The sequence below is a fragment of the Herbaspirillum sp. BH-1 genome (assembly GCF_002870055.1).
GTDB lineage: Bacteria > Pseudomonadota > Gammaproteobacteria > Burkholderiales > Burkholderiaceae_D > Herbaspirillum > Herbaspirillum frisingense.
This window is the reverse complement of the sequence record NZ_PKOI01000002.1, coordinates 171,354-228,129: the sequence shown is the minus strand read 5'-3', so window position 1 is coordinate 228,129 and position 56,776 is coordinate 171,354. Positions and strand designations below refer to the sequence as shown.

Annotated in this window: 52 protein-coding genes (1 of these 52 running past the window's edge); 28 read left to right on the top strand and 24 right to left on the bottom strand. The window is 63.6% G+C overall.

Annotated elements, in window-relative coordinates; translation table 11 throughout:
- From HBH1_RS04225 to HBH1_RS04205, 5 genes are all read left to right on the top strand, one after another.
- On the top strand, positions 1–347 hold the final stretch of the coding sequence (locus HBH1_RS04225) for a branched-chain amino acid transaminase (RefSeq protein WP_102661816.1). Its footprint begins 574 nt before the window's first position; 347 of the gene's 921 nt are visible here — the last part of the coding sequence; its start codon lies off the left edge, out of view; it ends in the stop codon at positions 345–347.
- Positions 348–431: 84 nt separating this feature from the next.
- Positions 432–632, top strand: coding sequence for a zinc-finger domain-containing protein (locus tag HBH1_RS04220; protein WP_006461741.1), 201 nt, complete (start codon positions 432–434; stop codon positions 630–632).
- A 68-nt stretch (positions 633–700) separates the two neighbouring features.
- Positions 701–1,135, top strand: coding sequence for a YybH family protein (locus tag HBH1_RS04215; protein WP_102661704.1), 435 nt, complete (start codon positions 701–703; stop codon positions 1,133–1,135).
- Positions 1,136–1,197: 62 nt separating this feature from the next.
- On the top strand, positions 1,198–2,190 hold the full coding sequence (locus HBH1_RS04210) for a YheT family hydrolase (protein WP_102661703.1): 993 nt from the start codon (positions 1,198–1,200) through the stop codon (positions 2,188–2,190).
- Positions 2,183–2,782 carry a DUF2946 family protein gene (locus HBH1_RS04205; protein WP_102661702.1) on the top strand — a complete coding sequence of 200 codons (600 nt, stop codon included), beginning with the start codon at positions 2,183–2,185 and terminating at the stop codon, positions 2,780–2,782. Before HBH1_RS04210 ends, HBH1_RS04205 begins: the two co-directional genes overlap by 8 nt.
- A gap of 15 nt (positions 2,783–2,797) precedes the next feature.
- Here HBH1_RS04205 and HBH1_RS04200 read toward each other — a convergent pair whose 3' ends face one another.
- Entirely contained in the window at positions 2,798–4,354 is a 1,557-nt protein-coding gene (locus tag HBH1_RS04200; protein ID WP_102661815.1) for a M48 family metalloprotease, read from the bottom strand.
- A gap of 112 nt (positions 4,355–4,466) precedes the next feature.
- Between HBH1_RS04200 and moaC the strand changes: the two genes are divergently transcribed.
- Positions 4,467–4,973, top strand: coding sequence for a cyclic pyranopterin monophosphate synthase MoaC (gene moaC / locus HBH1_RS04195; protein ID WP_102661701.1), 507 nt, complete (start codon positions 4,467–4,469; stop codon positions 4,971–4,973).
- A gap of 75 nt (positions 4,974–5,048) precedes the next feature.
- On the opposite strand, the gene HBH1_RS04190 is transcribed toward moaC, so the two are convergent.
- The 6 genes from HBH1_RS04190 to recA all read right to left on the bottom strand — a co-directional run bounded on the left by HBH1_RS04190 (position 5,049) and on the right by recA (position 11,145).
- Positions 5,049–5,555: a pilin gene (locus HBH1_RS04190; protein ID WP_102661700.1), complete on the bottom strand. Its 507-nt coding sequence runs from the start codon at positions 5,553–5,555 to the stop codon at positions 5,049–5,051.
- A 150-nt stretch (positions 5,556–5,705) separates the two neighbouring features.
- A complete protein-coding gene (locus tag HBH1_RS04185; RefSeq protein ID WP_006461748.1) occupies positions 5,706–6,422 on the bottom strand; it encodes a TerC family protein in 717 nt (238 codons plus the stop codon).
- 258 nt (positions 6,423–6,680) lie between these two features.
- Positions 6,681–7,562 (bottom strand): succinate--CoA ligase subunit alpha, encoded by an 882-nt coding sequence (gene sucD / locus HBH1_RS04180; protein ID WP_006461749.1) that lies wholly within the window; start codon positions 7,560–7,562, stop codon positions 6,681–6,683.
- Positions 7,563–7,663: 101 nt separating this feature from the next.
- On the bottom strand, positions 7,664–8,824 hold the full coding sequence (gene sucC / locus HBH1_RS04175) for an ADP-forming succinate--CoA ligase subunit beta (RefSeq protein ID WP_102661699.1): 1,161 nt from the start codon (positions 8,822–8,824) through the stop codon (positions 7,664–7,666).
- A gap of 589 nt (positions 8,825–9,413) precedes the next feature.
- Positions 9,414–9,878 (bottom strand): recombination regulator RecX, encoded by a 465-nt coding sequence (gene recX, locus HBH1_RS04170; protein ID WP_102661698.1) that lies wholly within the window; start codon positions 9,876–9,878, stop codon positions 9,414–9,416.
- 217 nt (positions 9,879–10,095) lie between these two features.
- Positions 10,096–11,145, bottom strand: coding sequence for a recombinase RecA (gene recA / locus HBH1_RS04165; RefSeq protein ID WP_102661697.1), 1,050 nt, complete (start codon positions 11,143–11,145; stop codon positions 10,096–10,098).
- 424 nt (positions 11,146–11,569) lie between these two features.
- On the opposite strand from recA, the gene HBH1_RS04160 reads away from it, so the two are divergent.
- From HBH1_RS04160 to HBH1_RS25550, 6 genes are all read left to right on the top strand, one after another.
- Entirely contained in the window at positions 11,570–13,198 is a 1,629-nt protein-coding gene (locus tag HBH1_RS04160) for a tetratricopeptide repeat-containing response regulator (protein ID WP_102661696.1), read from the top strand.
- A gap of 2 nt (positions 13,199–13,200) precedes the next feature.
- A complete protein-coding gene (locus tag HBH1_RS04155) occupies positions 13,201–13,806 on the top strand; it encodes a sensor histidine kinase (protein ID WP_102661695.1) in 606 nt (201 codons plus the stop codon).
- A gap of 200 nt (positions 13,807–14,006) precedes the next feature.
- On the top strand, positions 14,007–14,993 hold the full coding sequence (locus tag HBH1_RS04150; RefSeq protein ID WP_102661694.1) for an aliphatic sulfonate ABC transporter substrate-binding protein: 987 nt from the start codon (positions 14,007–14,009) through the stop codon (positions 14,991–14,993).
- 85 nt (positions 14,994–15,078) lie between these two features.
- Positions 15,079–15,894, top strand: coding sequence for an ABC transporter permease (locus HBH1_RS04145; protein ID WP_102661693.1), 816 nt, complete (start codon positions 15,079–15,081; stop codon positions 15,892–15,894).
- A gap of 23 nt (positions 15,895–15,917) precedes the next feature.
- The gene (locus HBH1_RS04140; RefSeq protein ID WP_102661692.1) at positions 15,918–16,901 is read left to right on the top strand and encodes an aliphatic sulfonate ABC transporter substrate-binding protein; all 984 of its coding nucleotides are present in this window, start codon (positions 15,918–15,920) and stop codon (positions 16,899–16,901) included.
- Between the two features lie 2 nt (positions 16,902–16,903).
- A complete protein-coding gene (locus HBH1_RS25550) occupies positions 16,904–17,032 on the top strand; it encodes a hypothetical protein (protein WP_255411868.1) in 129 nt (42 codons plus the stop codon).
- A 217-nt stretch (positions 17,033–17,249) separates the two neighbouring features.
- Here the strand turns inward: HBH1_RS25550 and HBH1_RS04135 are convergent, their stop codons facing one another.
- Both HBH1_RS04135 and HBH1_RS04130 read right to left on the bottom strand, forming a co-directional pair.
- Complete coding sequence (locus tag HBH1_RS04135; RefSeq protein WP_102661691.1) at positions 17,250–18,203, bottom strand: Tim44 domain-containing protein; 954 nt, start codon at positions 18,201–18,203, stop codon at positions 17,250–17,252.
- Between the two features lie 210 nt (positions 18,204–18,413).
- Positions 18,414–18,830, bottom strand: coding sequence for a hypothetical protein (locus HBH1_RS04130; RefSeq protein WP_102661690.1), 417 nt, complete (start codon positions 18,828–18,830; stop codon positions 18,414–18,416).
- A 281-nt stretch (positions 18,831–19,111) separates the two neighbouring features.
- On the opposite strand from HBH1_RS04130, the gene HBH1_RS04125 reads away from it, so the two are divergent.
- The 4 genes from HBH1_RS04125 to HBH1_RS04110 are packed head-to-tail and all read left to right on the top strand — an operon-like array spanning position 19,112 to position 23,798.
- Positions 19,112–19,822, top strand: a complete 711-nt coding sequence (locus tag HBH1_RS04125) for a response regulator (RefSeq protein ID WP_006461758.1) — start codon at positions 19,112–19,114, stop codon at positions 19,820–19,822.
- Between the two features lie 50 nt (positions 19,823–19,872).
- Positions 19,873–21,471, top strand: a complete 1,599-nt coding sequence (locus HBH1_RS04120) for a sensor histidine kinase (protein ID WP_102661689.1) — start codon at positions 19,873–19,875, stop codon at positions 21,469–21,471.
- A 1-nt stretch (position 21,472) separates the two neighbouring features.
- Positions 21,473–21,757 carry a DUF4212 domain-containing protein gene (locus HBH1_RS04115; protein ID WP_039874156.1) on the top strand — a complete coding sequence of 95 codons (285 nt, stop codon included), beginning with the start codon at positions 21,473–21,475 and terminating at the stop codon, positions 21,755–21,757.
- A complete protein-coding gene (locus tag HBH1_RS04110; protein WP_102661688.1) occupies positions 21,747–23,798 on the top strand; it encodes a sodium:solute symporter family protein in 2,052 nt (683 codons plus the stop codon). The genes HBH1_RS04115 and HBH1_RS04110 overlap by 11 nt, the downstream gene beginning before the upstream one ends.
- A gap of 15 nt (positions 23,799–23,813) precedes the next feature.
- Here the strand turns inward: HBH1_RS04110 and HBH1_RS04105 are convergent, their stop codons facing one another.
- The 4 genes from HBH1_RS04105 to HBH1_RS04090 form a co-directional block, all read right to left on the bottom strand.
- Positions 23,814–24,758 (bottom strand): transglutaminase family protein, encoded by a 945-nt coding sequence (locus HBH1_RS04105; protein WP_102661687.1) that lies wholly within the window; start codon positions 24,756–24,758, stop codon positions 23,814–23,816.
- A gap of 1 nt (position 24,759) precedes the next feature.
- Positions 24,760–27,261, bottom strand: coding sequence for a circularly permuted type 2 ATP-grasp protein (locus tag HBH1_RS04100; RefSeq protein ID WP_102661686.1), 2,502 nt, complete (start codon positions 27,259–27,261; stop codon positions 24,760–24,762).
- 84 nt (positions 27,262–27,345) lie between these two features.
- Positions 27,346–30,741 carry a transglutaminase family protein gene (locus HBH1_RS04095; RefSeq protein ID WP_102661685.1) on the bottom strand — a complete coding sequence of 1,132 codons (3,396 nt, stop codon included), beginning with the start codon at positions 30,739–30,741 and terminating at the stop codon, positions 27,346–27,348.
- A 245-nt stretch (positions 30,742–30,986) separates the two neighbouring features.
- A complete protein-coding gene (locus tag HBH1_RS04090) occupies positions 30,987–32,213 on the bottom strand; it encodes a polyhydroxyalkanoate depolymerase (RefSeq protein WP_102661684.1) in 1,227 nt (408 codons plus the stop codon).
- A 358-nt stretch (positions 32,214–32,571) separates the two neighbouring features.
- Here HBH1_RS04090 and HBH1_RS04085 point away from each other — a divergent pair, with 358 nt between their 5' ends.
- The 5 genes from HBH1_RS04085 (at position 32,572) to HBH1_RS04065 (ending at position 37,492) form a co-directional block, all read left to right on the top strand.
- On the top strand, positions 32,572–33,228 hold the full coding sequence (locus HBH1_RS04085) for a glutathione S-transferase family protein (RefSeq protein ID WP_006461769.1): 657 nt from the start codon (positions 32,572–32,574) through the stop codon (positions 33,226–33,228).
- Between the two features lie 76 nt (positions 33,229–33,304).
- Complete coding sequence (locus tag HBH1_RS04080) at positions 33,305–33,748, top strand: cupin domain-containing protein (RefSeq protein ID WP_006461770.1); 444 nt, start codon at positions 33,305–33,307, stop codon at positions 33,746–33,748.
- Positions 33,749–34,006: 258 nt separating this feature from the next.
- Positions 34,007–35,434, top strand: a complete 1,428-nt coding sequence (locus HBH1_RS04075) for a circularly permuted type 2 ATP-grasp protein (RefSeq protein WP_006461771.1) — start codon at positions 34,007–34,009, stop codon at positions 35,432–35,434.
- 2 nt (positions 35,435–35,436) lie between these two features.
- Positions 35,437–36,441, top strand: coding sequence for an alpha-E domain-containing protein (locus HBH1_RS04070; protein WP_102661683.1), 1,005 nt, complete (start codon positions 35,437–35,439; stop codon positions 36,439–36,441).
- Positions 36,442–36,613: 172 nt separating this feature from the next.
- Positions 36,614–37,492, top strand: coding sequence for a proteasome-type protease (locus HBH1_RS04065; RefSeq protein WP_006461773.1), 879 nt, complete (start codon positions 36,614–36,616; stop codon positions 37,490–37,492).
- 130 nt (positions 37,493–37,622) lie between these two features.
- On the opposite strand, the gene purM is transcribed toward HBH1_RS04065, so the two are convergent.
- Positions 37,623–38,666: a phosphoribosylformylglycinamidine cyclo-ligase gene (gene purM / locus HBH1_RS04060; protein WP_102661682.1), complete on the bottom strand. Its 1,044-nt coding sequence runs from the start codon at positions 38,664–38,666 to the stop codon at positions 37,623–37,625.
- Positions 38,667–38,770: 104 nt separating this feature from the next.
- Between purM and HBH1_RS04055 the strand changes: the two genes are divergently transcribed.
- The 5 genes from HBH1_RS04055 (at position 38,771) to folK (ending at position 43,494) form a co-directional block, all read left to right on the top strand.
- The gene (locus tag HBH1_RS04055) at positions 38,771–39,853 is read left to right on the top strand and encodes an AI-2E family transporter (protein WP_077237421.1); all 1,083 of its coding nucleotides are present in this window, start codon (positions 38,771–38,773) and stop codon (positions 39,851–39,853) included.
- A gap of 127 nt (positions 39,854–39,980) precedes the next feature.
- Complete coding sequence (hda, locus tag HBH1_RS04050) at positions 39,981–40,697, top strand: DnaA regulatory inactivator Hda (RefSeq protein ID WP_006461776.1); 717 nt, start codon at positions 39,981–39,983, stop codon at positions 40,695–40,697.
- Entirely contained in the window at positions 40,694–41,377 is a 684-nt protein-coding gene (locus HBH1_RS04045; RefSeq protein ID WP_006461777.1) for a histidinol-phosphatase, read from the top strand. The genes hda and HBH1_RS04045 overlap by 4 nt, the downstream gene beginning before the upstream one ends.
- Complete coding sequence (pcnB, locus tag HBH1_RS04040) at positions 41,374–43,002, top strand: polynucleotide adenylyltransferase PcnB (protein WP_102661681.1); 1,629 nt, start codon at positions 41,374–41,376, stop codon at positions 43,000–43,002. The genes HBH1_RS04045 and pcnB overlap by 4 nt, the downstream gene beginning before the upstream one ends.
- A gap of 6 nt (positions 43,003–43,008) precedes the next feature.
- Positions 43,009–43,494: a 2-amino-4-hydroxy-6-hydroxymethyldihydropteridine diphosphokinase gene (gene folK, locus HBH1_RS04035; RefSeq protein ID WP_102661680.1), complete on the top strand. Its 486-nt coding sequence runs from the start codon at positions 43,009–43,011 to the stop codon at positions 43,492–43,494.
- Between the two features lie 27 nt (positions 43,495–43,521).
- Here folK and HBH1_RS04030 read toward each other — a convergent pair whose 3' ends face one another.
- From HBH1_RS04030 to HBH1_RS03990, 9 genes are all read right to left on the bottom strand, one after another.
- On the bottom strand, positions 43,522–44,784 hold the full coding sequence (locus HBH1_RS04030; RefSeq protein ID WP_102661679.1) for an EAL domain-containing response regulator: 1,263 nt from the start codon (positions 44,782–44,784) through the stop codon (positions 43,522–43,524).
- Positions 44,762–45,946 (bottom strand): protein-glutamate methylesterase/protein-glutamine glutaminase, encoded by a 1,185-nt coding sequence (locus tag HBH1_RS04025; protein ID WP_102661678.1) that lies wholly within the window; start codon positions 45,944–45,946, stop codon positions 44,762–44,764. The genes HBH1_RS04030 and HBH1_RS04025 overlap by 23 nt, the downstream gene beginning before the upstream one ends.
- Complete coding sequence (locus HBH1_RS04020) at positions 45,943–46,818, bottom strand: CheR family methyltransferase (protein WP_102661677.1); 876 nt, start codon at positions 46,816–46,818, stop codon at positions 45,943–45,945. The genes HBH1_RS04025 and HBH1_RS04020 overlap by 4 nt, the downstream gene beginning before the upstream one ends.
- A gap of 5 nt (positions 46,819–46,823) precedes the next feature.
- On the bottom strand, positions 46,824–47,399 hold the full coding sequence (locus HBH1_RS04015) for a chemotaxis protein CheW (RefSeq protein ID WP_077237428.1): 576 nt from the start codon (positions 47,397–47,399) through the stop codon (positions 46,824–46,826).
- Positions 47,400–47,502: 103 nt separating this feature from the next.
- Positions 47,503–49,290 (bottom strand): methyl-accepting chemotaxis protein, encoded by a 1,788-nt coding sequence (locus tag HBH1_RS04010; protein ID WP_102661676.1) that lies wholly within the window; start codon positions 49,288–49,290, stop codon positions 47,503–47,505.
- 26 nt (positions 49,291–49,316) lie between these two features.
- Positions 49,317–51,518, bottom strand: a complete 2,202-nt coding sequence (locus HBH1_RS04005; RefSeq protein WP_102661675.1) for a chemotaxis protein CheA — start codon at positions 51,516–51,518, stop codon at positions 49,317–49,319.
- A complete protein-coding gene (locus tag HBH1_RS04000; protein ID WP_102661674.1) occupies positions 51,515–51,850 on the bottom strand; it encodes an STAS domain-containing protein in 336 nt (111 codons plus the stop codon). The genes HBH1_RS04005 and HBH1_RS04000 overlap by 4 nt, the downstream gene beginning before the upstream one ends.
- A gap of 103 nt (positions 51,851–51,953) precedes the next feature.
- Entirely contained in the window at positions 51,954–52,322 is a 369-nt protein-coding gene (locus HBH1_RS03995) for a response regulator (protein ID WP_006461787.1), read from the bottom strand.
- Positions 52,323–52,331: 9 nt separating this feature from the next.
- Positions 52,332–53,522, bottom strand: a complete 1,191-nt coding sequence (locus HBH1_RS03990; protein ID WP_233207507.1) for a chemotaxis protein — start codon at positions 53,520–53,522, stop codon at positions 52,332–52,334.
- A 416-nt stretch (positions 53,523–53,938) separates the two neighbouring features.
- On the opposite strand from HBH1_RS03990, the gene HBH1_RS03985 reads away from it, so the two are divergent.
- Both HBH1_RS03985 and panB read left to right on the top strand, forming a co-directional pair.
- Complete coding sequence (locus HBH1_RS03985; protein ID WP_102661673.1) at positions 53,939–54,580, top strand: deoxynucleoside kinase; 642 nt, start codon at positions 53,939–53,941, stop codon at positions 54,578–54,580.
- Between the two features lie 7 nt (positions 54,581–54,587).
- On the top strand, positions 54,588–55,415 hold the full coding sequence (gene panB / locus HBH1_RS03980; RefSeq protein WP_102661672.1) for a 3-methyl-2-oxobutanoate hydroxymethyltransferase: 828 nt from the start codon (positions 54,588–54,590) through the stop codon (positions 55,413–55,415).
- A gap of 109 nt (positions 55,416–55,524) precedes the next feature.
- Here the strand turns inward: panB and dnaJ are convergent, their stop codons facing one another.
- A complete protein-coding gene (dnaJ, locus tag HBH1_RS03975) occupies positions 55,525–56,655 on the bottom strand; it encodes a molecular chaperone DnaJ (RefSeq protein ID WP_006461791.1) in 1,131 nt (376 codons plus the stop codon).
- Between the last annotated feature and the right edge of the window lie 121 nt (positions 56,656–56,776).

The following is a 56,776-nucleotide window of genomic DNA, read 5'->3' as shown; positions in this document are numbered from 1 at the left end:
TCTCGGAAGGTTCCGGCGAAAATGTCTTCATCGTCAAGAACGGCAAGCTCTATACTCCCGACCTGGCCTCCTGCCTGGATGGCATCACCCGCGACGCCGTGCTGACCATGGCGCGCGACCTGGGCATCGAGGTCATCGAGAAGCGCATCACCCGCGACGAGATGTATTGCGCCGATGAAGCCTTCTTCACCGGCACCGCCGCCGAAGTCACGCCGATCCGCGAACTGGATCGCCGCGTCATCGGCAATGGCGGCCGTGGCCCCATCACCGAGAAGCTGCAGACCCTGTTCTTCGACGTGGTGGCCGGCCGGGCGCCGCAGTACAAGCACTGGCTCACGCTGGTGTAAATGGCAGCGGCGACCGCCAGGATATCGATTCGCAACACCCGACCTTAACGTTTCAACAGTCAATCGCAAGCAACGGAGAACAAGATGAGCCAAGCTCAAGCATCGCAGGGCGTGGTCCTGCTCGAAGGCAAGGACCTGCCAGCCCACTGCCCCAGCCCGGGCATGACCGCCTGGAATTCGCACCCGCGCGTGTTCCTGGAACTGGACGCGCACGGCGCGGCCAAATGCCCATACTGCGGTACCCAGTACCAGTTGAAACCGGGCACCGTGGTCAAGGGCCACTGAGCAGAAGTTTCAAGCCAGACACGAGAGGGCCCACAAGGCCCTCTTTTCATCTGATCCGGAGATTTGTCATGCCGCGCACCAAACTGATCCATGGCTCGCCCGATGAAATCGAGGCCGCCTACTACGACGCCCTCGCCCGCGCCGACCTGGAGGCGCTGATGGAGCTGTGGGCCGATGACGAGGAAATCGTCTGCATCCACCCCGGCGCACTACGCCTGGTGGGCCACGCGGATATCCGCGCCGTGTGGGAAGACATCCTCTCCAACGGTGGCCTGCATATCCGGCCGCGCCAGCTGCACGTGTCGCAGAACATGATGACCTCGGTGCACAGCGTGGTGGAAGAAATCGACCACGGCGGCGAAGGCCCGCCCGATGTGCACGTCATCGCCACCAATGTCTACCTCAAGACCGCGCTGGGCTGGCGCATGGTGATGCACCACGCCTCGGTCGCCCCGGGGGCAGCGCCGGCCGAAGCCGTGGTCAGCACAGCCATGCTGCACTGAGTGCGGCCGTTTTCCGTTTTCTATCCTCCACAGGCAGCATCGAACACGAGCAAGGCCGCATCATGCTTTACATCCCGCCCCGCTGGCTTCCCGGCGGTCATCTGCAGACCATCTATCCCTCGGCCTTCCTGCCCAAGCCGGCCGTGCGCTACCGGCGTGAGCGCTGGGAAGCGCCGGATGGCGACTTCATCGATATCGATTTCGTCGACGGCCAGCCGGGACGTCCGCTGCTGGTGCTGTTCCACGGGCTGGAAGGCTCCTCCGACAGCCACTACAGCCTTGCCCTGATGGCCGAGGTGCAACGGCGCGGCTGGCATGGGGCGATTCCGCATTTTCGCGGGTGTTCCGGCGAGATCAACCTGGCGCCGCGTTTCTATCATTCCGGCGACACGGCGGAACTGGACTGGATCATCCGCCGTATGAAACTGCGCCAGCAGAACCTGGCCGCGACCCACCTGTACGTCTGCGGCGTCTCGCTGGGCGCCAATGCGCTGCTGCGCTGGCTGGGGGAATCACAGCACCAGGCCGAGATCGTCGATGCTGCCTGCGCGGTGTCGGCGCCGCTGGACCTGGCGGGTGGCGGCGCGGCACTGGCGTCGGGTTTCAACCGGCTCTATACCTGGGTCTTCCTGCGCACCATGCGGCCCAAGTGCCTGGCCAAGCTGGACCAGTTCCCGGGCCTGTTTGATCGCGACGCGCTGCTGTCGGCCCGCGACCTGTACGCCTTCGACAACATCGTCACCGCCCCCCTGCACGGCTACCGCAACACCGAGGATTACTGGGACCGCGCCAGCGCCAAGCACATCCTCAACGACATCAGCGTGCCCACGCTGGTCCTGAATGCGCAGAATGATCCCTTCCTGCCGGCGCGCCACCTGCCCCGCTCGGCGGCGCCGGAAGTGGTGCTGGAATACCCGGAGCAAGGCGGCCATGTCGGCTTTGCCGCCGGCGGCCCGCCCGGCAACCTGGCGTGGCTGCCGCGCCGCTTGCTGCATTTCCTGGAGGGCAAGTCGGAGAGCGCCTTCCCGGCCCCTACGGAGCTGGCCCATGGATGAGATCGTGCAGCAGGCCATGGCCCGCTGGCCCAACGTGCCTCATTGCTTCGGCTGGCTGCGGCTGGATGCACGAGGCGGCTGGCGCATGCGCGACGAGCGCGCGCAACAACTGGACTTGCCGGGCGACCTGATCCGCCACCCTGCCCTGCTGGCCTTCATCGACCGCAATTACGCCAGCGATGCGGCCGGCCGCTGGTATTTCCAGAACGGGCCGCAGCGGGTGTATGTGGACCTGGAATGGATGCCGCACATCCTGCGTACCCAGCCGGATGCCCAGGGCAATCTGTCTCTGGTGCTGCATACGGGAATCGCAGTCGATGCGGCGACAGCCGCCTGGATGGATGAAGCCGGACGGCTCTATCTGCGTGCCGGTGAGCTGATTGCCGGCGTCGATGATCGCGATCTGGCGCATCTGCTGCCTTGCCTGCAGGCGGATAACGCGGATGAGGACGCCCTCATGCGCTGGCTGGACGGCGCCGATGAGGTCGCCCCCCGTTTCAAGCACGGTGCTCAATCCCTTCCGCTGCAGCGCGTCGCTACCAGCCAACTGGAACAGATCTTCAGTTTCGTCAGCCGCCCGCACCAGGATTGACGCCGCGTGGCGCGCCTAGCCGCGATCCTTCATGTCTTTCTGTTCATCTTTCCAGCGCGCCTTCCATTCACGCTCGCGCGCGTCGATCTGCGACTGGTCGTAGAAGGTCGCATCGGGCGCCTTGCGCGCAATGCCCAACTGGTCGATGGCCGCCAGCAGGCTGCCATTGAGCGCATACGACTCGGCCAGCGCCATGTGCTGCAAGGCCTGCTTGCCCTGGGCCGCGTAGACCTTGGCCAGCAACTGCTGGACCTGGGCGTCGGCACGGTAGAGCTGGGCCTGGTCGCGCAGGTAGGCCACGGCCTCGTCGTAGCGCCGGGCGGCGATCAGGGCATCGGCATACTGGCGCGCGATGGTGCGTGAAATCGGGAACTGCTGGCGCAGGCTGTCGGCCAGTTGCAGCGCCTGCGGGGCCTGCTTGCGGGCGATCTTGATATCGATGTCGAGGCTGCCGAACATGATGCCGGTCTTCATCGGGATGGCAGCTTCCTGGGCTTCCTTCAAGGCGGTCTCGGCCTGGTCGAAGCGGTTCTGGCGGTAGTAGGTGTAGGCCAGCCCGTACTTGGCGGCGGCGGTCTGCAACTTGGTGTTCTGCTTGGCCTGGTCGGTGAATTTCTGCACATTGTCGCGCAGGCCCTGCACGCTGTCGTTCTGCAGCACCTGGGTGCGCGCCCGCACCAGCTGGAATTCGGGATTGTCCACACGCTGCTTGTAGCGCTGGTCGCGGATGCGGGCCTCGATGTCGGCGATACGGTCGGTGGTCAGCGGGTGCGTCATCAGGTAAGGCGGCACGGCGTCGGTGTAGTTGCGCGAGGCCGCCTGCAGGCGACCGAAGAAGGTGACCATGCCGGAAGGATCGAAGCCGCCATCACGCATGATCTGCAGGCCGATGCGGTCGGCCTCGCGCTCGGCGTCGCGGCTGAAGTTGAGCTGGCGCTGCACGGCCAGGCCGGTACCGCCCATCATGGTGGCCATCGCCGCATCGCCCCCGGCCTTGGACACTCCGGCCAACGCGCCCAGCACGATGGCGGCCAGCTGGATCATCGAGTTCTGCTTCTGCTGGCCCAGCATGCGGGCAATATGGCGCTGCGCCACGTGACCGATTTCGTGCGACATCACGCCGGCCAGTTCGGACTCCGATTGCGCGGCCAGCACCAGGCCGCTATTGACACCGATGAAGCCGCCCGGCAGCGCGAAGGCGTTCAGCATGGGATCGCGCACCATGAAGAACTGGAAATCGAAACCGGCTTCGCCCCTCACCTCGGGGTGGATGGAGACCAGGTTCTGGCCGAAGTTGTTGAGGTATTCCGAAATCGGGCCGTCGTCGACATAGTCGCGGTCGGTCCGGATGTCACGCATGATTTCCTCACCCAGCTTGCGCTCCATCAGCGGCGAAAGACCTTCGCGTTCGGTATCACCCAGCGTGGGCAAGCCCTGGGCCACGCCCGGATGGGGTAGCAGGGTCAAGGGTGCCGCCGGCAGCAACAACAAGGCCGCACTCAGATAGCGGGCCAGCAACCGGCGCGCGGGGAGACGGAAACGGCGGGACACATCGGAAACGGTGGGTGGCATGGACGACATCGGTAACGGTCAGGGCTGGCGTGGAAGTCGGAGCAGCGCGGGCTGCGGGCTGGCTGCTATGATACCCGCTCCTTTCCCTCCATTTCACCTAGAGCGAATCAGCATGAACACATCCGGCGAACACGCGCCCAACGGCGGCCTCACTCACTTCGACCAGGGCGGACAGGCGCACATGGTCGATGTCGGCGGCAAGCACGAGACCCACCGGGTGGCCCTGGCCACTGGCGTGATCCGCATGCAGCCAGCCACGCTGGGCATCATCGAGGCCGGTACGGCCAAGAAGGGCGATGTCCTGGGCATCGCCCGCATCGCCGCCATCATGGCGGCCAAGCGCACCGGCGACCTGATCCCCCTTTGCCATCCACTGGCGCTGACGCATGTCTCGGTGGAGTTCGAGACCGACGCCGGCAGCGCTTCCGTGCGTTGCACCGCACGTGTGGAAACCTTCGGCAAGACCGGTGTGGAAATGGAGGCATTGACCGCCGTGCAGGTGGGCCTGCTGACGGTCTACGACATGTGCAAGGCGGTCGACAAGACCATGGTCATGACTGACATCTGCGTAACCGAAAAGCGCGGCGGCAAGAGCGATATCACGATGGCGCGGCCCTGAAGCGCCACGGCTCCGCGAAATGAAAAACGCGCCTGACGGCGCGTTTTTTCTTGGCATGTCAGACCAGGCAGCGGCTCAACCGCGGCAGTTGGCCGGTGCGTACTTGGCCGGCAGGGAGCCGGCGGCAAAACCGGTGTTGGCAGTGGCGCCTTCCGGCGTAGCGGCCTGTTTCACATCCTTGGCGGCGCACTGCCACTGGATGGTGCCGGAGCTGATGGTCGGGGTCAGCGTCAGCGTACCGCCGTCACCCACGCGTGCGCTGTAGGTGATGGTGATGACGCCGCCCACGCCGCGCTTTTCCATCGGTGAGACGTCGATCTTGCTCACGTTGTCGGTGGGCGTGAAGGTCGGCAGGCCCAGTTGCGCCACGGTGAAGACGCCGTTGTTGGAGCTGATCTGTTCGGTCACGGCCAGCTTGTACGGCTCGGCCAGGTTGAAGCCCTCGGCCACGCGCGCACGGGCGATGTAGTCCTGGTATTGCGAAGCGCCCAGCATGGCGAGAATGCCGATGATGGCCAGCGTGACCATCAGTTCAAGCAGGGTAAAGCCGCGTTGGGTGCGACGGGAGACGACTGGTTTCATGGATTCCTCGTGAAGGTGATAAGGGCGCTTCCAGTATCGGCAGCGTTGGCTAGGCCGACTAGCGAATAAATTGCGAAACTAACAGTTTTGAAGCGGACCGGCGCTGACCTGCGTCAATCGCCACCGGGTCCATCCCGGGGCCAGATGGGCCTATGCCTGCTTCCTGCGCTTGAGCGTGAGGCCGGTCAGCACCACTCCGATGGCGCCCACCAGGCCGGGCAGGCTCAAATGCACGGCGGCGCCGGGCAAGACGAATTCGGTATCGGCGATGAAATCCCGCAGCCAGGACTGCACGGCGCTGTCGCTGAAGATCATGCCACCGGCGATGTAGCCCAGGAGAGCCGCGCCCAGGGTGACGATCACCGGGAATTTTTCCATCAGCTTCAATACCAGCGTGCTGCCCCAGACGATGATGGGAATGCTGACCACGATGCCGAACACCACCAGCAGCAACTGGTGCTCGCCGGCCGCCTGTTCAGCGGCGCTGGCGATGGCGATCACGTTGTCCACACTCATCACCAGGTCGGCCACGATCACGGTCTTGACGGCGCCCCACAGGCGGTCACTGCCGTTGACGTCGGTATGTTCGTCATCCTCGTTGAGCAGCTTGATGCCGATCCACAGCAGCAGGACGCCACCCAGCAGCTTCAGGAAGGGCAGTTGCAACATGGTGACGGCAAAGGCGATCAGGGCGATGCGGATGCCGATCGCGCCCACGGTACCCCAGACGATGCCCTTCATGCGCAGATTGTCCGGCAGATTGCGGCAGGCCAGCGCGATCACGATGGCATTGTCGCCACCGAGCAGGATGTCGATCAGGATGATCTGCGCGACCGCGACCCAGTTCAGGTTGGCCAGGAATTCCATGCTTGTCCTTTGTGAAAACGTGTCCGCCAGAGAGGGCGGCGTATGGCAGGAAGACCACGGTCACTGCGGTTAGTGCCGTCACAGCCTTCTGCGCTAACTCTGGGCGATGCGCGCCCATCGTCAAGACAGACTCCGCGCTTTCCATAAAACGACATGGGGAGCCGGAGCTCCCCATGCTGGTATTGCGTGTACTACCGGTCTGGCTGAGCTTGCCTTTCGCCCGCCTCCGAGGAGACCGGCGAAAAGCGACCGGCAATCTTACAGCACCGACTTCAGCAGGCGACCCATTTCCGACGGGTTGCGGGTGACCTTGATGCCGCACTCTTCCATGATGGCCAGCTTGGCTTCGGCGGTATCCGCACCACCGGAGATCAGGGCACCTGCGTGGCCCATGCGCTTGCCCGGGGGCGCGGTCACGCCGGCGATGAAGCCGACCACCGGCTTCTTCATGTTGTCCTTGATCCAGCGCGCAGCGTTGGCTTCGTCAGGACCACCGATTTCACCGATCATGATGACGGCGTCGGTGTCCGGATCGTCGTTGAAGGCCTTCATGACGTCGATGTGCTTCAGACCGTTGATCGGGTCGCCACCGATACCGACGGCGGAGGACTGGCCAAGGCCCAGGGCGGTCAGCTGGCCCACGGCTTCATAGGTCAGGGTGCCGGAGCGGGAAACCACGCCGATGCGACCCTTCTTGTGGATGTGACCCGGCATGATGCCGATCTTGATTTCGTCCGGAGTGATCAGGCCGGGGCAGTTCGGGCCCAGCAGCAGGGTCTTGGAACCGGCCTTGGCCATGCGGTCCTTCAGGGCCAGCATGTCGCGCACGGGGATGCCTTCGGTGATGCAGATGGCCAGGTCCAGGTCGGCTTCGACGGCTTCCCAGATGGCAGCAGCAGCGCCGGCGGGCGGCACGTAGATCACCGACACGGTGGCGCCGGTGGCGTTCTTGGCTTCGGTGACGTTGGCATAGATGGGGATGCCTTCGAAGTCTTCACCAGCCTTCTTCGGGTTCACGCCGGCGACGAAGGCATTCTTGCCATTCGCGTAGTCGCGGCACATGCGGGTGTGGAACTGACCGGTCTTGCCGGTGATACCTTGGGTGATGACCTTGGTGTCTTTGTTGATGAGGATCGACATTTCTCTTCCTTGACTGTGATGCCTGCGCCGCTGGCGGCGCCCGGTGCTGCAATTGCTCGCAGCCGGCGGCTCGCGCCGCGCAGGCTTTCGTGTTGGGTTACTTACTTGGCAGCTGCCACGACCTTTTGTGCGGCTTCTTCCATGGAGTCGGCCGAGATGATCGGCAGACCGGAATCGGCCAACAGCTTCTTGCCCAGGTCTTCGTTGGTGCCCTTCATGCGGACCACCAGAGGCACCTTCAGCGAGACAGCCTTGGAAGCAGCGATCACGCCTTCGGCGATCACGTCACAGCGCATGATGCCGCCGAAGATGTTGACCAGGATGGCCTTCAGTTCGGGGTTCTTCAGCATGATCTTGAAGGCTTCGGTGACCTTCTCGGTGGTAGCACCGCCGCCCACGTCCAGGAAGTTGGCCGGCTCGCCGCCGAACAGCTTGATGGTGTCCATGGTGGCCATGGCCAGGCCGGCGCCGTTGACCAGGCAGCCGATGTTGCCGTCCAGGGAGATGTAGGCCAGGTCGAACTTGGAGGCTTCGACTTCAGCCGGATCTTCTTCGTCCAGGTCGCGGTAGGCGACGATTTCCGGGTGACGGTACAGGGCGTTGGAGTCGAAGTTGAACTTGGCGTCCAGAGCGATGACCTTGCCGTCGCCGGTCAGGATCAGGGGGTTGATTTCAGCCAGGGAAGCGTCGGTTTCCCAGTAGGCCTTGTACAGGCCTTGCAGGTTCTGGCGAGCAGCCGGGATGGAAGCAGCCGGCACGCCGATCTTGGCGGCCACGTCGTCGGCTTGCGCGTCGGTCAGGCCATCGATCGGGTCGATGATGACGTTGTGGATCTTTTCCGGGTTGCTGTGGGCAACTTCTTCGATGTCCATGCCACCTTCGCTGGAGGCCATCAGCACGACCTTTTGCGAAACACGGTCGGTCACCAGGGAAACGTACAGTTCCTTCTTGATGTCGGCGCCTTCTTCGATCAGCAGGCGACGCACCTTCTGGCCTTCAGGACCGGTCTGGTGGGTGATCAGTTGCATGCCCATGATCTGGTTGGCGTATTCCTTGACCTGTTCGATCGACTTGGCCACCTTCACGCCGCCGCCCTTGCCGCGACCGCCTGCATGGATCTGGGCCTTGACGACCCACACCGGGCCGCCCAGCTTCTGGGCTGCCGCTTCGACTTCGTCGACCGACATGCAAGGAATGCCGCGCGGCACGGTTACGCCGAACTGGCGCAGGATTTCTTTACCCTGATACTCATGGATTTTCATGGGAGCTTCCCTTTAGACACTGAATGAATAAAACTTGCCGGATTGAAATTCGGTAGCCGGCAGCATGCCGGCCGACGAGAAAGCAGACAGCAACCCGCAGGCGGGTGTCACATCCGGAGACGGACGGAGACGGGCGCAGGCGTGAGCTGCGCGGGTTGCTAGTGAATTCGTAGAATTGGGCATGTGCATGCCGTCTGCTTTAGTTGGTCTGATATTCGAAACGCGCCAGCTTGCGCCGAAGCGTCCGCATTATCCATTCCTGCTGCTACATGGGCCTTGCATCGTTGCGCCGTTTTGACAAACCGGCAACACGCGATATCTCCTCAGGCTTGCGCGCCGCAGCAAAAACTTCCGAATTCTAGCACAGGCCGGCCGGGCTGTTAGCCGGTGGCGCTAACAGAAGACCGAAAGGGATAGCTTTTCCATATGGCGGGACAGATGGCTGCCATCTGCGCAAGCTGCTGGAAGAAGTCAGGGACAAGGGGGAACGCAACTGCGGTGGTGAATGGCTGGCCGGGAATGCCCAGGATGCGAGCGCAGGGCGACACCCTCTCGGGCTCAGCGCATCAAGAGACCCAGTTGTCCCCGCTCACGACGATTCCTCCTCGTCGCTCCACGCGGTCTGCAAGGCTTCGCGGATACTGCGGTGGGAAAAACCGCGTTGCTGCAGGAAGCGCATCTGTCTGGCGCGTGTCTCGGCATCGGGAGGGGGCGCACTGAATTTGCGGCGCAGGACCTGTGCGGCACGCTCGCCCTCGCCTGCTGCCAGGTCGGCCTTCAACTCGGCGATGGCTTCCCCTTCGATGCCATGCCCATGCAACTCGGAAAAGATGCGCTGGTTGCCATAACGGGCCGAGCGGCGATGCACCAGCGATTCGGAAAAGCGTTCTTGGGAAAGGAAACGGGACTGCTCCAGCCACTGCAGGAGCGCGTCGATGTCATCACCCTCTTGCGCGTAAGGGGCAAGCTTACGCGCAAGTTCCAGGCGACTATGCTCACGTGAAGAGAGATATTTGAGCGCCCGTGCTTTCAGGCTGATCGGCGGTCTGGGCATGACGTTCGACTACACGGGCGATGTGACGGTGAAGAACACGAAGAAAAAACGATGGAACCGTATTGCATTGAAACGCGGCAGCAACAGAACGATGCGGCCGGTACTTCAGCTCGGCACCCGGCCGGACCGGCGCCGGGGGCGGAGCGGGACAGGCACCACCATGACCTCAAGGCTCAGGCAAACCCTGCCGCCATGGTGGTACGTGAAGACCTTGGGATCAGGAGGCTGGTGCCTCGGCGGTGCCACCTGCCAGTTCAGGCACGCCCAGTGCGACGCGGACCTTGTTCTCGATCTCGCGCGACAGTTCCGGGTGTTCCTTCAGGTAGTTACGGGCGTTGTCCTTGCCCTGGCCGATGCGCTCGCCGTTGTAGCTGTACCAGGCGCCGGACTTCTCCACCACCTTGTGCTCGGAGCCCAGGTCCAGGATTTCGCCTTCGCGGGAAGTGCCTTCGCCATACAGGATGTCGAAGTGAGCTTCGCGGAACGGGGGGGCAACCTTGTTCTTGACGACCTTGACCTTGGTTTCACTGCCGATGACTTCGTCACCGGACTTGATGGAGCCGGTACGACGGATGTCCAGGCGCACCGAGGCGTAGAACTTCAGCGCATTGCCACCGGTGGTGGTTTCGGGATTGCCGAACATGACGCCGATCTTCATGCGGATCTGGTTGATGAAGATGACAGTGGTATTGGTGCGGTTGATGCTGCCGGTCAGCTTGCGCAGGGCCTGCGACATCAGGCGGGCCTGCAGGCCGGGCAGGGAGTCGCCCATGTCGCCTTCGATTTCGGCCTTGGGCGTGAGCGCTGCCACGGAGTCCACCACGATCAGGTCGACCGCGCCGGAGCGCACCAGGGCGTCGGTGATTTCCAGGGCCTGTTCGCCGGTGTCCGGCTGCGAGATCAGCAGGTCGTTCAGGTTCACGCCCAGCTTTTGCGCATAGGTGACGTCCAGGGCGTGCTCGGCGTCGATGAAGGCGCAGGTGCCGCCCAGCTTCTGCATCTCGGCGATGGATTGCAGGGTCAGGGTGGTCTTGCCGGAGGATTCCGGACCGTAGATCTCGATGACGCGGCCACGTGGCAGGCCACCGATGCCCAACGCGATGTCCAGGCCCAGGGAACCGGTGGATACCGACTGGATTTCCTCAGCGACGACGCCATCTTCCATGCGCATCACCGAGCCCTTGCCAAACTGCTTTTCAATCTGTGCCAATGCGGCGGCCAGCGCCTTGCTCTTCTCAGAGTTGTTCGCAGCTTTTTTGTCGTCCATAAATCTCTCTCGGCAAAATGTCGTGAAGAAGGGGTTCAGGGGGGAGTCTTGCGGTCTTGCTGATGTTGCCCGGAGGCAGAGGATGATGACCGCCCCGATAGAGCGATACTGTATAAAAAAACAGTGCTTCGTGCAAGCGTTTTTGTGCACAGCGGCCGCAAACGCCACCAGACAACGATAAACGGCGGCCGAAAACCACAATTATAAGAGAGCCGACCCTTCAGGAAGTCCAAATTCAAAGAGGAATGATGCGTGGAAGGAAAAAAAACGGCACACTCGCGAGTTGGTAGGAATAATTCGTCAGCTATGCGTCAATGAACGCGTAAAACAAGTCACCTCGCCAATTATTGCATTGCAGCAACACCGGGCGCCCGGTGTCGCCCGTCGCAATCAAGACCAATAGATCGTTAGACAGACCGTTCTCATGAGTTTAGTGCCCTTCAGCCATATCAGCGCCCTGCGCTGCCTGGTCATCGACGACATGCCGACGATGCGCCAGAACATCCGCATGCACCTCGGGCAGCTCGGGGTGACCAAGGTGGACCAGGCCGCCACACCGGATGAGGCTATCCGTTTCGTGCAGTCCGGCACGTATGACCTGATCATCTGCGACTACAACCTGAACAAGGAAAGCAACGGCCAGCAGCTGCTGGAGTTCTTCCGCACCCAGAACATGCTCTCGCCGACCTGCATGTTCATCATGGTCACCGCCGAGAGCGGCTACAACCTGGTGGCCAGCGCCGCCGAGTTCCAGCCGGACGCCTACATGCTCAAGCCGCTGACGGCCAGCCGCATCGCCGAGCGGGTGGACCGCCTGCTGGAAAAGCAGCATGCCATGCTGCCGGTGACCGAGAAGATGAAGCGCAAGGATATCTCCGGTGCCATCCTGGAATGCGACAACGTCCTCAAGGCAGCGCCGAAGTGGATCGTGGAAATCATGAAGACCAAGGGCACGCTGCTCATCGAGCAGCGCCGCATCGACGAAGCCCGCGAAGTCTACAAGCAGGCGCTGGCCATGCGCGACGACCTGGTGTGGGCCAAGATCGGCCTGGCCCGCTGCAACATCGTGGCTGGCCAGATGGACGACGCCCGCATCATCGTGGAAGAAGTGCTGGCGCAGAACAAGCAGTTCATCGCCGCCTACGACCTGCTGGCGCAGATCGACGAGGCACAGGGCAATCAGGAAGGTGCACTGGAGGCGCTCACCAAGTCGTCCGAAATCATCCCTTCGGCGCGCCGCAGCCGCCTGGTGGGTGATGTGGCCTACCGCAGCGGCCACCTGGACCAGGCACGCGAAGCCTATGACAGGGTACTCAAGCACACCAAGGGTTCGCTGACGGCACAGCCCACCGACCTGCTGTCGCTGGCGCAGGTGCACGTCGACAGTGGCGACCCCGACGCGGCGCTGCGCCTGCTGGAGGCCGCACCGCGCCGCTACGAGGAATCCAACATCTTCGTCTCGGCGCAGGCCGCTGTCCAGGCGCAGGCCTACGTGCAGCTGGGCGACTCGATCTCGGCCCAGCAGGCGTTCGAGACCGCACGCCAGGCTGCCGCCAAGGAGTCCTCGGACACCACCACGCTGGCGCTGGCCAAGGCCGCCTTCTCGATGGGCAAGGACGAGGAAGGCGCCAAGCTGATCGCCGAGGCCATCAAGTCCGATCACGAAAACACAACCCTGCAGATGCTGGCACGCAAGGTGCTTGCCGATACTGGCCGGGCCGGTCTGGCCGAAGAGCTGATCGACGGTGCCGTCAAGCATTGCATGAGCATCATCGCCGAAGCCAACGCCCTCATGCGCAGCGCCAAGCCGGACGAATCGCTGGCCAAGCTGGAAGAGGCGCTGGCCAGCATGCCCGAGAACACCGGCGTGCTGCTGGCCTCGGCGCAGCTGCATCTGCTGTGGATGAGCCAGCGTGGCTGGAACGAAGAATACGTCAAGCGCGTGCGCCGTTACCTGGCCACGCTGGATCGCCTTATCCCGGGCAACGATAGAGTCGCGAAGATGCACAAGTTCCTGCGCGATACCCTGAGCAAAGTAGCCCCGAAGAGCTGACCATGGACCCCAAGCTTGCCGCGATCATCATTCACGACATCAAAAACTCCCTGGGCGTGCTGGAGGGGGAATTGCGCCGCCTGTCCGACGACGTGCCACGCGCCCAGCAAGCCCATGTCACCTGCCTGGCCTTGCAGGAAAAGCTGATCGCCTTCCTGACGCTGTACAAGGCCGATTCGCAAGGCCTGCGCGCGCAGGTCGAGGCGGTCTCGCCACTGGATTTCCTGGAAGCCCTGGCGCGCGAGCAGGCGGTCAGCCGCAGCAGCGAGATCGCACTGACCGTGGACGAGAGCGATATGCCGGTCATCGGCTTCTTCGACGAACACCTGGTGGCCCTGGCGCTGGAAGCAGCCCTGCAGAATGCCGGGCGTTTTGCCCGCACCCGCATCGTGCTCGGCTGTCGCAAGCGTCCGGAAGGCGGGGTGATCTTCACGGTACGCGACGACGGCCCCGGCATCGGCACCCAGGAAAAGAAGCCCTCGACCGGCCTGGGCATGGACCTGTGCAATGCCATTGCCACCGCCCACAACAAGGAAACGCGTCACGGGGAGGCGCGTCTGTCCAATCATCCGGACGGCGGCGCGCTGTTCGAGCTGTGCCTGCCCTGAAACGGGTCGGCAAGGGCGCGATCGACTGATCGACCCATGGCGCCAGCGTCACATACGCAAAGCGCATATCCAAGTGTGAAAATAGTCGTTCTGTCACTGCGGCTTCGTCCTTAGAGTGTGGCCTTGTCCTGCCTGCGCGATGCGTCAGATGTTGCACGGGTACGCGACGTCGGACTTTCCAACACCGCGAGAACGAATCCATGCAACGCAGACATTTCCTCAGCCTGGCGCCTGCCGCGCTCGGCGCCAGCTGGCTGGGTGCCGCTCCCCTGCTGGCCCATGCAGCCCCGCCCCCCAAGATCATTCGTCTTGACTACGCCTATTACTCGCCCCCCAGTCTGGTGCTGCGCAAGTTCGGCTGGCTCGAGGAAGACCTCAAGGCACAGGGTACGGAGGTCAAGTGGGTATTGAGCCAGGGGAGCAATCGCGCGCTCGAATATCTGAACAGCGATAGCATCGACTTCGGCAGCACCGCGGGACTTGCGGCCTTGCTGGCGCGCGCCAACGGCAATCCGGTCAAGGCGATCTACGTCTATTCGCGCCCGGAATGGACCGCGCTGGCGGTCGGCAAGGAATCGTCGGTCAAGTCGCTCACCGAGTTGAAGGGCAAGAAGATTGCCGCCACCAAGGGCAGCGACCCCTATCTGTTCCTGCTGCGTGCCCTGCACGAGCACGGCCTCAGAAAGAACGACGTCGAGATCGTCCACCTGCAACATGCCGATGGCCGCACCGCACTGGAACAGGGACGCGTGGCGGCCTGGGCCGGCCTGGATCCGCACCTCGCGGCCAGCGAACTGGAAGCCGGCTCGCGCCTGATCTATCGCAACGTCAATTTCAACACCTACGGTTTCCTCAATGTCAGCGACAGCTTCGCGGCGCGCTATCCGGACCAGGTCAAACGGGTGATTGCCGCCTACGAACGGGCAAGGACATGGATCATCGCGCACCCCGACGAAACGGTGGCGTTGCTGTCGGAAGAGTCGAAGCTGTCGGCCCAGGTGGCTCGCCTGCAACTGAAGCGCAATGATTTCTCGCACCCGCAGATCGGGCGCGAACACATCGAAGCGCTGCGCGCAGCCGCCCCAATCCTGCTGGACGAAGATCTGGTCAAGGCCGGCACCGACCTGCCGCGTACCATCAATGCGCTGATCGATCCTTCTTATGCGCAAGGCGTGGTGAAGGCTTGAGGCCGTGAGTGACCCAAGCTCGCTGCGTCGCGCCGCACCGGCCGCCATCCCCGGCAGGGTGACGTCGCCCTCACGCTCCACACCGGTGCGGACCGGCCGCAACAGCTGGCCTTACGACAGCAGCTATCGTCCTGGCCGCTTCACCGGCTGGATCGTCCCGCTGGCCTTTCTCTTGCTGCTGGAGACGGGAGCGAGACTGGGCTGGATTCCGGCGCGTCTGCTGCCGCCGCCCAGCGAACTGGCGCAAACCCTGTGGTCGCTGGCGGTGCGTGGCGAGTTGGTGCCGCACATCAGTGCCAGCTTGGCACGCGTAGCCGCGGGCTTTGTCATCGGCAGCAGCCTGGCCGTGGCAGCAGGCCTGCTGGTGGGCATCAGCCGGCGTGCCGAGGCCCTGCTGGAACCGACTTTCCAGGCCTTGCGCGCCATTCCTAGCCTGGCGTGGATTCCCTTGCTGCTGCTATGGCTGGGCATCGACGAGACGCCCAAGGTCGTTCTCATTGCGATCGGTGCCTTTTTCCCGGTCTATCTGAATCTGGTCGCCGGCATCAGAGACATCGACCACCATCTCATCGAGGTCGGCACCGGCTCCGGCCTGAAGACCGGTCAACTGATCGGCCACATCCTGCTGCCGGCCACCCTGCCTTATCTGTTTGCCGGATTGCGCAGCGGTCTCAGTCTGGCCTGGATGTTCCTGGTGGCTGCAGAGCTGATCGCGGCCACACGTGGTGTCGGCTATCTGCTCTCGGACGGACGGGAGAATAGTCGCCCCGATCTGGTGCTGGCGGCCATCCTGATCCTGGCGCTGCTGGGCAAGCTCAGTGACAGCCTGCTGCGCCGGATCGAATACAAGAGCCTGGGCTGGCGCGATGCACGTCGCTCGTCCGGCCAGCAAACGTCCTGACTTCAACTTTCCGAGTACATCCCATGTCCAAGCATTCCATCGATCCGAACCGCCGCCGTCTGCTGCAGGCCGGTGCCGCGCTCAGCCTGAGCACCCTTGCCCCGGCCAGCGTGCTGGCGCAGAGCACCAGCAAGGCCATTCGCATCGGTTACCAGAAGTCGTCCACACTGCTGACGATCATCAAGGCCAATGGCACGCTGGAAAAGCTGCTCGGCCCCTCGGGCGCGAAGATCAGCTGGCACGAGTTCACCAGTGGCCTGCCGCTGCTGGAGGCACTCAATGTCGGCGGTGTCGACCTCAGTGCCGACGTCGCCGATACCGTACCGGTATTCGCCCAGGCGGCCGGGGCCAAGCTGGCCTATGTGGCGCAGGAATCACCCTCGCCATCGGCCCAGGCCATCGTGGTGCGCGCCGATTCGCCGCTGCGCCAGGTGAGCGAACTCAAGGGCAAGAAGATTGCGGTGACCAAGGCCGCCGGCGTGCACTATCTGCTGATCGCCAGCCTGGAAAAGGCGGGCCTGAAATTCAGCGATGTCGATGCCGCCTATCTGTCGCCAGCCGATGGGCGCGCTGCATTCGAACGTGGCAGCGTGGACGCATGGGTGACCTGGGATCCTTTCCTGGCGGGTGTGCAGCGGCAGTCGCAGGTGCGCATACTGGCCGATGGCCGCGGGGTCGCCGACTATCAACGCTACTACCTGGCGTCGGCCAGTTTTGCCCAGGCACATCCGGAAGTGCTGCAGGTGGTGTTCGACGAATTGAAGAAGGCCGGTACGCAAGCCAAGCAGCAACCGCGGGAAACAGCCGCCTTCCTGGCGCCGCTATGGGGGCTGGATGCCGACACCATTGCGCTGGCCAACAGCCGGCGCAGCTATGAGGTACGGGCGGTCAAGCTGGAGGCCCTTGGAGAACAGCAACGTATTGCCGATACCTTCTTTGCCGCCGGCTTGCTGCCAAAAAAGGTCAATACCGGCGATGTCGCAATCTGGGCACCGGGGCAGGCCTGAACATGGACGGTCTGGACCGGATCACCCTCGTGCTGCTGGTCGTCCTGGTGGTCGTGGCGCTGTTGTTTCCGCTGACCGAAGGGCGCGCCAAGCATCGGGAAAGGCAGAGACAAGACAAACGGGAGAATTGACCGTACCACCGCTGATGCGGTGTTTTTTTTGCCCAGGTGAGGGGCAAACGGCGTGCGGGAGCAATGACGGGCGTGGAATGCAGATAAAAAAACCGCCGGCAAAAGCCGGCGGTAAAACGGACTGGCGACGCTCATCCACTAACCGCCGCCTTCCGCGCCAAACTGATACTTCAAACTGATACTTGCTACATGAACTTCATGGACTGTCGTGCTGCGATCACGCCGACACCGGGTCCAGTTGCTGGATACCTGCCAGCACCCAGCCACCCTGGCCGGCAGCCGGCCTGGACAGGTTCCAGATTTCCGCGAACTGGGCCGGCGAAGCAGTCGGATCTTCCTTGATGAAACCGAAGAACTTGACGCTGGCCAGGTAATCATTGCCCACGGTCTCCACGCCCAGCACTTCAGCATCCAGCGAGACCACATCGGTCTGGTTGGAAGCAGCGCCACGTTCCTGGATCTGCAGACGCAGCTCGGCGAACATTTCGGGCGTGGTGAATTCACGGATGTCGTTGATGTCGGCCTTGTCCCATGCCGCTTGCAGGCGGATGAAATAGGTCTTGGCATTGCGCACGAAGCCCACCGTGTCGAAGCCCGCCGGGACACCGTAGGCCGGCACCGCCTCGGCATTGCCGAAGCCGCCACCGAAACCACCTTGCGGTGCCGCTGCAGGTGCTTCGCCGGTCTTCAACATGGAGCCGATCTGGGGCGTGGCCGAGGCATTGTCAGAGGCTTGCGGCGCGGCGCCAGCCCAGGCCGGCGTCGGCTGCGAAGCTTCCTGCTTGCGACGGAACAGACGGATCACGAACATGATCGCCAGGGCGATCAGGGCCACGGTCAGGATGGTGCTGATCATGCTGGCCAGGGCGCCACCCAGGCCGAGGTGCGACAGCAGTGCGCCCAGGCCCAGGCCCAGCAGCGCGCCACCCAGCAGGCCCTTCCACATGCTCGGCTTGGCTGCGGCAGCGGCCGGTGCGGCGGCAGGCGCGGCCGGCTTGGCGGCAGCGGCCTGGTTCTGTTGCATCGGGGCAGGACTCTGCGCCTGACGGCTGGCGCCGGAGGACTGTTTGCCGATCGAGCCGCCACCGCCAAGACGCTTGGCTTCGACGGTCGAAATGCCAACAGACAGCGTCATCACCGCCACTATCAGCGCGACAAATGCTTTTTTCATGCTTTCTCCTAGAGGATTCTGATGATGTGATGCGGTCACATCGGCCGTAATTCGTAAAACTGGTGAGGTACCCTGGCTGGTTCAGCGCCGGCGCAGGCAGGCGGGCGCAGGTCGCGAACGCGCATGTCACTGCAGTCGCAGCACGCGTGGCCTCAGGGGTTCAAGGGCAATTCAGCGGGCGCGGCAGGACAGTCGCGCTAGGCGACGGGATCAGGCCCGGGGAGGACGTCCTGCGCGGGGCAGGAAGGGAGGTTGCATGGCGGCATCGCTACGCAGAGCGGGCGCCAGACGGGAAGTTTGCGGCACGACGGCCAGGGACTGGATCAGCACGGGTTCGTCGCCGATGCCCGCGTGCGTGGAAAAATCTTCACCGCTGTCGGCATAACCGGCACCGTCATCGTCATTGACGGCGGCGTCGGCCACCACGGCGTGCGACTGGTCGTCGGTAGCGGCATGGTCAGCCAGGGAAACGGTCTTGGCAGCAAGATGCTGCACGGCCACGGTGGCGTGCGCCGGCACCGGGACGGAGAAATCGGTTGCGGCCATCGAGCTGGCGTACGTCAGCACCGCTGCAAAGACTTGCACCGGTAACAGACAGATCAGCAGAAGGACCCACAAACGTTTCATCAGATTTTCCAGCAAATGATGCGAGAAATTATATCAACAAAAATTGCGCTGGCAGCAAGTAAATGTTGCCGGCCTCGATACTATAAGGCCAAAGCGTCGTAGTTCAATGCGCTATCCCGGAATTGTTACATTTCATGCGATCGGTGCATCAAGCTGCCCGGTTTATCAGGATTTCCCTGATTTGCATTGGCAATTGAATTAGTGGAATATGAAGGAAAATTACCATAACAATTCAACCATCCGAGACAAATCAGCCGAGTCCGACTCGCTGACCGATTCCTATGCGCATCCTCCTTGCTGAAGACGACAGCGTACTGGCCGACGGTCTGACCCGGTCCCTGCGCCATTCCGGCTATGCCGCCGATTGTGTCAAGAATGGCGTGGAAGCCGATTCGGCCCTGTCGACCCAGGACTTCGATCTGCTGATCCTGGACCTGGGCCTGCCCAAGATGTCGGGCCTGGAGGTGTTGCGCCGCCTGCGCGCGCGCAATTCGCGCCTGCCGGTGCTGATCCTGACGGCCGCCGATTCCGTCGAGCAACGTGTGCAAGGCCTGGACCTGGGCGCCGACGACTATATGGCCAAGCCCTTTGCCCTGTCGGAGCTGGAAGCCCGGGTGCGTGCCCTGACCCGGCGCGGCGCCGGTGGCGGCCCCACCGTGATCAAGCACGGCCCGCTGTCCTTCGACCAGGTCGGTCGCATTGCCTATATCGGTGAGCAGATGCTGGAATTATCGGCGCGGGAACTGGGACTTCTGGAAGTATTATTGCAACGCACGGGTCGCCTGGTCTCCAAGGAACAACTGGTGGACCACCTGTGCGAATGGGGAGAGGAAGTCAGCAACAATGCCATTGAGGTCTATGTCCATCGTCTGCGCAAGAAAATCGAGGTCGGCGGCGTGCGTATCGCTACCGTGCGCGGGCTGGGCTATTGCCTGGAAAAACTCCCCGAAGCCGGCACCGCACCACTGGTGGCATCCAACAGCGTGGCCTGAGCCGGCGCCCTCCCCCTCACACATCGCACGCGCGCCTGCGCTGATCCGTCATGACAGCGCGTGATCCCTCTTCCGCAGCGTCCGCCACGCCCGAGCCGCAGACGCAGTCGCACCCCGAAGCCCAGCCCGGCCAGACACCCCGCAAGAAGCGGCGCGCCGCCCTGGCCACGCAACCGGTGGAGCGCATCCAGCGCTCGCTGTTCGGTGAAATCCTCGACTGGATGCTGGCCCCGCTGCTGCTGCTGTGGCCGATGAGCATCGCCATCACTTACCTGATCGCCCAATCGATCGCCAACCAGCCCTTCGACCGCGCCCTGGAAGACAGTGTCACCGTACTCGCCCAGCAGGTCTCCGAGGTCAACGGCAAGGTCGTCGCGCGCCTGCCGGTCTCGGCCCGCGACCTGCTGCGCGCCGACGACATCGACAACATCTACTACAAGGTCACCGGCCCCAACGGCGAATATGTGGAAGGCGACGTCGACATGCCGCAGCCGCCGGCCGAAGAAGATCGCAGCACTATCGGCACCGTGCAGTTCCGCAACGACATCCTGCACGGCAGCGATGTGCGCATCGCCATGCTGCAGGTGGACCTGCGTCGTAGTCCGGCCCAGCGCGCCGCTCAGCGCGAGCCGCGACTGGCCACGGTCCAGGTCGGCGAGACCCTGGAAAAGCGCGCCCAGCTGGCCAACGAAATCATCAAGGGCGTGATCCTGCCGCAGTTCGTGATCCTGCCGGTGGCACTGGCCCTGGTGTGGTTCGCACTCTCGCGTGGCTTGTCGCCCCTGTCCGAATTGCAGCAGCGCATCCGCGCGCGCCGGCCGGATGACCTCTCACCCATCGACTCCGGCCAGGTACCCGAGGAAATCTCGCCCCTGGTCCGGTCGCTCAACGACATGCTGGCGCGCCTGTCGCAGACCATCGCCATCCAGAAACGCTTCATCGCCGACGCCGCCCACCAGATGAAGACCCCGCTGGCGGGCATGCGCATGCAATCCGAACTGGCCCTGCGCCAGGATGACCAGGTGGATGTGCGCCGCTCGCTGGAACAACTGGCCAAGAGTTCGGAGACCGCCACCCGCCTGGTCAACCAGCTGCTGTCGCTGGCCCGCGCCGAGAACCAGCAATCGCAGTCCGGCGGCATGGCCGCGCTGGAACTGAACGAGCTGGCCCGCAGCGTGGTGCAGGAGTGGGTGCCGATGTCCTTCACCCAGCGCATCGACCTGGGCTTCGAGCAGCCCAACCACCCCATCATGATCACCGGCAACGCCATCATGCTGCGCGAGCTCTTGTCCAACCTGCTGGACAATGCCCTGCATTACACGCCGCATGACGGCAGCGGCCGCGTCACTGTGCGCGCCCGCACCGACGAAGGGGGCGGCCTGGCCATCCTGGAAGTGGAAGACAACGGCCCCGGCATCCCCGCCGCCGAGCGCGCCAACGTGTTCGAGCGCTTCTATCGCATCCTCGGCACACCCAGCACCGGCAGCGGCCTGGGCCTGGCCATCGTGCGCGAGATCGCCCAGCAGCATGACGCCGCCGTCGAGATCACCCACAACCCGCGCAGCACCGATCCCAAACAACCGGGCAGCCTGTTCCGCGTGAGCTTTCGCATGATGCCCAATACGCCTTTCCTCGACGACATCACCTGACATGGACCACGGCTCCCCTCCCCTCGACCCCGGCAACCAATGGCACCGCACGCGCCGCATGACCGGATGGCTGCTGGCGCTGTGGTTCCTGGCCACGTTCTTCTTCATCTACTTCGCCCGCGAACTGGACCAGGTACACCTGTTCGGCTGGCCGATCTCCTTCTACATGGCGGCGCAGGGCATGATGCTGATCTACCTGGCCATCGTCGTCATCTACGTACGGCGCATGCGGCGCATCGAACAACTGGTCAGACGTGAACAAGGCGAGCCCTGGCATGGAGAGTAACAAGGACTTCTTCCGGCGCCTGTGCCGCTACTATGGTTTCTACACACTGGGCTTCATCGCCTTCCTGTGCGTGCTGGCCATCCTGGAACGCGAAGGCATGCCACGTTCCTGGATCGGCTACCTGTTCCTGTTCGTCACCATCGGTCTGTATGCCGGCATCGGCGTGGTCTGCCGCACCTCCGACGTGCCCGAATACTATGTGGCCGGACGGCGCGTGCCGCCCCTCTTCAATGGCATGGCCACCGCCGCCGACTGGATCTCGGCCGCCACCTTCATCAGCCTGGCCGGTGGCCTCTACCTGCAGGGCTTCGACGGCCTGGCCTACATCCTCGGCTGGACCGGAGGCTATTGCCTGGTGGCGCTGCTGATTGCGCCCTACCTGCGCAAGTTCGGCCAATACACCATCGCCGACTTCCTCGCCGCACGCTATCCCGGCCGCGCCGGCAGCCATGGCGTCAACCTCATCCGCATCCTCGCGGTGGCGGCCACCATCCTCATCTCCTTTACCTATGTGGTGGCGCAGATCTATGGCGTGGGCCTGATCACGTCGCGCTTCACCGGCATCGATTTTTCCATCGGCATCTTCCTCGGGCTGGCCAGCATCCTGGTGTGCTCCTTCCTGGGCGGCATGCGTGCCATCACCTGGACCCAGGTGGCGCAATACATCATCATCCTGTTCGCCTACCTGATCCCGGTGATCTGGCTCTCCGCCAAGCACGCCACGGTGCCGGTGCCGCCGGTGGCCTACGGCACGGTGCTGCCCAAGCTCAGCGCCATGGAACACAAGCTGGAAGACGACCCCAAGGAAAAGGAAGTCCGCCAGATCTTCCAGGCCCGCGCAGACGATTACGAACGGCGTCTGCGCAATCTGCCGCAATCCTGGCTCGATGGCCGGGTGGAAGCGCAGAACCAGGCTGACCAGATCCGTCGCGATGTGCATGCGTCCCTGGCCGACATCAAGGCCGCCAGCCGCGCCCTGTCGGCCTACCCCAAATCCCCCGAGGAAGCCGAACGCAAATGGACCGAAGCCCGCGCCGCCAACCTGGCCCGGGCACAGCCACCGGTCTCGCAGACCGAACCCTTCCCCGGGCGCGACAAGCAGAGCTCCGACATCAAGCGCAACAATTTCCTGGCACTGGTATTCTGCCTGATGCTCGGCACGGCGGCACTGCCGCACATCCTCATGCGCTACTACACCACGCCCACCGTGGCCGGTGCACGCAGTTCGGTCTTCTGGACCCTGTTCTTCATCATGCTGATCTACCTCACCGTGCCGGCCCTGACCGTGCTGGTGAAGTACGACATCTATACCTCGCTGGTGGGCAGCAGCTACAGCCACCTGCCGGACTGGGTCTATTACTGGGGCAACATGGACAAGCTCAATCCACTGCTCTCCATCAATGACTTGAACCGCGACGGGCTGGTGCAACTGGGCGAGATCTCCATGGATGGCGACATCATCGTGCTGGCCATGCCCGAGATCGCCGGCCTGCCCTATTTCGTCTCCGGCCTGGTGGCTGCAGGTGGCCTGGCGGCGGCGCTGTCGACCGCCGACGGCCTGTTGCTGACCATCTCCAATGCGCTCTCGCACGATGTCTATTACAAGGTGGTCGACCCCAGTGCGTCGACCCAGAAGCGGGTGACCATTTCCAAGCTGCTGTTACTGGTGGTGGCGCTGCTGGCAGCCTACGCGGCCTCGCTCAAGCCGGGCGATATCCTGTCGATGGTAGGCGCGGCGTTTTCGCTGGCCGCCTCGACGCTGTTCCCGGCGCTGGTACTGGGGGTGTTCTGGAAACGCGCCAACCAGGCCGGTGCGATTGCCGGCATCGTGTGCGGCTTCCTGATGTGCGTGTACTACATGCTGCACACCAACCCGTCATTCGGCGGCAGTGCAGCCGGACAGTGGTTCCACATCGCGCCGATCTCGGCGGGCATCTTCGGCGTGCCGGTGGGCATGGCGGCCATGGTCATCGTCAGCCTGGTCACGCCGCCACCGGATGAGGCCACCATCGCGCTGATCGACCATATCCGCACGCCCTGAGCACGGAGCATCACCTCAGATCGACAGCTGCAGCCCTCGCGCCTCTTCGCCAGGCATCACGGTGACCGCCACTTGCATGGTCTGCTGGCCGCCGCCGATGAGGACACCACGCAGCGGCGAGATATCCAGGAAATCACGGCCCCAGCCCAGCGTGATATGGCTGGTATCGGGGAAGACGCCATTGGTCGGATCGGCATCGACCCAGCTGCCCTCGCCCCCTGCGGGGTCGGGGCAATACACCGACACCCAGGCATGAGAAGCATCGGCGCCGATCAGGCGTGGCTGCCCCGGTGGCGGCTCGGTCAGCAGATAGCCGCTGACATAGCGCGCCGCCAGACCGATGGAGCGCAGACAGGACAGCATCAGGTGCGCAAAGTCCTGGCAGACCCCGCGCCGGTTGACGAAGACCTCAGTCACCGGAGTGGACACAGTGGTAGCCGTCGGATCGAACGCGAACTCTTCGTGGATGCGCATCATCAGCGCACGTACCCCCTCCACCACCGACACACCCGGCACGAAGCACTCGGCCGCATACCGGATGAATTCACGCTTGATGCGCACGTGCGAGGATTCGAACAGGAAATTGGATGCGTCCAGCATCCCCGGCGCCATCATCCGCCCGCCGTGATAGGCCATCGACATCGCCGCCTCGTCCCAGGCCATGCTCTCCTGCGGCTGGCCACGGGGCGTCAGCGCGACCCAGGAATCGGCCTGCACATCCAGGCTGGTGTGGTCGGTATCGAGGGAAAAGGCCTTGATGATATTGCCGAAATTGTCCGCATAGCTGCGCACCAGCTGGGGTGCCGGCAGCACGTTGACGGTATGCGACAGGCACTGCTGCCAGGGCAGTTCGCGTGGTGTCAGGTGCAGCACCTGATGCGACAGGCGTACCGGTAGCGCATAGCCGTAATGGGTCTGGTGGTGGATGCGATAGACCACGCGCTGGCTGGCCGCACTCATCTCAGACCCCCTGGCTGACCGGTGCGGTCAGCGGCGTGAAGTAATGACGCGACAGGTCATCGGAGAGCATGTAGCCGCCGCTGACCGCATCGCGCATCAGTTGCACCAGGCGTGCATTGGCTTGCTCCATGTTGGGATGATCGTGGGCGAATTCGTTCAGGTTCATCGCCTCCAGCTGGCTGGACAGGTGGGTCGGGATGCTCATGCTGAGCAGGCCAAGCTGCTGGGCGATATCGCTGATGTATTGCTGCAGCATGCGGAACTGGTAGGCCATGCCATGCGGATTGCTGACATCGAATACCAGCAGGTGCAACACCGGCAGCCATTCCGGCGTGCGGCGATAGCGCACCCGATAGGTCACGATACTGCTGGCCGCCTCCAGCAGCCACGACAGCGCCGCCGTCTGGCGCTGCGGCGGCAACCGCAGGAAGTTGTCGAACAGCGCGGCCATGTTGGCCATGCGCTCGATGTGACGGCCCACCATCAGGAACTGCCAGCCGGCGTCGCGCGTCATGTCGTCCAGCGCATGCCCGGCCAGCCCGGAACAGGCATCGATCACATTGCCCAGCACATGCTGGGCCGCAGCCGGGGTATGGATGCGTTCCTGCACCATGGCCGGCATCTTGGTCAGCGCATGCCAGTTGTCCAGCGAAAGATGTTCCCGCACCTGATAGGCGGCATTGGCCAGCTGTCGCAATTGCGTGGCCACGCTGACCGGCACCGACGGATCGATCACCGCCGCCTGCAGGCTCTGCTGCAGGCCGGTGATGGTCGGTCGTGGTTCCGACTTGGGCATCTGCACGCCGAGCTGGCTGCATATCCATGAAACGCTGCCCAGCATGCCCCGGCTTTCGCTCTGGCCATCGAGGGTGTATTCCAGCGTGGTCCGCAACAGGCGCGCGAGATTCTTCACGCGCTCCGAATAGCGCCCCATCCAGAACAGGTTCTCACCAGAGTGCGACGACACATCGACCGTGCCCTTGATGACGGTGACGTTGTTGACACCCTGGGCGACCTCCACGGCACTCGGCGCCCACTGCTCCGCCTCGCGCAACACCCACACATCCTTGCTGGTGCCCCCCTGCTGCATCGACACCACATCCCGTCGCTGGCGCGGCGCCACCCGGGTCAGGCCACCCGGCATCACCTGGTAACCGCCTTCGCCATCGGCCACCACGAACACACGCAGGCTGATGGTGCGGTTCATCAGGCGGTAGTCACCGCTGCGCGACATCACCGGCGCCTGCGACAGGCGCACCCATTCCTGCGCCGCATAGGCGTGCGGCTGCAGCTGCAGGCTTTCGATCAGGCGTCGGCGCGCCGTGCCGGTAAGGGCATGGCCGAACACCGGCTGCATGCGCATCGAGGAAAACGCCGGCACGATCACCAGATCATCGAGATGCGCCAGTGTGTAATCCAGCGCAGGTTTTTCACCGCACCACCACGACGCCACCGAAGGCAGCATCAGCGGCTCGCCAAACAGCCGCTCGTTGATCGCCGGCAGGAAGCCATGCAGCGCGGTCGACTCCAGCACGCCACTGCCCAGCGAATTGGCGATCACCACATTGCCCAGGCGCGCCGCCTGCGTCAGCCCCGGTACCCCCAACGCCGAATCGGCGCGCAGCTCCAGCGGATCGCAATAGTCGTCGTCCATGCGGCGCAGGATGGCGTGCACGCGGCGCAGGCCATTCAAGGTCTTCAGGAACACCTGCTCGCCACGCACCGTCAGGTCCACCCCTTCCACCAGCGGAAAGCCCAGCGTATGCGCCAGGAAGGCATGCTCGGAATAGGTTTCGTTGTAAGGGCCGGGGGTGAGCAGCACGATCAGCGGCACCTCGCCCTCGGACGGCGCCAGGCGCGTCAGCATCGCGCGCAGCGTATGGAAGTAGCGATGCGGCGACTCCACATGCATGTCGCGCAGCGCCTCCGGCATGGCACGCGCCATGATCTGGCGGTTCTGCAGCGCATATCCGGTGCCTGACGGTCCCTGGGTACGGTCCGAGACCACCCACCAGGTGCCATCGGCCGAGCGCGCCAGGTCGATCGCATAGGCATGCAGATGCACGCCGCCCGGCGGCTGCCAGCCATGGCAGGGCATCAGGTAGCCGTGCTGGCCGAATACCAGCGCCGGCGGCAACAGACCCTCGGCGATCAACGACTGCGGCCCGTAGATGTCGGACAGCAGGCCGTTCATCAGCCGCGCCCGCTGCGCCACCGCACGCTCCAGGAAATCCCATTCCTCCGAGGACACCAGGTGTGGCAGCAGATCCAGCTCCCATGGGCGATTGGCGCCCTTGGGATCGACATAGACGTTGTAGGTCACGCCATCGGAGGCGATGGCGTCACGCACCTCGTTGGCACGCCGGCGCAACATCTCCGGCGAGAGGTTTTCAAGCTGGTCGATCAGCGTTCGCCAGTGTGGGCGCAGGCGGCCGTCGGCCGCCAGCATCTCGTCGAAGCGATCGCTGGCTACCGAATAGCTCTCCAGTAGACGCTGGTGCATAGGTCATTGGCGGCCAGGCTGCGCTGCGCGGCGGCCTGCATCGCGCAGCGCCAGAGGCGGCAAGACGCCGCGCCCGGCTCAGTTTTAGAAGTAGCGTAAGTCTAACGTAAAAGGAAACTCGATAGACGGCCGCGCCGGGGTGACTCGCAATTTTCCCGGGGTATGGTTCATGCGGAAGTAGCGCGCCAGGCGGCGACTTTCCGCCTCGAAGGCATTGACCGGGAAGGTCTCGTAGTTGCGTCCGCCCGGATGCACCACGTGGTACTGGCAACCGCCCAGGCTGCGGCCGTTCCAGGTATCGACCAGATCGAAGGTCAGCGGTGAATCCACCGGGATGGTCGGGTGCAGCGCCGACGGCGGCTGCCAGGCGCGGTAACGGATGCCCGAGACGAACTGTCCGACCGTGCCGGTGGGCTGCAACGGCACCGAGACACCATTGCAGGTCAGCACGTAGCGATCCGAGGCCATGCCGCTGACCTTGACCTGCAGGCGCTCCAGCGAGGAATCGACATAGCGCGCAGTACCGCCGCCGCTGTTCTCTTCGCCCAGCACGTGCCAGGGCTCCAACGCCGTGCGCAATTCGATCTGCATGCCCTTGACGGCATAGTCGCCGATCTTGGGGCAACGGAATTCCATGTGCGGCGCGAACCACTCGGCGCGCATGGGATAGCCGGCCTCGTTCATGTCGGCCATCACATCGGCAAAGTCCTGCTCGATGAAATGCGGCAGCAGGAAGCGGTCATGCAGCTCGGTCCCCCAGCGCACCAGGCGTGCCGGCTTGTACGGGTCCTTCCAGAAACGCGCCACCAGGCCGCGCAGCAGCAGTTGCTGGGTCAGGCTCATGCGCGCATGCGGCGGCATCTCGAAGGCGCGCAATTCCAGCAGGCCCAGGCGGCCGGTGGCACTGTCGGGGGAATACATCTTGTCGATGCAGAACTCGGCGCGGTGCGTATTGCCGGTCACGTCGATCAAGAGATTGCGCAACAGCCGGTCCACCAGCCAGGGTGGGCATTCTCCCTTGGCGACCTGCTTGTCCATCTCGGCAAAAGCCAGTTCGATTTCCACCGTCGAGTCGTTGCGCGCTTCGTCGATGCGCGGCGCCTGCGAGGTCGGGCCGATGAACATGCCCGAGAACAGGTAGGACAGCGAGGGATGGTTGTGCCAGTAGGAAATCAGGCTGCGCAACAGGTCCGGCCGGCGCAGGAAGGGCGAATCGCTGGTGGTGATGCCGCCCAGCACCATGTGGTTGCCGCCTCCGGTACCGGAGTGATGGCCATCCAGCATGAATTTCTCGGTGGTCAGGCGCGAGGCGCGAGCAGCGTCGTACAGGTGCGTGGTCTGCTCGACCAGTTCGCTCCAGTTGTTGGCCGGCTGGATGTTGACCTCGATCACGCCCGGGTCGGGGGTGACGCTGAACTTGCGCAGGCGCGGATCATTGGGCGGCTCGTAGCCTTCCAGCAGCACCGGCTGCTTCAGTTCCTCGGCCACGGCCTCGATGGCGGCCACCAGTTCAAGATAATGTTCCAGTTGCGACAGTGGCGGCATGAAGAGGTAGAACACGCCATTGCGCACTTCGGCGCAAAGTGCGGTGCGGGTGACCCAGTTGGCCGACTCGAAGCTGGCCGGCGCCGGCTGGGGGGCAGTCGCCTCAGTAGCGATGGTACCGGCAGTGCCGGCGGTGCCGGTCTTGGCCTCGGCGCCCCCGCCGATGGCCGCTCCCATGCTGCTTGCCCTGTCAACGCGTCCACCTGGCTCCTGGGGGCTACCCAACTGACGACGGATCTCAGTATTGCTGGGCAAGGGTCGGAAGCTCTGGGCGGGATCGGCCGGATACACCGCCGGGTATTCCCCTTCCTTGACCCACGGCAGCGAATCCAGCGGCATGCGATAACCCAGCGGCGAATCGCCCGGATACAGATAGCAGCGCTCGCTGCGCAGGAACCACGCCCCGCTCTGCCAGCCGCGTCCATCATCGCGTCGCGCCAGCGGCAGCACATGCCCCACGGCGCTTTGCAGACCCTGCGTGAAGACGCGCATCAGGCGCTCGCGTTCCTGCTTGTCATCCACCCGCGAGTCGAAGGGGTCGACATTGCCCGGCAGGCGGCGCTCGCGCCACATGTAGTAGAACACGTCTTCGTAAGCGGGGAAGACGTTCTTGCCATCCACCTTCAGTCGCTGCGCCACGCGGTGCAGGAAGTGGCTGGTCACGATCTTGTCGGTCACGTTGGGCTTGGTCTCGTCACCGATCAGGGCGGGGTTCATCCAGATCGGCTCGCCATCGCGACGCCAATAGCAATTGAGCGCCCAGCGCGGCAGTTGCTCACCGGGGTACCACTTGCCCTGGCCGAAGTGCGGCAGGCCCTGCGCCGCATACTTGTCGCGCATGCGGTGGTACAGCTCGGCCGCCAGCGGCTTCTTGGTCGGACCCATGGCGGCGGTATTCCATTCCGGCTCGTCCGGATGATCCAGCGAAACGAAGGTCGGCTCGCCGCCCATGGTCAGGCGCACGTCATTGGTCTGGAGGTCGACGTCGATGGCATGCCCCAGCTGTTCGATCGCGGCCCACTGCTCCTCGGTATAGGGCTTGGTCACACGCGGCGCTTCCCAGATGCGCTTGACCGACATCAGGTGTTCGAACTCCACTTCGCAGGGATCGACCAGGCCACTCACCGGTGCAGCCGATGCCGGCTCGGGCGTGCAGGACAAGGGGATGTGCCCTTCGCCCGCAAACAGGCCCGAGGTCGGGTCCAGCCCCACCCAGCCGGCACCCGGCAGGTAGACCTCGCACCAGGCGTGCAGGTCGGTGAAATCGGCCTCGGGGCCGGAAGGACCATCGAGCGACTTCTGGTCGGCCGTCAGCTGGATCAGGTAGCCGGAGACGAAACGCGCCGCCAGCCCCAGGTGGCGCAGCAACTGCACCAGCAACCAGGACGAATCGCGGCAGGAGCCGGACTGCAGTTCCAGCGTTTCTTCCGGTGTCTGCACGCCCGGTTCCATGCGGATGGTGTAGCCGATGTGCGAGGCCAGCTTCTGGTTCAGCGCCACCAGGAAGTTGGCACTGCCCACCTTCTCGCGCGGAACGCTGTCCAGGAATTTCTTGAACAGCGGCGACAGCGGCAGCTTCTGCCGGTACGGCATCAGTTCATTCAGCAGGTCCTTGGCGTACTCGAAGGGGAATTGCTCGGCATACGGCTCAAGGAAGAAATCGAAGGGATTGATGACCGACATCTCGGCCACCAGATCGACTTCGATCTTGAATTCGGTGGTCTTCTCCGGGAACACCAGGCGTGCCAGGTAGTTTGATTCCGGGTCCTGCTGCCAGTTGATGAAATGCGGCTCGGGCAAGACCCGCAGCGAATAGCTCAGGATGCGTGTACGACTATGCGGAGCGGGACGCAAGCGGACGACTTGCGGTCCCAGGTTGATGGCACGGTCGTACTTGTAAGAGGTGACATGGTTCAGGGCCACGTGGATCGACATGGAATTCCTTTACGACAAGCAATGGTTCAAGCACAGGGCTTGGTTGTTGGCGACATGCAGTGACAGGCGCAGAGCCCCGTCATGCATACCTTGTTTTTCTTACCGCCTGATTACTTTTCTGAAGACATCCTGAGGGCGACCTCGCTGTGAGTGTAAGTGAGACTGTAAGTGCCCGGCCTGCGACAACCTGGATTTCTGATCCGGAAAACCAGGTCCTTCGGCAGGACGGGACAGGCGCCGAAGGCTCACCTGTGATGCATATTAATGAAATCCCGCAGACGCGGATAGATTTCGTTTTCCCAGCGCCGGCCATTGAAGACGCCGTAATGCCCGACCGCCGTCTGAACATGGTGCATGCGCATATAGGGCCGGATGTTGCTGCACATTTCCTGTGCGGCCACGGTCTGGCCGACGGCGCAGATGTCGTCCTTCTCGCCTTCGATGGTGAACAGCGCGGTGCGGCGAATGGCACGTGGCTCCACCACACGCTCGCGATAGGTCAGCTTGCCCAGCGGCAGCGCATGTTCCTGGAAGACCGTGCGCACCGTTTCCAGGTAGAACTCGGCCGGCAGGTCGGACATGGCGAAGTACTCTTCGTAGAAATCCTTGATCTGCGCCGCCTGCGCCTCCTCGCCCTCGACCAGATGATGGTAGAGCTTGCGGAAGGCGTCGACGTGGCGGTTCAGGTTCATGTTCATGAACGCCCCCAGCTGCACGAAGCCCGGATAGACGCGCCGCCCCGCACCCGCATGGCGTGCCGGCACGGTACTGATCATGTTCTTCTCGAACCAGGCGATGGGCTTGCTCTTGGCCAGCGCATTGACGGCGGTCGGATTGACCCGGGTATCCAGCGGCCCCGCCATCAGGGTCATGGTGCGCGGCTGGGCCGGATGGTTTTCCTCGGCCATGACCGCTGCCGCAGTCAACGCCGCCACCGTGGGCTGGCACACCGCCAGCAGGTGGGCGCCCGGCCCCAGCACGGTGAGGAACTGGATCACATGGGAAACGTATTCATCCAGGCCGAAAGGACCATGCTCCAGGGCGATGTCGCGTGCATTGCGCCAGTCGGTGATGTAGACGTCGTGGTCGCGCAGCAAGGTCTTGACGGTACCGCGCAGCAGCGTGGCGAAGTGGCCCGACATGGGCGCCACCACCAGCACCTTGGGCTGATGGGCTAAAGTTTCCTTGCGGAAATGCAGCAGTCCACAGAAGGGCGTATCGGCGACTTCTTCCTCGTGCACCGCAATTGTGCGCCCACCATCGACCACCTCGCCGATGGCGAAGGGTGGGCGGGCATGGGTCAGCTGCGTGCGCGCAAAGACCTCGCAGGCCGACGCCATCTTGCGCAGGTAGGGCTGGGCCGGCACGCCGGGCCAGGTCATGTCCAGCATGGGCGCCATCATGCGGGCACAGGCCCGCAGTGGATCGGTGGCGTCGGCGTAGTTCTGGTAGAGCTGATAGGTATTGATCATGAAAACGCCGCCCTCGGGAGTGTCTCTTCTTGGTTTCCTTGACTGCCGCTCGCTGACCACGGGATGCAATTGTCGTGCCATTGCCGTGCCATCGGTGGGCCGCAAACGCCGCCGCCCACCGCTTTTCCAGGCCCTGCACCGGCATTGATGGCCGCACGGAAACCCCGCGGTCGGGCAGGCGGGCATTTCCCGCGAGCTGGCACAAGCTTTGCAAGCAATCCCCTCGCATGCCGGTGACCGGCCTGTGCCTTTCCTGACGCGCAGACAGGAAGGGCTGACCAAGATGATGAAGATGACACCGCCGCTCACGCGGCAGCGTGCCCAAAGTCAACCTGCACAAAACAGAAAAAGGACTGACATGCCTAAGACGACTTTGCGCATCACCAGCAAGAACTACTCCTCGTGGTCCCTGCGCGGCTGGCTCATGGCCAGGTTCGCAGGGCTCTCCTTCGAGGAAGACATCGTGCCGCCGGACGACCCGTCGGCACGGGCAGAGATCCTGCTCCTGTCTTCCTCCATCCTGGTACCCAGCCTCCACCATGGCGATGTACTGGTATGGGATACGCTGGCCATTGCCGAATATCTCAACGAAATCCGCCCCGGCGCCAAGCTGCTGCCCTCCGACCTGGCCGCCCGCGCCCATTGCCGCTCGGTCTGCGGCGAAATGCATTCCGGCTTCTCGGCCCTGCGCGCAGCGCTGCCGATGAATCTGAAGGGACACTTCCCCAACTTCAAGGTGTGGTCGCGCGCGGAAGCCGACATCGTGCGCATCACCACCATCTGGAAGGAATGCCTGGCCAAGTACGGCGGGCCTTTCCTGTTCGGCGAACAACGCACCATGGCCGATGCCATGTATGCCCCGGTGGTCACGCGCTTCATGACCTATGACGTCAAACTCGATCCCGTCTGCACCGCCTATGCCAAGCGCATCATGGCCATGCCGGAGATGCAGGAATGGATCACCGCCGCCAAGAAGGAGCCGGAGGATATCGACGAGCTCGACGTGGAATTCTAGGGCGCCGCATTGAAGAGGATCGCGCCCGTTTTTTGTCGCAGGCCCATTGCGGGAGACCGCAGAAAGGATGGATGTGATGAATACCGTAGCTGATGCAAGCGTACTGGCGCAAAACACCTTCTCGCATGTGAGCGAGGGCGACACGCCCTATGAAACGGGCGGACTGCGCGACTTCTTCCTCTACCGCGACCTGGGTATCGCCGCAGCCACCGGCGGCCAGGTGGTAGCGCAGCTGGTCAAGGCCAACATGGCACCCGAGACCGGCACCGGATGGCATCGGCACGAGGCCAACTTCCACATCGTCATCATGCTCAAGGGCTGGGCGCGCTTCATGTACGACACCGAGGTCACGCTGGTCAAGGCCGGCGACTGCGTGCACCAGCGACCGGGCATCGTGCACTTCCTGTTCGACTATTCACCGGACATGGAGTACCTGGAAATCGTCAGTCCGGCCGACTTCAAGACCATCGACATGCCGGCGCCCTGCGAGGTACCCGCACCCACTCCATGGAACAACTGAAGCCAATGCGGGTCTGCAGGACATGGCTGCAGGCCCGCGCATGAGAGGAGCAAAAGCGTGCAATTTTCCACTGTCAAAAATTTCAGGGCTCTGTTAGTCTTTCTTCGTGCACGCCCCCTCTGGCGTGCCGCTGCAGTCCCCTAGGGTCATTGCTTCACGCTGCAATCCCGCTGGTGTTTTGCCGTACCTACCGCCTCTGTTTTCGTTACAACCTACTTAGAAAGATTCCCGCTCCCCACGGGAACGCGAAGCAAACCTATGGCACATTTTTTTGATGAGATGTATTCAGGAGGCTCCGGCAGCGAAGATCGTGAAGTGCGTCAGCACTATGCAGAATTCGCCAGCTGGCTTTCCGCGCAATCGCCGGAAATCATCGCCCGCAAACGTGCCGAATCCGACCTGATCTTCCGCCGCGTCGGTATTACCTTCGCCGTCTATGGAAACGATGCCGGCACCGAACGCCTGATCCCCTTCGACATCATCCCGCGCATCATCCACAAGGCCGAATGGGCCAAGCTGGAAGCCGGGCTGGTCCAGCGCGTCAAGGCGCTCAACATGTTCATCCACGACATCTACCACGAGCAGAAGATTGTCAAGGCCGGCATCATCCCGCCCGAGCAGATCTTCCAGAACGCCCAGTACCGGCGCGAGATGCAGGATGTGAACGTGGTCAACGACATCTACGCACACATCGCCGGGGTCGACATCGTGCGCGCCGGCGAGGGCGAGTTCTACGTGCTGGAAGACAATCTGCGCGTGCCTTCCGGCGTGTCCTACATGCTGGAAAACCGCAAGATGATGATGCGGCTCTTCCCCGATCTCTTCAAGCGCCACAAGATCGCGCCGGTCGATCACTATCCCGACCTGCTGCTGGACAATCTGCGCTCGGTGGCCCCTGCCGGCGTGACCGATCCGACGGTGGTGGTAATGACCCCGGGCATGTACAACTCGGCCTACTTCGAGCATGCCTTCCTGGCCCAGCAGATGGGCGTGGAACTGGTCGAGGGGCAGGACCTGTTCGTCAAGGACAACGTGGTCTACATGCGCACCACGCGCGGCCCCAAGCGGGTCGACGTGATCTATCGCCGCATCGACGACGACTTCCTCGATCCGCTGGCCTTCCGCCCCGATTCGGCGCTGGGCGTACCGGGACTGCTGCAGGCATATCGCGCCGGCAAGGTCACGCTGACCAATGCCATCGGCACCGGCGTGGCCGACGACAAGTCGATCTATCCCTACGTGCCGGACATGGTGCGTTTCTACCTTTCCGAAGAACCCATCCTCAACAACGTGCCGACCTACCAGTGCCGCAAGAAGGAGGACCTCTCCTACACGCTGGCCAACCTGGAAAAGCTGGTGGTCAAGGAAGTCCACGGCGCCGGCGGCTACGGCATGCTGGTCGGCCCGGCCTCGACCAGGCAGGAGATCGAGGACTTCCGTGCCCGCATCATCGCCAAACCCGACGGCTATATCGCCCAGCCCACGCTCGCGCTGTCGGTCTGTCCGACCTATGTGGAGTCCGGCATCGCGCCGCGCCACCTGGACCTGCGCCCGTTCGTGCTGTCGGGCAAGCAGATCACGATGGTCAAGGGCGGCTTGACGCGCGTGGCCTTGAAGGAAGGCTCGCTGGTGGTGAACTCGTCGCAGGGCGGCGGCACCAAGGACACCTGGATTCTGGAGAAATAACGATGTTGAGCCGCACCGCCGATCACCTCTTCTGGATGGCCCGCTACACCGAGCGCGCCGAGAACACCGCCCGCATGCTCGATGTGCATGTACAGACCGCGCTGCTGCCGCAATCGACCGACGACGCCGAGCAGGGCTGGCGCGCCGTGCTGGGTATCTCGGAACTGCTCTACGGCTACAACCAGAAATACGACAAGCTCACGCAGAAGGACGTCATCGACTTCATGGTGCGCGACCCCAACAACCCGTCGTCGATCGCCTCCTGCCTGCGCCAGGCCCGCGAGAACGCGCGGGCCGTGCGCGGCGCGCTGACCACGGAAGCCTGGGAAATCCAGAACGCCACCTGGATCAAGATGCAGTCCTACCTGCAGACCAATGCGCTGGAGCAGAACCCCAGCGATTTCTTCGAGTGGGTCAAGCATCGCTCGCACCTGTCACGGGGCGTGACCATCGGCACCATGCTGGAGGATGAGGCCTTCCACTTCATCCGCCTGGGGACCTTCCTGGAACGTGCCGACAACACGGCGCGCATCATCGACGTCAAGTTCCACGGCGCCAAGGAAGCGCAGTCGCAGAAACAGAACGGCCAATCGCAATCGCAATCCCAATCACAGAGCCAGGCCGCACGCGATGAAGCCGGGCAACTGGACTTCTACTACTGGGCCGCGATCCTGCGTTCGGTGTCCGGCTTCGAGATCTACCGCAAGGTCTATCGCGACGTCATCACCCCCGAGCGCGTGGCCGAACTGCTGATCCTGCGCGCCGACATGCCGCGCTCGCTGCTGGCCTGCATGGGTAATGTGATCTCCAACCTGCACCATGTGCGCAACGATGTCTCGGCCGACACCGAGCGCTTCGCCGGCAAGCTGCATGCCGACCTGAAGTTCGCCCGCATCGAGGAAATCCTGGAAGCTGGTCTGCACGACACCCTGACCGAATTCCTGGAACGCATCTTCGAGCTGGGCAATCGCATCAGCCGCGATTTTCTTGTTCCGTTGGCAGCGTAAGTGACTCCGGCTGTGCTCTGCAGCATGAGAAAGGAGCACAGCCGCTGTCATCTTTTCCGGAAACAGGCCGTTACTGTAGGTACGTCACGACAGATGTCCCCGGTGCGCAAGCTCTGGCGCCGGGCCTTACGGTAAAATCCGGCTTTACGTTTCCAAGTACCAAGATTCCATCATGACCTACTGCGTAGCCATGCGCCTCAACAGCGGCCTGGTGTTCCTGTCCGATTCTCGTACCAATGCGGGTGTCGATCATATCGGCACCTTCCGCAAGATGAGTGTTTACGAGAATCCGGGCGACCGCGTCATGGTCTTGATGACCGCCGGCAACCTGTCGATTTCGCAATCCATCCGCCAGATGCTGACCGAGCGCACCAATGCCGAGGGCCGCAGCATCTGGACTGCGACCTCCATGTACGAGGCGGCCCAGATCCTGGGCGACGCCATCCGCGCCGTGCATGACCGCGAAGCGGCCGAGCTCAACAAGTTCGGCATCGACTTTAACGTCAGCATCATCTTCGGCGGCCAGATCCGCGGCGAGCGCTGCCGCCTGTTCCAGATGTACTCGGCCGGCAACTTCATCGAGTCGCACGACGAGAACACCTATTTCCAGATCGGTGAATCCAAGTACGGCAAGCCCATCATCGATCGCGTGGTGACCCCGCAGACCTCACTGGACGAAGCTGCCAAGTGTGCGTTGATCTCCATGGATTCCACGCTGAAGTCCAACATCTCGGTGGGCCTGCCGCTGGATCTGCTGGTCTATGAGAGCGAAGACCTGGCCGTGACCCGTTTCGTCACCATCGACGAGCAGAACCAGTATTTCCAGATGATCCGCCGCAGCTGGGGTTCGCAGTTGCGACGCGTCTTCGAGGCCATCGACGACCCGGTCTGGGACGCCCTGCCGGAGGACACGCTCAATGTGCTCTCGACCGCCTCCGACATCAGCGAACCGGTGCGCGTGCCGCCGCCCAATGGCATGGCGCGCGGCGTACAGACGGGACCGCGACAGATCCTGGCGGAGCAGGATGGGGATGTGGGACAGGCGGGCTAGTCAAAATTTCCCGCGAGAAATCCGGTGCCATCCTAACAAGACAAGTCGCCACACATCGGGAAAGCCCCGCAAAAATGAAAAAGGCTGCATCAAAGCAGCCTTTTTCATTTTGCGAAACGATTTACACCATTCAACGCACGATGGTCTGCGCTTCACCCTCCGCGCGGGCGCGGATGGTACCGATGCGGTAGACGGTCTCGCCAGCGGCCTTCAGGTGGGCTTCGGCGACGTCCGCGTTTTCCTTGGAGACGATCACGGTCATGCCGATGCCGCAGTTGAAGACGCGGTGCATTTCTGCATCGGCCACGCCACCATGCTGCTGCAGCCAGGTGAACAGCGGCGGCATGGTCCAGGACTTGGCATCCAGTTCGGCGGTCAGGTGGTCCTGCAGTACGCGCGGGATGTTCTCGACCAGGCCGCCACCGGTGATGTGGACCATGCCCTTGACTTCCAGCTTTTCCATCAGCGACAGCAGGGGCTTGACGTAGATGCGGGTCGGGGCCATCAGCACGTCGGCCAGCTTGCGGCCGTGGAAATCGGCTTCCAGGTCCGGCTTGGCCACGTCCAGGATCTTGCGCACCAGCGAATAGCCGTTGGAGTGCGCGCCCGAGGAAGCCAGGCCCAGCACCACGTCGCCCGGGGCGATCTTGGTGCCGTCGATGATCTTGGATTTTTCCACCGCGCCGACGGCAAAGCCGGCCAGGTCGTATTCACCGTCCGGGTACATGCTGGGCATTTCGGCAGTTTCACCACCGATCAGGGCGCAACCGGCCTGTTCGCAGCCGGCGGCGATGCCCTTGATCACATCGGTGGCCGAAGGCACGTCCAGCTTGCCGCAGGCAAAGTAATCCAGGAAGAACAGCGGCTCGGCGCCCTGCACCAGGATGTCGTTGACGCTCATGGCCACCAGGTCGATACCGACCGTATCGTGACGATTCAGGTGGAAGGCCAGCTTGAGCTTGGTACCCACGCCGTCGGTCCCGGACACCAGCACCGGTTCCTTGAACTTCTTGCTGATCTCGAAGAGCGCACCGAAACCGCCAATGCCGCCCAGCACGCCTTCGCGGGTGGTGCGCTTGGCGAAAGGCTTGATCGCTTCGACCAGGGCGTCACCGGCATCGATATCGACGCCAGCGTCACGGTAGGAGAGGGAGACATTGGAAGGTGAAGTCATGATGAAATATTGCCAGTGAAGACGGTAAAATAGGGGATTCAGGGTGGAGAATGCCCTGCCAAAGCGTGATTTTAACAAAACCGACACTCCCGAACTCCGAATCCATGCCTTTTTCTTTGTCCGAAGAGCAAAAACAAAACCTGGCGTGGCTGATTGTCGGCATTTTGCTATTGTCCCTGCTGGTGGCGCTGGGGCCGATGCTGTCCCCTTTCGTCGCTGCCGGCATCCTCGGCTATGCACTCAACCCGGGCGTGGACTGGATCGCCAGCCGCCGGCTGGGCCCGGTGCGGGTGCCGCGCTTCGTGGGCGTGACCATCATGGTGTTGCTGCTGATCCTGGCCGGCCTGGCGCTAGTGCTGATCGTGGTGCCGCTGGTGCTGCGCCAGATTCCGTTGCTGCAGGCCCAGGTGCCGCCGCTGCTGGACAAGCTGAACGCCTTCCTCTCGCCGCGGCTGCACCAGCTGGGCATCGATGTGCGTCTGGACATGGCCGGCATCAAGGCCCTGCTCACGCAGCAGATCAGCACCAGCGGCGACGAACTGTGGAGTTCGGTGCTGGCCTCGGCCCGGGTGGGCGGCACGGCGTTGCTGGCGTGGCTGGCCAACCTGCTGTTCGTGCCGATGGTGTTGTTCTACCTGTTGCAGGACTGGCATCCCTTCCTCAAGCGGGTGCAGATCATGATTCCGCGCCGCTGGGCCGGTCGCGTCAATACCATGGCTGCCGAGGTCGATGGCCTGCTGGGACAGTATCTGCGCGGACAATTGCTGGTGATGCTGGTGCTGGCAGTCTATTATTCGGTTGCGCTCACGGTGGCAGGCTTCGACAGCGCGCTGCCGGTGGGCGTATTGACCGGCTTGCTGGTATTCATCCCCTACGTCGGTTTCGGCCTGGGGCTGGTGCTGGCGATCCTGGCGGCGATCCTGCAGTTCGATGGTGCCATCGGCCTGCTGTGGGTGGCCCTGATTTATGGCGTGGGACAGGTGCTGGAAAGCTTCATCCTCACGCCCAAGCTGGTGGGCGAGCGTATCGGCTTGCATCCGCTGGTCGTGATTTTCGCCCTGCTGGCCTTTGGCCAGCTGTTCGGCTTCGTCGGCGTGCTGCTGGCGCTGCCGGCCTCGGCCATTGTCTCGGTGATCGCCATGCATGTGCGGCGCGAGTACCTGGCCAGCAATTTTTACAACCGCTAGATAGAGTGTCCATGTCTTATCACAGCCTCCATGCAGGACCGGGAAGCTGCGCAGTGTCCGGCGCCGCGCGCCGACCTGCATTAACTTGCCGCAGCACAACTGCGGCACCCGTAGCTGATACACGCCGATGAAACAGATTCCGCTCGATTTGAGCGCGGACCAGCCGCAAAGCTTCGACAGCTTCGTGACCGGCCGCAACGCAGAACTGCTGGAGCGCTTGAAGCTGCTGGCCTCTGCCGGCGTGGGCAAATCCACCCATACCGGCAGTGCCAGCACCGATCGCTTCATCTATCTCTGGGCCGAAGCCGGGGCCGGCAAGAGCCACCTGCTGCACGCCCTGGCCACCAAGGCCGGCCAGGAAGGCAATCATGCCCGCCTGATCCACGCCGACTCGCCCGAGTCGGCCTTCGAATACAGCCCCCGCACCAGCCATTACCTGCTCGACGACGTGGACCAGTTGTTCGAGGAGCAGCAGATCGCTGCCTTCAACCTGTTCAACCAGATCCGCGAACAGGGTGGTTGCATGGTCTGCAGCGGCACCTTGCCCCCTACCCGTCTGGAGTTGCGCGAAGACCTGCGCACCCGCCTGGGCTGGGGCCTGATCTATCAGGTCCATGATCTCTCGGATGACGAGAAGATCGCCGCCCTGCTGCAGATCACGCTGGACCGCGGCCTGGAAATCCCCCCGGCCGTGATGATGTACATGCTCACCCACTACCGGCGCGACATGCCCTCGCTGTCGCGCATGCTCGACGCGCTGGACCGCTACTCGCTGGCCACCAAGCGCGCCATCACCCTCCCCTTGCTACGCGAACTGTTACAACAGGAATCCGGAGAACAATGAACCTCGCCCTTTTCGATCTCGACCATACCCTGCTGCCGCTCGACTCCGACCACGAGTGGGGCGAATTCATGGCGCGCATCGGCGCCGTGGATGCCGACAGCTTCCGGAAAGCCAATGACGAATGGTTCGCCCATTACCAGAACGGCACGCTGGACCCGGTGGCCTACCTGGAGTTCGCGCTGGGCAACCTGTCGCGCATCCCGCGCCAGCAACTCGACGAGATGCACCAGCAGTTCATGGAAGAAGTGGTCAAGCCGGCCATCCTGCCGCAAGCCGTGGCCCTGGTGAAGAAGCACCTGGACGCCGGCGACCTGGTGGCCATCGTCACCGCCACCAACCATTTCGTGACCAAGCCCATCGCCTCGCATTTCGGCGTGGAGCACCTCATCGCCGCCCTGCCGGAGCTGGACGCCCTGGGCAACCTCACCGGCAAGCTGCGCGGCACGCCGACCTTCGGCCCGGGCAAGATCGTCCATACCGAAGCCTGGCTGGACCAGCTGGGCCACACCCTGGACAAGTTCGAGCGCAGCTATTTCTATAGCGATTCGCAGAACGACATCCCCCTGCTGGAACGCGTCACCGACCCCATCGCCACCAACCCCAACGACAAGCTGCTGGCGCATGCCCAGTCCCGTGGCTGGCCGGTACTGAACCTCTTCGCCGACGGCCACGTGCAATGATCAAGAAACTGATTCGCTCCATCCTGGGCCGCGGCAAGGCTGCTGCAGCCGCAGAGAGCGCCGAACCGGTCAAGAAATCGCGGGCCAAGGCCGGCGCTGCGGGCGGCAAGATCGAACCCGACGTGCTCGGCCCCAAGCAGCATGGCATCGACCCGGCGCTGGTATCCCCCAATGCGGTTCGCGTGACGCAGACCCTGCAGGACGCCGGCTACAAGGCCTTCATCGTCGGCGGTGCAGTGCGCGACCTGCTGCTGGGCATCAAGCCCAAGGACTTCGACGTCGCCACCAACGCCACCCCGGAACAGGTCAAGCAACTGTTCCGGCGCGCCTTCATCATCGGCCGCCGTTTTCAGATCGTCCATGTCATGTTCGGTCAGGAACTGATCGAGGTCACCACCTTCCGTGGCGCCTCGGCCGAAGCTGCACCCAAGGATGAACATGGTCGCGTGCTGCGCGACAACACCTTCGGCGAACAACATGAAGACGCAACCCGACGCGACTTCACCATCAACGCCATGTACTACGATCCGGCCAGCCAGACGGTGCTGGATTATCACGGCGGCATCGCCGACATCCGCGATAAGAAGCTGCGCATCATCGGCGAGCCCGAAGCGCGCTATCGCGAAGACCCGGTGCGCATGCTGCGCGTGGTGCGCTTCGCGGCCAAGCTCAAGTTCAGCATCGACCCCGCCAGCAGCGCCCCCATCCGCGTGATGGCACCGCTGATCGACAACGTGCCGGCCGCACGCGTGTTCGACGAAATGCTGAAGCTGCTGATGAGCGGCCATGCCCTGGCCTGCCTGCAGCAACTGCGCAAGGAAGGCCTGCACCATGGCCTGCTGCCGCTGCTGGATGTGGTGCTGGAACAGCCCCTGGGAGAGAAATTCGTCAGCCTGGCGCTGGCCAATACCGACGCCCGCGTCAAGGAAGGCAAGGGCGTCTCTCCGGGCTTCCTGTTCGCCTCCCTGCTATGGCATCAGGTACTGGAGAAATGGCGCGCCTACCAGGCTGCCGGCGAATACCCGATTCCTGCACTGCACCTGGCCGCTGACGATGTGCTGGATGCCCAGACCGAGAAACTGGCGCTACAGCGCAAGATCGCCTCGGACATGCGTGACATCTGGGCCATGCAGCCACGCTTCGAGCGCCGCGTCGGCAAGGCTCCCTACAAGCTGCTGGAACACCTGCGCCTGCGCGCCGGTTTCGACTTCCTGCTGCTGCGCTGCCAATCCGGTGAACTCGATGCCGAACTGGGCGAATGGTGGGAAGCCTTCATCGCCGGCAACGCTGCGGAACGCGAAGAACTGATCGCCCGCAAGCCGGCCGATACTGCCAGCGGCAGTGCCGGCGCCGGCCCCAAGAAGCGCAAGCGGCGCGGTGGCCGCAGCCGCAGCAAGTCCGTCGGCGACAGCGGCGGCAATGATGGCGGTGACGAACAGCAGGCCGCGCCGGCAGAAGTGGCCGACGCGCCAGCCTGGAAGCCTGCCGCGGCGCCCGCCGAAGCCATTAGCGAAGCCGGCAGTGAAGGCAGCAGCGCCGAAGCGCCCAAGCGCCGTCGTCGCCGCAGCCGCACCAGTACCAGCGGCGCAGGCCCCGATGCAGCGCCCACCGGCGACGACCAGTAAGCCGGCATGAACCGGCCCGAGACCCTGGCCTGGATCGGCATAGGCGGCAATCTGGGCGACGCCCGGGCCACGGTCGAGCAGGCCATCGTGCGGCTCGCGGAATTGCCGCAGTCAAGCCTGATGCACAGCTCCTCGCTGTATCGCACCGCCCCCATCGACTCCAGCGGCGACGACTATGTCAATGCGGTGGTGCTGGTCAGCACCACCCTGCCCGCACTGGAGCTGCTGCACGCCTTGCAGGCGATCGAACTGCAGCACGGGCGCGAGCGGCCCTATCGCAACGCGCCGCGTACGCTCGATCTGGATGTACTGATGTATGGAAATGCCAGCATCGCCAGCGCGGAACTGACCGTCCCCCATCCGCGCATGGCAGAGCGCGCCTTCGTCCTGGCACCGATGCTGGAGATCGATGAAACAGTGGAGATTCCCGGACTGGGACCGGCCCGCCCGTTTCTGGATGCCATCACGGATCAGCCGGTCAGCAGGCTGTGAACCCGCCGCTGCGGCCTTGTCCGTCGCCTACGCGACCCCGCCCGTAGCCGCCCCGCGCCCCAGCGGTCGCAACTCGTGCAGGCGGCGATGATGTCCCTTCAGCCACAGCGACAACTCATTGGCCGGCATGGGCTTGCCGATCAGGTAGCCCTGTCCCAGGCTGCAACCGAAATCCTGCAGCAGGCGCCAGTCTTCCATGGTCTCCACACCTTCGGCGACGGTCACCAGTTCGAGGCGCTGCGCCATGTCCAGCGCGGATTGCAGGATCACGCGCAAGTTCTTGCGCTCATGCGCACCATGCACGAAGGAACGGTCGATCTTCAGTTCCGTGAAAGGGATGCGGGCCAGTTGCTGCATCGATGAGAAGCCGGTGCCGTAATCGTCAATCGACAGGCCGAAGCCCTTGAGCCGCAGACGCGCCAGCATGCCCAGGGAATTTCCCTTGTGCGCGACCACCGAGCTTTCGGTGATTTCCAGCACCACGTTCTCGGCCGGCAAGGCATGCTTGTCCACCAGTTCCAGGATGCGATGCAGGAAGTCGGGTTGCTCCAGCGACAGCGGCGACAGGTTCACCGCCACCTTGATCGCCAACCCCCGGCTATGCCACACCGCCGCCTGCGCCATGGCCTGGTCCATCATGCGGATGGTCAGGTCGTGGATCAGGCCGCACTGCTCGGCCAGGGGAATGAAACGGTCCGGCGGAACCATGCCGCGTTCCGGATGAATCCAGCGCGCCAGTGCCTCGACGCCCTTGAGGATGCCCGTCTGCACATCCACCTTGGGCTGGAAGTAAGGCAGCACCTGTCCACCCTCGAGTGCCACGCCCAGGTCGGTTTCGCACATCGAGGGCAAGGGATCGTCATGCGCATGCGCATCGCCGCCATGACGCCGGAAGCCTTGCAACGCGGCGCGCAACTGGCCGAGATTGAGTGGTTTCTGCAGCACGCCGATCAGGTTCATGCCCAGCGCATGGATCATGGTTTCCACCGACAGCAGCAAGGAAGTCTCGCGACTGGAGGCCACGATCAGCGGAATGTCGATGCCCTTCTGCTGCAATTGCTGGATCAGTTCGATGCCATCCATGCCCGGCATTTCCAGATCGATCACCACCAGCCCGGGAGGCAGCTTGAGCAGCGCCAGCAGATCCAGCGCTTCGTTGCCGTTACCGGCCTCGTAGATCAGATCGATGCCCAGCTCCTGCAGCAGCGACACGCTATGGCCGCGCTGCAAGGCACTGTCGTCGACGACCAGCGCGGATTCGATCAGCTCATTGAGATTCTCTAGAGGCATATTTTTCGATCACGGCAGAGATATTGTCGAGCGGGAGGACATCACCGACGCCTCCCATGTGTATCGCTTCTTTCGGCATGCCGAAGACCACACTGCTGGCCTCGTCCTGGGCGTAGGTCGCGGCGCCGCAATCGGCCATCTCCCGCATTCCCCGCGCTCCGTCGTCCCCCATGCCTGTCATGATGATGCCTACTGCATTGCTGCCGGCGGCCTTTGCCAACGAGCGGAACAGCACGTCCACCGATGGCTTGTGCCGGCTCACCAGCGGCCCTTCCAGGGTTTCCACATAGTACTGCAGGCCATCGCGCCGCACGACCAGGTGCTTGCCGCCCGGCGCGATCAGCACGCGCCCGGGCAGGATCACATCGAGATGCTCGGCTTCCTTGACCTCGGCTCCCGAAAGACGATGCAGCCGCTCGGCGAAGCTGCGCGTGAAACGCTGCGGCATGTGCTGCACCACCACGATGCCGGGACAACGCCGGTCCAGCCGGCCCAGCACCCGCTCCAGCGCCTGCGGTCCGCCGGTGGAAGCACCGATGGCGACGATGCGCGCCGTCGGTGGGCGGTAGCCGTCTTCCGGCCCTGGCGGGTTCAGTACGGCATCGGCGGTGTAGCGCTGCAAGCCCGAGGTCCAACCCGCATCATGCAGTATTTCGCGCGATGCTGCTTTGACCGGGCGCAGCCTGGACAGCTGCGGCACGGACCGTGTCGGCGCCGGTACCGGGGTGGCTACACCGTTGCGGCTGCCGGGTCCGGCCTGCATCGCGGTGCGGATGGCGCTGGCCAGTTCGACCACGGCCTCCTGCAGGAACTCGCGCACACCCAGTTGCGGCCTGGCAATGACGCTCACCGCGCCGGCCGCCAGTGCTTCGGCCGCGACCTGGCTGCTGTCGCCGGCCCGCGCGCTGCACATGATGACCGGCGTGGGTCGGGTGGCCATGATCTGGCGCAGGAAGGTGATGCCATCCATGCGCGGCATTTCGATATCCAGCAGGATCACGTCCGGCCACTCCTGATGCATCTTGCGCAAGGCAAACACCGGATCGGGCGCCGTGCCGATCACACGGATGTCGGCAGTCTGCGCCAGCAGTTGTTGCATCAACTGCCGTACCACCGAAGAGTCATCGATGACCATGACCCGGATTGCCGGCGGCGCATTCATTGCGGCCTGCGGTAGATGGAGGGTGAATGCATCAGCAGGTCCAGCTCCATACCGTGCAGGGATTCCGAATGCCCGACCACCAGATAACCGCCCGGGCGCAAGCGCGCAATCACGTCGCGCAATACCTTGAGCTTGGTCTCGCAATCGAAATAGATGATCACGTTGCGCAGGAAGATCAGGTCATACATGCCATCGTCATGGGCATGCAGTGCGGTCAGGTTGCGCTGGGCAAACTCGACCTTGGCGCGCAGGTCGGCCTGCACCAGGAACTGGCCCTCGTATTCACCGGTACCAAGCAGGCAATAGCGGCGCAGGTAAGGGCGCGGAATGTTCTGGCCGCGCGCCATCGGATACAGGGCGCGGCGCGCGAAACGCAGCACCCGCGTGCTGATGTCGGAGCCGAATACCGACCACGACGCCGTGGGCCGGTGATGGTCCAGCAGCATGGCCAGGGTATAGGCCTCTTCCCCGGTGGAACTGGCGGCGCTCCAGACGCGCAGGCTCTTGCGCTCGCTCCACAGCGGCAACAGTTCGTCGGCCAGGAAATCGAAATGCCCCTGCTCGCGGAAGAAGTAGGTCTCGTTGGTGGTGATGAGGTCGATGGCGCGCTGCCGCTCCTGGCCACCCTGCTCACTGCTGATGAGGGCATAGTACTGGCCCAGCTCGCGCAGGCCCAGCTCGTGCACGCGGTTGCTCAGGCGGCTTTGCAGCAGGGCCTTCTTCGATAGCGGCAGGTGCAGGCCGATATGCTTCTTGAACAACTGCTGGAACAGCTGCATGTCATGATCGCTGACCTCATCATCCAGTTGCAGACCCAGGCCTGCGCTGCCGCTCAGGTGGGTGATGCCGCCGGAACCGCCGATGCTGGCCATGGCCGCTACTCCCGCGTAGCCTGGACCGACAGCACCGGCACGCCGCCCAGCGCGTCGTCGGCGCTCATGCCCAGCAGGCTGGCCAGCTCATCGACCGACAACACGCGCTGCACGTCGAGCACCACCACGAAACGCTCGCTGACGTTGATCATGCCCTCGATGAAATCGGCCCGGATGCCGGCGCCAAAGGAGGGCCGTGGTTCGATGTGGTCCACGCCGATGCTCAGCACCGCGCTGACCGCGTCGACCATCACGCCCAGCAGCAGCATCTGCTCGTCCTGCACCAGTTCCATGATGATGATGCAGGTGCGCTTGGCCTCGACGGTGGGCGGGCGACCGAAACGCACCGACAGGTCGATCACCGGCACCACCGAGCCGCGCAGGTTGATCACCCCGCGCAGGAATTCCGGCATCAGCGGCACTTCGGTCAGGCCGCCGAATTCGATGATCTCGCGGATGTTGACGATGGGCATGGCAAAGCATTCCGCTCCGACCAGGAAGGTCAGGAACTGGCGGGTCTCGATGACTTCTTCCTGTTGCCGCTTGCGGGCCGATTCGCCGTTCAACGATACGCTGGGCATGGCCTGCTCTCCTGGCTGTGCCGGCGGGGGCCGGACCGGTTCACTGCGCGCTGCACGGGCGCTGAGGTGAGGATGGATGCAATCTTGCTCATGGCTTGCGACCTCAGAAACGCTTGAACGCGGACTCGTCCACGCCGGGCTCGTTCTCGTCCACATCCAGCATGAACAGCCGGCGCACCCGCTCGTGCTTCACACCAGGGGTGCGGGGCTCGCCGGGCTTGTCGCCACGCGGAGGCATCTTCTGCATCTCGCCCACGCGGAAGAAGCGCATCAGGTCCTGCAGATGGATGGCCTGGGCACTCATCTCTTCCGAGGTGGCCGACAGTTCTTCCGAGGCCGAGGCCGTCATCTGCGTCGTTTGCGCCATCTGGTGCACGGCGTTGTTGATCTGTTCCAGACCGGTGGATTGCTCGGCCGAGGCCGCAGCGATCTCCTGCACCAGGTCGGCGGTCTTGCGGATCGATGGCACCATCTGGTTGAGCAGGCCGCCAGCCTTTTCGGCCAGGCCGACGCTGTTCTCGGCCACGGCAATGATTTCCTGGGCGGCGGTCTGAGAGCGCTCGGCCAGCTTGCGCACTTCGGCGGCGACCACGGCAAAGCCCTTGCCATGCTCGCCGGCGCGTGCCGCTTCGATGGCCGCATTCAGGGCCAGCAGGTTGGTCTGGTAGGCGATGTCGTCGATGATGCCGATCTTGCTGGCGATCTGCTTCATCGCGGCCACCGTTTCGCGCACCGCTTCGCCGCCTTCGGTGGCGGCATTGGCCGAGAGGCTGGCGATGCCATCGGTGGTACGGGCGTTGTCGGCGTTCTGGGCGATGGTGGCGGTGATCTCTTCCACCGAGGCACTGGTTTCCTCGACGTTGGCGGCCTGTTGCGAAGCATTGTGCGACAGCGCCTGGGAAGACGATGAAATCTGCTCCGATGCCGAGGCCAATGCGCCGGCCGTACCACTGACATCGCCGATGACGTCGGTCCACTTGGTGACCATCTGTTGCGTGCTGTAGAGCACGCTCACCTTGTCGCGCTTGCGCAGCGGCACGGTCACGGTGAGGTCGCCCTCGGCCACCCGGCGCAGCACGCTCATGGCGTCGCGCGGTTCGCCCCCGATCTGGGAACGGATGGTGCGATAGGCAAACCCCAGGCAGGCGAACAGCACCACCACCGAGGCAGTGAGCAGCCAGAAGATCTTCTGTTCCAGTTCCGCGTAGTCGGTACCGGCCTTGACCACCCGGGCCTGGGTGCGCTCATCGACCAGGCGCAGGAAATCATTGACCGGGCTCATCACCTTGCCGAACAGGGTGCGATAGGTCTGGTCGAACACCAGCTCCTGTGCCATGGCCTGGTTGGGCGCACCCACCACACTGTACTTGCCTTCGCCATCGTCGAACTCGCCCTTGACGGCGTGGAAGGCGGTGATCTCGATGCGCGACAGCTGGTCGGCCAGTTTCAGCGCTTCCTGCATCTTGGCCAATTCCTGTTCGGTGAAGCCGGAGCGCTGCATCAGCTCGGACAGCGGCACCGCCTGGGCACCCGCTTCCAGCGGAAGCTTGCGGGCGCTCACCAGGTCCCAGTTGAAGCGGTCATAGTTGGCAGGACGAGGACGCTTGCCGTTACGGATGTCCAGGATCATGTAGTAACGATCTTCGTCGTTGGGATCGCCCGTGGTCACATAGGCACGCGCGAACTTGGTCATGTCCTCGGTGGTCCGGCGCAGCTCATTGGCCAGCGCAGCCGACGAATAGCGCGACTGGTGGGCATGCTCCAGGGCCGTGTTGGCCTGCCTGAGGGTATCGGTGAGACTGATCACCACCGCCACCAGGATGGACAGCACCACTGCCAGCCAGATGAAGATCTGCTTGATGCTCATTCTGTTGGTCATCGATTCTTGCATGCTCGCGTCCCCTTGTGCTGCACTCGTCATTGCGCGGACGTCACGCCGCGTTCGGCGTAGACCGCCGTATTGCCTTGTTCCTGCTGCTGGGTGTGATGGACCAGGTGCGGGATGTCCAGGATCAGCGCCACCCGGCCGTCACCGAGGATGGTCGATCCCGACAGTCCCTTGACCTTGCCGAACAGCCTGCCCAGCGGCTTGATCACCGCCTGGCATTCGCCGAGCAAACCATCGACCAGCAAACCTGCGCGCAACTGGCCGTATTGCACGATCACCAGGCTCTTGCGCGCACGGCCCTGCTGGCGTTGCGGCAGGTCGAACAGCTCGCGCAGCGGGACAAAGGGCAAGGGTTCGTCGCGCACCGCCACGATGTGGCTGCCGCTCTGGTGCGGCGGCATGTCGATGCATTCCACCACCATGTCCAGCGGGATCACGAAGACTGCATTGCCCACCACCACCTGGAATCCGGAGATGATGGCCAGCGTCAGCGGCAGGCGGATGCGCACCACGGTGCCGCGCCCGCCCTCGGTATCGATGGAGACTTCACCATGCAAGGCCTCGATATTGCGCTTGACCACATCCATGCCGACCCCGCGTCCCGACAATTCGGTCAGCTGCCGGGCCGTGGAAAAACCGGGCTCGAAGACGAAGCGATAGATGTCGGCATCACTGAGGTCTTCTTCGCCGGTGGTCAAGCCCTGTGCCACGGCCTTTTCCAGGATGCGGTCGCGATCCATGCCGCGACCATCATCCATGACTTCGATCAGCACGCTGCCCGATTCGTGGGTGGCATTCAGGCGCAGGGTGGCCCTGGGTGGTTTGCCGGCGGCGAGGCGCTCGTTGGCCGGTTCGATACCGTGGTCGATGGCATTGCGCACGATGTGCATCAGCGGATCGGCCAGCCGCTCGACCATGGATTTGTCCAGCTCGGTATCGGCGCCGGTCATGATGAGGTCGATGTCCTTGTCGAGGTCGCGCGCAATGTCGCGCACGATGCGCGGGAAGCGCTGGAACACTTCATTGATCTGCACCATGCGCAAGGTCAGCGCGGCATCGCGGATCTGTTCCATCAGGCCGTCGATGGCCTGGGTCGCTTCCTCGAACTGGCTATCCTTGCGGCGCCGCGCAATCAGCCGTGCACTGGCGCCGGCAATCACCAGTTCGCCCACCAGGTCGATCAGTTGATCAAGCTTGGACACTTCGATCTTGATGAACTTCTGCTCTTGCGCACGACGTTCGTCCAGCAGGCGCGGTCGCTGGCGCGTATCGGGCGCGGCCACCGGCACCACCGGTGCGGCGGCCTCGTCGACCGTGGCCGCGCCCAGGCAGCGCCATTGCGTTTCATTGAACAGTCCGTGGTGGCGCCAGAGACCGGCCAGACGCGCCGCATCCTCACGCGCCAGGCGTTGCAGCACGGTGGCGTAGTCAGCCAGCACGCTATGTGGGGACAGGATATCGATGCGACTGTCGTCACGCACGAACTCGAAGACATCCTCCAGCGTCTGGCGGGAAGAGCCGGAGGCAAAACAGATTTCCACGCCCAGGTAGCAGCTTTCGGCATCCATGCTGGCGGCATCGGGGATGCCGCTTTCCACCGGCAGGATGGCGACGATACGGCCGAGCGAGCGCAGATAATGCAGGAAGGACAGGGGGTCGAGGCCATCACGCAGCACGTTCTCGTTGAACTGCAGCGACAGATGCCAGTAGGGATAGTCGGCCGGGGCCTGGGCAGTGAGGTCGTCGATCGCCCCCAGGCCCTCCCGCTGGCCCGCCACCGCGTCGCCTGCTGCGGCAGGCTGACCGGCGCCGGCTGCCTCGGCTGCATCGGCCGTGCTTGCAGTCAGCGCCACCAGGGCCAGCTCGGCCAGCAGCGCCATGCGCCGCTCGGCATTGGGTTCCTCGGCTTCCTGGCCGCGTTCGATGGCATCGACCAGTTCACCGATGTAATCGCCACACTGCAGCAACAAGGACATCAGGTGGCCATTCAGAGGCAGGCGATCCTGGCGCACCAGGTCCAGCAAGTGCTCCACCTGGTGCGTGAACTGGACGATGCTGTCGAAGGCGAACAGCCCGGCCGATCCCTTGATGGTATGGGCGGCACGGAAGATGGCGTTGATGCACTCGCGGGTCGGCCCTTCCATCTCGATCTGCAGCAATGCGGCCTCCATCGCCACCAGCAGTTCGCGGGCTTCCTGTACCACGGCGTCGCGGGCGGAATCCTTTTTCATGCGTCCTCCCCTGCCGGCAGGAGCAGGGCATCGGCAGGACTGAAGCGCTCATGCAGCTGCAGCAGGTCCAGCGCCGCCACCACCGCCGGACTGTAGGCGCCGATCTCCAGCTGGCGGCCCCGCTCAGCCAGTTCGCGTCGCAGCAGCAACAGCAACTGGATGCCCGCGGTGTCGATCTCGTCCACTCCGGCCAGGTCCAGCACCACGCGTGGCTGCACCATCGTCAATGCGTGCAGCAGCTCCGGCTTGCGCTCGGCCGCCTGGAAAATGCTCAGTCCGCCGCTCACGGTGAGCAGCAGGCTGTCCTCTTGCACGGAGTACGTCAGTGGCATGTGGTGGGTCTCGGCTTTCTATCGGTCTTCTATCGGTCGCTTGGTGTCGGTCCGTGGCTATCGTTCGGCGGTTCGGCGGTTCGGCGGTTCGGCGGTTCGGCGTTCAGGGTTGTACCAGCTTGGCCACCGCATCCAGCAGCACCGGCGGCTGGAAGGGCTTGTGCACCCAGGCGCGGATGCCGGCAGCCTTGCCTTCCTGCTTGCGCGCTTCGCTGCTCTCGGTGGTCAGCATGATGACGGGGGTGAACTTGTAGGCGGGCATCTGCTTCATCTCGCGCACGAAGGACAGGCCGTCGAGGTTGGGCATGTTGAGGTCGGAGATGACCAGGTTGAACTTGCGGCCGTCCAGTTTCTTCAGGGCTTCGCGCCCGTCAGCGGCCTCTTCCACGTGGTAGCCGGCACTCCTCAAGGCGGCCGAGATGGTCTGCCGCAGGCTGAAGGAATCGTCGACGATCAAAATGCTTTTTTCCATCTCGGTTCCTCAGAAGAAATCCACTTGGGACGGCGGTGCGGGATGGCCCTGCTGGCCGGCATGTATCTGGCGCTGTTCCTGCGTGGTATAGGTCTTTTCGAGATCGGCCAGCCATTGCTGGGGGGAAGGCAGCGCGTCCTGGCCGGGCTCGGCGGCACCTCGCAGGCGGCCGATATCCTGTTGTACGTGGTCCAGGATCTGGCTGATGCGGTCCTGGAATTGCAGGTGGACCAGGATGTCGCAGACTTCGCGATCGACTTCGCGGCCTTCGTCTTCCAGTTCCTCCACGGTGGTGGTCAGCTTCATGGCGGACTGGCGGAAGTCGGCGATGATCTGGTCGATCACGGCCCGCGAGTTTTCCACGATCTCGCTGGCGCCGGCGGCCATCTCGCCGGTGCTGCCAATGGCAGCCAGGATCTGCTGGCGGGCACCCTTGGCGCGGGCGGCGATCTGCCGACTGTTCTCGGCCGAACGCTCGGCCAGTTCCTGCCAGCTCTGAGCATCGCTCAGGAGATCGGTCACGCCGGTCTGGCCGGCCAGTTGTTCGTTCTGCTGGGCCAGACGGCGGATGTCGTCATTGGCGGCCATGAGTGCGTCGAAGCGGGTCGCCAGCACCTGGCGGGCGGCCTGCATGCCTTCCAGCGCCGAGGCGATGATGCCCAGTTGCTCGGCGGCATCCTGGATGGTCTGCAGGATGTCGCCGTTGGCCGCACGGCTGGCGGGGTCCAGCGTGCCACCAAGGCGCTCGTGGATGCCGACGAAACGGGCCGTGAGACTATCAATGGCCGACTGGGTCTGTGCACGTGCCAGCTGGACATTGCCTTGCCACACCGGCAGCACTTCGCGCAGCAGGTCGGCCAGCGGGTGGGCCTGAGTGGCGCTGGAGGTGGACGCCCATGCCGGCTCCAGGACGGGTTCCAATGCGGGCGCCAGGGTTGGCTCTACCGCGCCTGCTCCCGAATCGTGGGCGCTCGCTGCGTCGGGGGCCTCGTGCGCCTCGGGGGCCTCGGGGGTCTCGACCACGGCGGTCCGCGGGACGTCCGCGGCAGCGGGTGCCGGCAGGCAAGTCAGATAGAACGCACCGCCGATCAGGAGGCCGACCAGCAAGCCCAGCCACCAGTGCTGGGCCAGCATCATGAATAGCAGCAGATTGACCAGGCACAGCACTGGCAAGATATTGCGAAGCGATTTCAAAGCCATGATCCCGATGTGTTGTTCTCAGCTTGGGTCAATGCGCGTGGCGCCACGGGCACACCATGCGCTTGACGGCGTTTACGGCAGGTATTGGCCGAACTTGGGGCAACAGACCGCTGCACCGCCTGTTGCACGCTGCCAGGACACCGTCTGTTCGGCAGGCCGCCCTGCAGCGAACCCGGCACTAATCTCCCACCGGGTTGGTCTATCCTGCGCGCACCAACCCACAGCCTATTGTGCTGGTTGCCCGAGTGTCGCCTTTCGTCGAATAAAGGCCAATTTCCGTTTGAGTTGTCGACGCAGTGGATGGGCGAACGGAAATTATTGCAATAGTTACAATAAAACCAAGCTTCCGCGGGTGTCGCCCGCCGGGAGAAATCAACTACAATGCCGCACCCGGCGTGCCGGGGGAAAGAGGACGCATGGAACTGGAAAGCTATCGCTACATTGCAATCGACGGGCCGATCGGCGCCGGCAAGACTTCCCTGGCCAAACGCCTGGCCAGCTTGTGGGACGCCCAGGTGGTGCTGGAACAGCCGGAGGAGAATCCCTTCCTGGCCGACTTCTACCGCAATGCCGGCCAGCATGCCTTCCAGACCCAGGTGTTCTTCCTGTTGCAGCGGATCCGACAGTTGCAGGCGCCGCTCGATCCGGCGCTGCTGGAGGGGCGCTTCGTCGCCGATTTCATGCTGGAAAAGGACATGCTCTTCGCCGGGCTGACCCTGGCCGGCGAAGAACTGGCGCTCTATGAAACCTTGTACCTGCAGCTGCGCCCGCAGGCGCGGCTGCCGGACCTGGTGATCCATCTGCAGGCCGCGCCCGAGATATTGCAGGCGCGCATTGCCGAGCGCGGCGTGGCCATGGAAGAAGGCATTTCGCTCGATTATCTGCAACGGCTTTCCGAGTGCTACAGTCAGTTTTTCTATCATTACGAAGGGGCGCCGGTATTGACCGTCAATACCGAGCACCTGGATCCGGCGCACAACGACGCCGATCTGCGCACGCTGCTGCAGCACATCGAAGAGATGCGCGGCAAGCGCGCCTTTCTCAATCAAGGAGGTTGAATTTCCCATGGCAGGCTATCTTCAGGAATCCGGCGCGGCGCGCGCCAAGCCGGTGACGACCCACACCCTGCAGGCCATGCGCGCCAAGGGCGACAAGATCAGCATGCTGACCTGTTACGACGCCAGCTTTGCGACGCTGATGGAGCGCGCCGGGCTGGAGACGGTATTGATCGGTGACTCGCTGGGCATGGTCTGCCAGGGTCATGATTCGACCCTGCCGGTGAGCATCCAGGACGTGGCCTACCACACCGCTGCCGTGGCGCGCGGCAGCCACACCATGCTGATCATCGCCGACCTGCCCTTCGGCACCTATCCGACCCGTGAAGAAGCCTTCCGCAACGCCGCCCTGCTGATGCAGGCGGGGGCGCAGATGGTCAAGCTGGAAGGCGGTGTATGGCTGGCGGACACGATCAAATTCCTGACCGAGCGCGGCATCCCGGTCTGCGCCCATATCGGCCTGACGCCGCAGTCGGTGCACCAGCTGGGCGGCTTCAAGGTGCAAGGCAAGACCAGCGATGGCGCTACGCAATTGCACGCCGATGCACTGGCCGTGCAGCAGGCGGGGGCGTCGCTGGTGGTGATCGAGGCGGTACCGGCAACGCTGGGCAAGGAAGTGACCGACCGCCTGGCCATTCCCACCATCGGCATCGGCGCCGGCCCGGACTGCTCCGGCCAGGTGCTGGTGATGCATGACATGCTGGGCGTCTTCCCGGGGCACAAGAGCCGCTTCGTGCGCAACTTCATGGACGGCGCCGGCAGCATCGAGCAGGCCGTGCGCGCCTATGTGGCCGCGGTCAAGGACGGCAGCTTCCCGGCACTGGAGCATTGCTTCTGAGACTGCCTGAGGCATCGACCGCCTGCAGCATGACTTAGGCGGACAGCAAAACGGCCAGCGATCTGCTGGCCGTTTTGCTTTGCTACTGTCGCGCGAAGGAGCTCCGGTCTTACTCGAAGAATTCCTTGACCTTGTCCTTCCAGGTCTTGGTCTGCGGGCTGTGCTTGGCGCCGCCTTCGGTGGTCAGCTGCTCGAACTCGCGCAGCAGTTCCTTCTGGCGTTCGGTCAGCTTGACCGGCGTTTCCACCACGACGTGGCAGAACAGGTCGCCGGCATAACCGGAGCGCACACCCTTGATCCCCTTGCCGCGCAGACGGAAGGTCTTGCCGCTCTGGGTTCCTTCGGGAATGGAGAAGGACGCCTTGCCGTTCAGGGTCGGGGCTTCGATCTCGCCGCCCAGCGCTGCCTTGGCAAAGGAGATCGGCATTTCGCAATGCAGGTCGTCGCCATCGCGCTGGAACACATCATGCGGCTTGATGTGGATTTCCACATACAGGTCACCCGGAGGACCGCCGTTGACACCCGGCTCGCCGTTGCCGGAGGAGCGGATGCGCATGCCGTCGTCGATGCCTTCGGGAATCTTCACCTCCAGCGTCTTGTTGCGCTTGATGCGACCGGCACCGGCGCAGGTGGGGCAAGGTTCAGGAATGATCTTGCCGCTGCCGTGGCACTTGGGGCAGGTCTGCTGGATGCTGAAGAAGCCCTGCTGCATGCGCACCTGGCCATGACCGCCGCAGGTGGTGCAGGTGACCGGCGAGGTGCCGGGCTTGGCGCCGCTGCCGTGGCAGGTGTCGCACTGGTCCCAGGAGGGCACGCGGATGGTGGTATCGAAACCGTGGGCCGCCTGCTCCAGGGTGATTTCCAGGTTGTAGCGCAGGTCGGCGCCACGATAGACCTGCGGGCCAGAATTGCGCCCGCCACGTCCGCCGCCGCCACCGAAGATGTCGCCGAAGATATCGCCGAAGGCGTCGGCAAAGCCGCCCGCGCCGGCACCGCCGCCGGCTCCCATGTTGGGATCGACACCGGCGTGTCCGTAGCGGTCGTAGGCCTCGCGCTTCTGCGGGTCCGACAGCATCTCGTAGGCTTCCTTGACCTCCTTGAACTTGTCTTCCGCGCCCTTGCTGTCGGGGTTGCGGTCAGGATGGTACTTCATCGCCAGCTTGCGATAAGCCTTCTTGATTTCGTCGTCGCTGGCGTTCTTCGCCAGTCCGAGCACTTCGTAAAAATCGCGTTTTGCCATGTTGTATAACCCACCTTGTTATTGTGTTCCGTCGCTGCTGCGAAGGCCTGCACTGCGGCCGCCCTTGCGCGACCGGAAACCAACAATGTGAAAAAGCCGAGTTCAGCTTTTGACTGCGGAC

Bases quoted from the DNA above. Each gene is read 5' to 3' on its own strand.
- HBH1_RS04220 (WP_006461741.1), top strand. From the start codon at position 432: ATGAGCCAAGCTCAAGCATCGCAGGGCGTGGTCCTGCTCGAAGGCAAG.
- HBH1_RS04215 (WP_102661704.1), top strand. From the start codon at position 701: ATGCCGCGCACCAAACTGATCCATGGCTCGCCCGATGAAATCGAGGCC.
- HBH1_RS04210 (WP_102661703.1), top strand. From the start codon at position 1,198: ATGCTTTACATCCCGCCCCGCTGGCTTCCCGGCGGTCATCTGCAGACC.
- HBH1_RS04205 (WP_102661702.1), top strand. From the start codon at position 2,183: ATGGATGAGATCGTGCAGCAGGCCATGGCCCGCTGGCCCAACGTGCCT.
- HBH1_RS04200 (WP_102661815.1), bottom strand. From the start codon at position 4,354: ATGCCACCCACCGTTTCCGATGTGTCCCGCCGTTTCCGTCTCCCCGCG.
- moaC (WP_102661701.1), top strand. From the start codon at position 4,467: ATGAACACATCCGGCGAACACGCGCCCAACGGCGGCCTCACTCACTTC.
- HBH1_RS04190 (WP_102661700.1), bottom strand. From the start codon at position 5,555: ATGAAACCAGTCGTCTCCCGTCGCACCCAACGCGGCTTTACCCTGCTT.
- HBH1_RS04185 (WP_006461748.1), bottom strand. From the start codon at position 6,422: ATGGAATTCCTGGCCAACCTGAACTGGGTCGCGGTCGCGCAGATCATC.
- sucD (WP_006461749.1), bottom strand. From the start codon at position 7,562: ATGTCGATCCTCATCAACAAAGACACCAAGGTCATCACCCAAGGTATC.
- sucC (WP_102661699.1), bottom strand. From the start codon at position 8,824: ATGAAAATCCATGAGTATCAGGGTAAAGAAATCCTGCGCCAGTTCGGC.
- recX (WP_102661698.1), bottom strand. From the start codon at position 9,878: ATGCCCAGACCGCCGATCAGCCTGAAAGCACGGGCGCTCAAATATCTC.
- recA (WP_102661697.1), bottom strand. From the start codon at position 11,145: ATGGACGACAAAAAAGCTGCGAACAACTCTGAGAAGAGCAAGGCGCTG.
- HBH1_RS04160 (WP_102661696.1), top strand. From the start codon at position 11,570: ATGAGTTTAGTGCCCTTCAGCCATATCAGCGCCCTGCGCTGCCTGGTC.
- HBH1_RS04155 (WP_102661695.1), top strand. From the start codon at position 13,201: ATGGACCCCAAGCTTGCCGCGATCATCATTCACGACATCAAAAACTCC.
- HBH1_RS04150 (WP_102661694.1), top strand. From the start codon at position 14,007: ATGCAACGCAGACATTTCCTCAGCCTGGCGCCTGCCGCGCTCGGCGCC.
- HBH1_RS04140 (WP_102661692.1), top strand. From the start codon at position 15,918: ATGTCCAAGCATTCCATCGATCCGAACCGCCGCCGTCTGCTGCAGGCC.
- HBH1_RS25550 (WP_255411868.1), top strand. From the start codon at position 16,904: ATGGACGGTCTGGACCGGATCACCCTCGTGCTGCTGGTCGTCCTGGTG.
- HBH1_RS04135 (WP_102661691.1), bottom strand. From the start codon at position 18,203: ATGAAAAAAGCATTTGTCGCGCTGATAGTGGCGGTGATGACGCTGTCT.
- HBH1_RS04130 (WP_102661690.1), bottom strand. From the start codon at position 18,830: ATGAAACGTTTGTGGGTCCTTCTGCTGATCTGTCTGTTACCGGTGCAA.
- HBH1_RS04125 (WP_006461758.1), top strand. From the start codon at position 19,112: ATGCGCATCCTCCTTGCTGAAGACGACAGCGTACTGGCCGACGGTCTG.
- HBH1_RS04120 (WP_102661689.1), top strand. From the start codon at position 19,873: ATGACAGCGCGTGATCCCTCTTCCGCAGCGTCCGCCACGCCCGAGCCG.
- HBH1_RS04115 (WP_039874156.1), top strand. From the start codon at position 21,473: ATGGACCACGGCTCCCCTCCCCTCGACCCCGGCAACCAATGGCACCGC.
- HBH1_RS04110 (WP_102661688.1), top strand. From the start codon at position 21,747: ATGGAGAGTAACAAGGACTTCTTCCGGCGCCTGTGCCGCTACTATGGT.
- HBH1_RS04105 (WP_102661687.1), bottom strand. From the start codon at position 24,758: ATGAGTGCGGCCAGCCAGCGCGTGGTCTATCGCATCCACCACCAGACC.
- HBH1_RS04100 (WP_102661686.1), bottom strand. From the start codon at position 27,261: ATGCACCAGCGTCTACTGGAGAGCTATTCGGTAGCCAGCGATCGCTTC.
- HBH1_RS04095 (WP_102661685.1), bottom strand. From the start codon at position 30,741: ATGTCGATCCACGTGGCCCTGAACCATGTCACCTCTTACAAGTACGAC.
- HBH1_RS04090 (WP_102661684.1), bottom strand. From the start codon at position 32,213: ATGATCAATACCTATCAGCTCTACCAGAACTACGCCGACGCCACCGAT.
- HBH1_RS04085 (WP_006461769.1), top strand. From the start codon at position 32,572: ATGCCTAAGACGACTTTGCGCATCACCAGCAAGAACTACTCCTCGTGG.
- HBH1_RS04080 (WP_006461770.1), top strand. From the start codon at position 33,305: ATGAATACCGTAGCTGATGCAAGCGTACTGGCGCAAAACACCTTCTCG.
- HBH1_RS04075 (WP_006461771.1), top strand. From the start codon at position 34,007: ATGGCACATTTTTTTGATGAGATGTATTCAGGAGGCTCCGGCAGCGAA.
- HBH1_RS04070 (WP_102661683.1), top strand. From the start codon at position 35,437: ATGTTGAGCCGCACCGCCGATCACCTCTTCTGGATGGCCCGCTACACC.
- HBH1_RS04065 (WP_006461773.1), top strand. From the start codon at position 36,614: ATGACCTACTGCGTAGCCATGCGCCTCAACAGCGGCCTGGTGTTCCTG.
- purM (WP_102661682.1), bottom strand. From the start codon at position 38,666: ATGACTTCACCTTCCAATGTCTCCCTCTCCTACCGTGACGCTGGCGTC.
- HBH1_RS04055 (WP_077237421.1), top strand. From the start codon at position 38,771: ATGCCTTTTTCTTTGTCCGAAGAGCAAAAACAAAACCTGGCGTGGCTG.
- hda (WP_006461776.1), top strand. From the start codon at position 39,981: ATGAAACAGATTCCGCTCGATTTGAGCGCGGACCAGCCGCAAAGCTTC.
- HBH1_RS04045 (WP_006461777.1), top strand. From the start codon at position 40,694: ATGAACCTCGCCCTTTTCGATCTCGACCATACCCTGCTGCCGCTCGAC.
- pcnB (WP_102661681.1), top strand. From the start codon at position 41,374: ATGATCAAGAAACTGATTCGCTCCATCCTGGGCCGCGGCAAGGCTGCT.
- folK (WP_102661680.1), top strand. From the start codon at position 43,009: ATGAACCGGCCCGAGACCCTGGCCTGGATCGGCATAGGCGGCAATCTG.
- HBH1_RS04030 (WP_102661679.1), bottom strand. From the start codon at position 44,784: ATGCCTCTAGAGAATCTCAATGAGCTGATCGAATCCGCGCTGGTCGTC.
- HBH1_RS04025 (WP_102661678.1), bottom strand. From the start codon at position 45,946: ATGAATGCGCCGCCGGCAATCCGGGTCATGGTCATCGATGACTCTTCG.
- HBH1_RS04020 (WP_102661677.1), bottom strand. From the start codon at position 46,818: ATGGCCAGCATCGGCGGTTCCGGCGGCATCACCCACCTGAGCGGCAGC.
- HBH1_RS04015 (WP_077237428.1), bottom strand. From the start codon at position 47,399: ATGCCCAGCGTATCGTTGAACGGCGAATCGGCCCGCAAGCGGCAACAG.
- HBH1_RS04010 (WP_102661676.1), bottom strand. From the start codon at position 49,290: ATGCAAGAATCGATGACCAACAGAATGAGCATCAAGCAGATCTTCATC.
- HBH1_RS04005 (WP_102661675.1), bottom strand. From the start codon at position 51,518: ATGAAAAAGGATTCCGCCCGCGACGCCGTGGTACAGGAAGCCCGCGAA.
- HBH1_RS04000 (WP_102661674.1), bottom strand. From the start codon at position 51,850: ATGCCACTGACGTACTCCGTGCAAGAGGACAGCCTGCTGCTCACCGTG.
- HBH1_RS03995 (WP_006461787.1), bottom strand. From the start codon at position 52,322: ATGGAAAAAAGCATTTTGATCGTCGACGATTCCTTCAGCCTGCGGCAG.
- HBH1_RS03990 (WP_233207507.1), bottom strand. From the start codon at position 53,522: ATGGCTTTGAAATCGCTTCGCAATATCTTGCCAGTGCTGTGCCTGGTC.
- HBH1_RS03985 (WP_102661673.1), top strand. From the start codon at position 53,939: ATGGAACTGGAAAGCTATCGCTACATTGCAATCGACGGGCCGATCGGC.
- panB (WP_102661672.1), top strand. From the start codon at position 54,588: ATGGCAGGCTATCTTCAGGAATCCGGCGCGGCGCGCGCCAAGCCGGTG.
- dnaJ (WP_006461791.1), bottom strand. From the start codon at position 56,655: ATGGCAAAACGCGATTTTTACGAAGTGCTCGGACTGGCGAAGAACGCC.